General features: G+C 62.1%; 53 protein-coding genes (1 of these 53 running past the window's edge). 20 read left to right on the forward strand and 33 right to left on the reverse strand.

What is annotated here, in order from left to right; genetic code table 11:
• Positions 1-17: 17 nt before the first annotated feature.
• Positions 18-428, reverse strand: a complete 411-nt coding sequence (locus HX855_RS14920) for a DNA-binding protein (protein WP_178948007.1) — start codon at positions 426-428, stop codon at positions 18-20.
• 398 nt (positions 429-826) lie between these two features.
• Here HX855_RS14920 and HX855_RS14930 point away from each other — a divergent pair, with 398 nt between their 5' ends.
• Positions 827-1,078 carry a DUF6124 family protein gene (locus tag HX855_RS14930; RefSeq protein WP_177083212.1) on the forward strand — a complete coding sequence of 84 codons (252 nt, stop codon included), beginning with the start codon at positions 827-829 and terminating at the stop codon, positions 1,076-1,078.
• 121 nt (positions 1,079-1,199) lie between these two features.
• Here the strand turns inward: HX855_RS14930 and HX855_RS14935 are convergent, their stop codons facing one another.
• Entirely contained in the window at positions 1,200-1,919 is a 720-nt protein-coding gene (locus HX855_RS14935; RefSeq protein WP_177083214.1) for a cobalt-precorrin-6A reductase, read from the reverse strand.
• On the reverse strand, positions 1,916-3,121 hold the full coding sequence (gene cbiE / locus HX855_RS14940) for a precorrin-6y C5,15-methyltransferase (decarboxylating) subunit CbiE (RefSeq protein ID WP_177083216.1): 1,206 nt from the start codon (positions 3,119-3,121) through the stop codon (positions 1,916-1,918). Before cbiE ends, HX855_RS14935 begins: the two co-directional genes overlap by 4 nt.
• A gap of 95 nt (positions 3,122-3,216) precedes the next feature.
• Between cbiE and cobG the strand changes: the two genes are divergently transcribed.
• From cobG to HX855_RS14965, 5 genes are all read left to right on the forward strand, one after another.
• The gene (gene cobG, locus HX855_RS14945) at positions 3,217-4,518 is read left to right on the forward strand and encodes a precorrin-3B synthase (protein WP_309139789.1); all 1,302 of its coding nucleotides are present in this window, start codon (positions 3,217-3,219) and stop codon (positions 4,516-4,518) included.
• Entirely contained in the window at positions 4,511-5,137 is a 627-nt protein-coding gene (locus HX855_RS14950) for a precorrin-8X methylmutase (RefSeq protein WP_177083218.1), read from the forward strand. The genes cobG and HX855_RS14950 overlap by 8 nt, the downstream gene beginning before the upstream one ends.
• Complete coding sequence (locus HX855_RS14955; RefSeq protein ID WP_003217336.1) at positions 5,137-5,868, forward strand: precorrin-2 C(20)-methyltransferase; 732 nt, start codon at positions 5,137-5,139, stop codon at positions 5,866-5,868. Before HX855_RS14950 ends, HX855_RS14955 begins: the two co-directional genes overlap by 1 nt.
• Entirely contained in the window at positions 5,868-7,508 is a 1,641-nt protein-coding gene (gene cobJ / locus HX855_RS14960; protein ID WP_177083220.1) for a precorrin-3B C(17)-methyltransferase, read from the forward strand. The genes HX855_RS14955 and cobJ overlap by 1 nt, the downstream gene beginning before the upstream one ends.
• A 302-nt stretch (positions 7,509-7,810) precedes the next feature.
• The gene (locus tag HX855_RS14965; protein ID WP_177083221.1) at positions 7,811-8,602 is read left to right on the forward strand and encodes a hypothetical protein; all 792 of its coding nucleotides are present in this window, start codon (positions 7,811-7,813) and stop codon (positions 8,600-8,602) included.
• 1 nt (position 8,603) lies between these two features.
• Here the strand turns inward: HX855_RS14965 and HX855_RS14970 are convergent, their stop codons facing one another.
• The 13 genes from HX855_RS14970 to HX855_RS15030 all read right to left on the reverse strand — a co-directional run bounded on the left by HX855_RS14970 (position 8,604) and on the right by HX855_RS15030 (position 25,632).
• Positions 8,604-9,200, reverse strand: a complete 597-nt coding sequence (locus HX855_RS14970; RefSeq protein WP_003217330.1) for a MarC family protein — start codon at positions 9,198-9,200, stop codon at positions 8,604-8,606.
• Positions 9,201-9,385: 185 nt separating this feature from the next.
• Entirely contained in the window at positions 9,386-12,163 is a 2,778-nt protein-coding gene (locus tag HX855_RS14975; RefSeq protein ID WP_177083222.1) for a hybrid sensor histidine kinase/response regulator, read from the reverse strand.
• A gap of 102 nt (positions 12,164-12,265) precedes the next feature.
• Entirely contained in the window at positions 12,266-13,558 is a 1,293-nt protein-coding gene (gene purD / locus HX855_RS14980) for a phosphoribosylamine--glycine ligase (protein WP_177083224.1), read from the reverse strand.
• A gap of 185 nt (positions 13,559-13,743) precedes the next feature.
• Positions 13,744-15,351, reverse strand: coding sequence for a bifunctional phosphoribosylaminoimidazolecarboxamide formyltransferase/IMP cyclohydrolase (purH, locus tag HX855_RS14985; protein WP_177083226.1), 1,608 nt, complete (start codon positions 15,349-15,351; stop codon positions 13,744-13,746).
• Positions 15,352-15,432: 81 nt separating this feature from the next.
• Positions 15,433-15,753, reverse strand: coding sequence for a DNA-binding transcriptional regulator Fis (gene fis, locus HX855_RS14990; protein ID WP_003186237.1), 321 nt, complete (start codon positions 15,751-15,753; stop codon positions 15,433-15,435).
• Positions 15,750-16,763: a tRNA dihydrouridine synthase DusB gene (gene dusB, locus HX855_RS14995; protein WP_177083228.1), complete on the reverse strand. Its 1,014-nt coding sequence runs from the start codon at positions 16,761-16,763 to the stop codon at positions 15,750-15,752. Before dusB ends, fis begins: the two co-directional genes overlap by 4 nt.
• 185 nt (positions 16,764-16,948) lie before the next feature.
• Positions 16,949-18,211 carry a DUF3426 domain-containing protein gene (locus HX855_RS15000; RefSeq protein ID WP_177083230.1) on the reverse strand — a complete coding sequence of 421 codons (1,263 nt, stop codon included), beginning with the start codon at positions 18,209-18,211 and terminating at the stop codon, positions 16,949-16,951.
• Between the two features lie 30 nt (positions 18,212-18,241).
• A complete protein-coding gene (gene prmA / locus HX855_RS15005; RefSeq protein ID WP_177083232.1) occupies positions 18,242-19,120 on the reverse strand; it encodes a 50S ribosomal protein L11 methyltransferase in 879 nt (292 codons plus the stop codon).
• Positions 19,121-19,395: 275 nt separating this feature from the next.
• A complete protein-coding gene (gene accC / locus HX855_RS15010; protein WP_169357689.1) occupies positions 19,396-20,754 on the reverse strand; it encodes an acetyl-CoA carboxylase biotin carboxylase subunit in 1,359 nt (452 codons plus the stop codon).
• A gap of 17 nt (positions 20,755-20,771) precedes the next feature.
• Entirely contained in the window at positions 20,772-21,227 is a 456-nt protein-coding gene (accB, locus tag HX855_RS15015) for an acetyl-CoA carboxylase biotin carboxyl carrier protein (protein ID WP_088424725.1), read from the reverse strand.
• A 25-nt stretch (positions 21,228-21,252) separates the two neighbouring features.
• Complete coding sequence (gene aroQ / locus HX855_RS15020) at positions 21,253-21,708, reverse strand: type II 3-dehydroquinate dehydratase (protein WP_003217307.1); 456 nt, start codon at positions 21,706-21,708, stop codon at positions 21,253-21,255.
• A 239-nt stretch (positions 21,709-21,947) separates the two neighbouring features.
• Positions 21,948-23,909: a methyl-accepting chemotaxis protein gene (locus tag HX855_RS15025; RefSeq protein ID WP_177083234.1), complete on the reverse strand. Its 1,962-nt coding sequence runs from the start codon at positions 23,907-23,909 to the stop codon at positions 21,948-21,950.
• 52 nt (positions 23,910-23,961) lie between these two features.
• A complete protein-coding gene (locus HX855_RS15030; protein ID WP_177083236.1) occupies positions 23,962-25,632 on the reverse strand; it encodes a PleD family two-component system response regulator in 1,671 nt (556 codons plus the stop codon).
• 274 nt (positions 25,633-25,906) lie between these two features.
• On the opposite strand from HX855_RS15030, the gene HX855_RS15035 reads away from it, so the two are divergent.
• The 5 genes from HX855_RS15035 (at position 25,907) to HX855_RS15055 (ending at position 31,341) form a co-directional block, all read left to right on the forward strand.
• Positions 25,907-26,974: a DUF2333 family protein gene (locus tag HX855_RS15035; protein ID WP_177083238.1), complete on the forward strand. Its 1,068-nt coding sequence runs from the start codon at positions 25,907-25,909 to the stop codon at positions 26,972-26,974.
• A gap of 2 nt (positions 26,975-26,976) precedes the next feature.
• Positions 26,977-27,513 carry an NUDIX hydrolase gene (locus HX855_RS15040; protein ID WP_177083240.1) on the forward strand — a complete coding sequence of 179 codons (537 nt, stop codon included), beginning with the start codon at positions 26,977-26,979 and terminating at the stop codon, positions 27,511-27,513.
• A 297-nt stretch (positions 27,514-27,810) separates the two neighbouring features.
• A complete protein-coding gene (locus HX855_RS15045) occupies positions 27,811-28,182 on the forward strand; it encodes a translation initiation factor Sui1 (protein WP_088424721.1) in 372 nt (123 codons plus the stop codon).
• A gap of 214 nt (positions 28,183-28,396) precedes the next feature.
• A complete protein-coding gene (gene speA / locus HX855_RS15050; RefSeq protein WP_177083242.1) occupies positions 28,397-30,310 on the forward strand; it encodes an arginine decarboxylase in 1,914 nt (637 codons plus the stop codon).
• 167 nt (positions 30,311-30,477) lie between these two features.
• The gene (locus HX855_RS15055; RefSeq protein WP_177083244.1) at positions 30,478-31,341 is read left to right on the forward strand and encodes an alpha/beta hydrolase; all 864 of its coding nucleotides are present in this window, start codon (positions 30,478-30,480) and stop codon (positions 31,339-31,341) included.
• Here HX855_RS15055 and HX855_RS15060 read toward each other — a convergent pair.
• From HX855_RS15060 to HX855_RS15070, 3 genes are all read right to left on the reverse strand, one after another.
• Positions 31,325-32,671: an MATE family efflux transporter gene (locus HX855_RS15060; protein WP_177083246.1), complete on the reverse strand. Its 1,347-nt coding sequence runs from the start codon at positions 32,669-32,671 to the stop codon at positions 31,325-31,327. The two genes, HX855_RS15055 and HX855_RS15060, sit on opposite strands and share 17 nt — an antisense overlap.
• A 155-nt stretch (positions 32,672-32,826) precedes the next feature.
• Positions 32,827-33,129 carry a DUF6124 family protein gene (locus HX855_RS15065; RefSeq protein ID WP_010174046.1) on the reverse strand — a complete coding sequence of 101 codons (303 nt, stop codon included), beginning with the start codon at positions 33,127-33,129 and terminating at the stop codon, positions 32,827-32,829.
• 294 nt (positions 33,130-33,423) lie between these two features.
• Positions 33,424-33,714 (reverse strand): hypothetical protein, encoded by a 291-nt coding sequence (locus tag HX855_RS15070; protein WP_177083248.1) that lies wholly within the window; start codon positions 33,712-33,714, stop codon positions 33,424-33,426.
• Positions 33,715-33,876: 162 nt separating this feature from the next.
• On the opposite strand from HX855_RS15070, the gene HX855_RS15075 reads away from it, so the two are divergent.
• From HX855_RS15075 to HX855_RS15095, 5 genes are all read left to right on the forward strand, one after another.
• A complete protein-coding gene (locus tag HX855_RS15075) occupies positions 33,877-34,182 on the forward strand; it encodes a MazG-like family protein (RefSeq protein WP_177083250.1) in 306 nt (101 codons plus the stop codon).
• Entirely contained in the window at positions 34,179-34,928 is a 750-nt protein-coding gene (locus tag HX855_RS15080) for a methyltransferase domain-containing protein (RefSeq protein ID WP_076017967.1), read from the forward strand. The genes HX855_RS15075 and HX855_RS15080 overlap by 4 nt, the downstream gene beginning before the upstream one ends.
• A 24-nt stretch (positions 34,929-34,952) precedes the next feature.
• Positions 34,953-35,558, forward strand: a complete 606-nt coding sequence (locus tag HX855_RS15085; RefSeq protein WP_177083252.1) for a DUF4136 domain-containing protein — start codon at positions 34,953-34,955, stop codon at positions 35,556-35,558.
• Positions 35,559-35,603: 45 nt separating this feature from the next.
• Positions 35,604-36,161, forward strand: a complete 558-nt coding sequence (locus tag HX855_RS15090) for a DUF4136 domain-containing protein (RefSeq protein WP_003212927.1) — start codon at positions 35,604-35,606, stop codon at positions 36,159-36,161.
• Positions 36,162-36,290: 129 nt separating this feature from the next.
• A complete protein-coding gene (locus HX855_RS15095) occupies positions 36,291-38,312 on the forward strand; it encodes a pilus assembly protein TadG-related protein (RefSeq protein ID WP_256352948.1) in 2,022 nt (673 codons plus the stop codon).
• Here the strand turns inward: HX855_RS15095 and HX855_RS15100 are convergent.
• Positions 38,309-41,050, reverse strand: a complete 2,742-nt coding sequence (locus HX855_RS15100; RefSeq protein WP_177083254.1) for a PAS domain-containing protein — start codon at positions 41,048-41,050, stop codon at positions 38,309-38,311. The genes HX855_RS15095 and HX855_RS15100 overlap by 4 nt on opposite strands.
• Positions 41,047-41,487, reverse strand: a complete 441-nt coding sequence (locus HX855_RS15105) for a TadE/TadG family type IV pilus assembly protein (protein WP_177083256.1) — start codon at positions 41,485-41,487, stop codon at positions 41,047-41,049. Before HX855_RS15105 ends, HX855_RS15100 begins: the two co-directional genes overlap by 4 nt.
• 71 nt (positions 41,488-41,558) lie before the next feature.
• On the opposite strand from HX855_RS15105, the gene HX855_RS15110 reads away from it, so the two are divergent.
• Positions 41,559-42,044, forward strand: a complete 486-nt coding sequence (locus tag HX855_RS15110; protein WP_177083258.1) for a prepilin peptidase — start codon at positions 41,559-41,561, stop codon at positions 42,042-42,044.
• A gap of 113 nt (positions 42,045-42,157) precedes the next feature.
• Positions 42,158-42,946: a response regulator transcription factor gene (locus tag HX855_RS15115; RefSeq protein ID WP_177083260.1), complete on the forward strand. Its 789-nt coding sequence runs from the start codon at positions 42,158-42,160 to the stop codon at positions 42,944-42,946.
• Here HX855_RS15115 and HX855_RS15120 read toward each other — a convergent pair.
• The 8 genes from HX855_RS15120 to cpaB are packed head-to-tail and all read right to left on the reverse strand — an operon-like array spanning position 42,943 to position 50,394.
• Positions 42,943-43,218, reverse strand: a complete 276-nt coding sequence (locus HX855_RS15120; RefSeq protein ID WP_177083262.1) for a DUF3613 domain-containing protein — start codon at positions 43,216-43,218, stop codon at positions 42,943-42,945. The genes HX855_RS15115 and HX855_RS15120 overlap by 4 nt on opposite strands.
• A gap of 22 nt (positions 43,219-43,240) precedes the next feature.
• On the reverse strand, positions 43,241-43,963 hold the full coding sequence (locus HX855_RS15125) for a tetratricopeptide repeat protein (protein WP_177083264.1): 723 nt from the start codon (positions 43,961-43,963) through the stop codon (positions 43,241-43,243).
• A gap of 11 nt (positions 43,964-43,974) precedes the next feature.
• Positions 43,975-44,859: a type II secretion system F family protein gene (locus tag HX855_RS15130; protein ID WP_177083267.1), complete on the reverse strand. Its 885-nt coding sequence runs from the start codon at positions 44,857-44,859 to the stop codon at positions 43,975-43,977.
• A gap of 1 nt (position 44,860) precedes the next feature.
• Positions 44,861-45,745, reverse strand: coding sequence for a type II secretion system F family protein (locus HX855_RS15135; protein ID WP_177083269.1), 885 nt, complete (start codon positions 45,743-45,745; stop codon positions 44,861-44,863).
• A gap of 11 nt (positions 45,746-45,756) precedes the next feature.
• Entirely contained in the window at positions 45,757-47,028 is a 1,272-nt protein-coding gene (locus HX855_RS15140; RefSeq protein ID WP_177083271.1) for a CpaF family protein, read from the reverse strand.
• Entirely contained in the window at positions 47,025-48,215 is a 1,191-nt protein-coding gene (locus HX855_RS15145) for a pilus assembly protein (RefSeq protein ID WP_177083273.1), read from the reverse strand. The genes HX855_RS15140 and HX855_RS15145 overlap by 4 nt, the downstream gene beginning before the upstream one ends.
• Positions 48,212-49,435: a type II and III secretion system protein family protein gene (locus HX855_RS15150; RefSeq protein WP_177083275.1), complete on the reverse strand. Its 1,224-nt coding sequence runs from the start codon at positions 49,433-49,435 to the stop codon at positions 48,212-48,214. The genes HX855_RS15145 and HX855_RS15150 overlap by 4 nt, the downstream gene beginning before the upstream one ends.
• A 20-nt stretch (positions 49,436-49,455) precedes the next feature.
• A complete protein-coding gene (cpaB, locus tag HX855_RS15155) occupies positions 49,456-50,394 on the reverse strand; it encodes a Flp pilus assembly protein CpaB (RefSeq protein ID WP_177083277.1) in 939 nt (312 codons plus the stop codon).
• Positions 50,395-50,708: 314 nt separating this feature from the next.
• Here cpaB and HX855_RS15160 point away from each other — a divergent pair, with 314 nt between their 5' ends.
• Together HX855_RS15160 and HX855_RS15165 are read left to right on the forward strand one after the other, a co-directional pair.
• Positions 50,709-50,900, forward strand: coding sequence for a Flp family type IVb pilin (locus HX855_RS15160; protein ID WP_177083279.1), 192 nt, complete (start codon positions 50,709-50,711; stop codon positions 50,898-50,900).
• A 66-nt stretch (positions 50,901-50,966) separates the two neighbouring features.
• Complete coding sequence (locus HX855_RS15165; RefSeq protein ID WP_010174083.1) at positions 50,967-51,374, forward strand: response regulator; 408 nt, start codon at positions 50,967-50,969, stop codon at positions 51,372-51,374.
• 102 nt (positions 51,375-51,476) lie between these two features.
• On the opposite strand, the gene HX855_RS15170 is transcribed toward HX855_RS15165, so the two are convergent.
• The 4 genes from HX855_RS15170 to HX855_RS15185 all read right to left on the reverse strand — a co-directional run.
• A complete protein-coding gene (locus HX855_RS15170; RefSeq protein ID WP_177083281.1) occupies positions 51,477-53,162 on the reverse strand; it encodes a ShlB/FhaC/HecB family hemolysin secretion/activation protein in 1,686 nt (561 codons plus the stop codon).
• A gap of 175 nt (positions 53,163-53,337) precedes the next feature.
• Positions 53,338-54,978 (reverse strand): collagen-like triple helix repeat-containing protein, encoded by a 1,641-nt coding sequence (locus HX855_RS15175; protein ID WP_177083283.1) that lies wholly within the window; start codon positions 54,976-54,978, stop codon positions 53,338-53,340.
• Positions 54,979-55,270: 292 nt separating this feature from the next.
• Positions 55,271-56,119 (reverse strand): MaoC/PaaZ C-terminal domain-containing protein, encoded by an 849-nt coding sequence (locus HX855_RS15180; RefSeq protein WP_177083286.1) that lies wholly within the window; start codon positions 56,117-56,119, stop codon positions 55,271-55,273.
• A gap of 2 nt (positions 56,120-56,121) precedes the next feature.
• Positions 56,122-56,400, reverse strand: the end of a protein-coding gene (locus HX855_RS15185) for a 3-oxoacyl-ACP reductase (protein ID WP_177083288.1). 1,074 nt of this gene lie beyond the right edge of the window; 279 of the gene's 1,353 nt are visible here — the last part of the coding sequence; its start codon lies off the right edge, out of view; it ends in the stop codon at positions 56,122-56,124.

Raw genomic sequence — 56,400 nt, forward strand, 5'->3', positions numbered from 1 at the left:
TGAGGGATTGTATTCGGCTATTGCCTGGTATTCAGCCTGCGGGTTGCTCGGGCAATGGTCTCTCGCGCTGTGCTGACCAATGAGCCATCGCCTGGGTCTTCTTCGATGCAGGCTTCCAGATAAGCGTCGATCTCTTCTTGTGTTCGTAGATGGTTGGCAGCATCGAAGCGCGTGAACTGTGTCTTTGTGTCAGGCAGGCATTGAGCTTTTTCCAGCCATTGGTTTAATCGTACTGCGATGTCGGGCTCATCTGATTTCAATGCGTCCGCTTCAAGGCCAAGCGCGTGCGCAAGCTCGGGATTCGCGATTATGTGTTCGATAATCGTATGTTCAGCAGGTCGAGTTAAGCGCCGGGGACGGGATTTTTCAGTCATGCGATGAACCTCATGTTTAACGTCGGTGGACGAAATGTTGAAGATCATCGCCAAGGGAATACTTATTCTGGTAGTCAGCGGATTCTGGTGTCTGTGTAGGCAGCTTCTCATTGGGCCTCCATGCAACCTGGATACGGAAGTGCTCCACAGAAATTTCCGACAGTGATTTGAGGTTGTCCCTAGGAAACGCAATCTCTAGTCTCCGTACACCACTGCAAACTCAGTGGTCGGGCGTCGCGGCCCGGATTTCTTCAGACGCAAAAGCGTCATCGTGTCCTTTCAGTTGGCGCTTTTTTATCGTCTACTGTGCGGCACTATGGTGGCTGTGCGCGGGATACCTTCGGGTATGCCGGTGTTCTGGAGAGCCGGTCCGCGAACCCGCGTTCAGCTACCACCCCCATCGCATCGCGGCGATCAGTGGTAGCTCCTTTGTACTTCTCCGGAGCTTCACAATGATTAAACCTACCCCTAATCCCCCCTTTCGGCTGTTCACCGTAGCCGACGGAATCAGCACCGAAGACCTGTTGGTCAACCTCATTGAAACACTCGCCTCGGCCAACGCGCTGAGTTGCGACTTGGCGTTTAGCCTGGAAGGATCGAAGCGAGAGGAGTTGCTGGGCGTTGCTCAGTTGATCGAACTGGCGGAGTTGCTGGCTGATCGGGTGCACGAAGGTGCCGGACAGACGGCCGCCGCGAGGAACTAACTGACCGACGCAGATTAGTGTGGGAGCTGGCTTGCCTGCGATGGTATCGCTGCGGTGTATCTGAACGACCGCGTCGTCTGTATCGCAGGCAAGCCAGCTCCCACCTTTGTTTCGTGTTGCGTCATACAGACTGGAATGCTTCCAGTACCGAGTTGACTGTCGTGAACTCCCTATCCACCTGCGCCAACACCGGCCGCCTCAACACCAACACCGGCACCCCCCGCTCCCTTGCCACTTCCAGCTTCGGCTCCGTAGCGCTGCTGCCGCTGTTCTTGCTGATCAGCACATCAATCTGCCGCCGCTCAAACAACGCCCGCTCGTCCTCGATCAAAAACGGCCCACGGGCGCCAATCACTTCGCAGCGTTCATTGCCGGGGTACACGTCCAGTGCGCGCAGCGTCCAGAATTGTTCGGCGGGGATTTCATGCAGGTGTTGCAGCGGCTCGCGGCCCAGGGTGAACAGCGGTCGCTTGAAGGGTTTCAGGGCTTCGATCAGCTCGGCCCAGTCGCTGACGTCGCGCCAGTCATCACCGGCCTGTGGCTGCCATGCCGGGCGGCGCAGGGCCCAGCAGGGAATGCCACACACACCCGCGGCATGGGCCGCGTTGGCGCTGATCTGCGCGGCGTACGGATGGGTCGCGTCCAGCACCAGTTCAATGCCTTCGTCGCGAATAAACTGCGCCAGGCCTTGCGCACCGCCATAGCCGCCGACGCGCACCCGGCAGGTGAGATCCGTCGGTACGCGCCCCACACCCGCCAGGCTGTAGATATGCTCGGGGCCCAACGTGCGGGCGATGGCCAGGGCTTCCGTCACGCCGCCCAATAGCAGGATGGGTTTCATAGCGGCTTGGTCACGTCCAGCAAGGTGATCGGCAGTGCCTGGCGCCAGGTATCGAAGTCCCCCAGTGGCTGGGCCTGGGCCACATGAATGCGGGTCAGCTCGCCGCCGTGTTGTTCGCGCCAGGCCATCAGGGTCATTTCGCTTTGCAGGGTCACGGCGTTGGCCACCAGCCGGCCACCGGGGCGCAGGTGCTGCCAGCAGGTGTCGAGCACGCCGTCACGGGTGACGCCGCCGCCGATGAAGATCGCGTCCGGCGCTTCCAGGCCTGCGAGTGCGTGGGGCGCCGTGCCGCGAATCAGTTGCAGGCCGGGGACGCCCAGGGCATCACGGTTGTGTTCGATCAGCCGTTGCCGGCCTTCGTCGGCCTCGATGGCCAGCGCGCGGCAACTGGGATGAGCACGCATCCATTCGATCCCGATGGAGCCGCTGCCTGCGCCCACGTCCCACAGCAATTCGCCGGGCATTGGCGCGAGGCGGGCGAGGGTCATGGCGCGCACGTCGCGCTTGGTCAGTTGGCCGTCATGCTTGAAGGCCGAGTCCGGCAGCCCTGCCAGGTGTGACAGGCGCGGAGTGTTGGCGTCGGTCATGCAGTCGATGGCCACCAGATTCAACGCGGCAATCGGCTCGTTCGGCCAATCCCGGGCGATGCCGTCGATACGTCGTTCAGCCGGCCCGCCGAGGTGTTCAAACACGCTCAGGCGACTGGCGCCAAACCCGCGCTCGGCCAACTGCGCTGCGATAGCCGCCGGGCTCTGGCCGTCATTGCTCAGCACCAGCAAACGCACGCCGGTGGCCAGGTGAGCATTCAGCGCCGCCAATGGCCGGGCAACCACCGACAGCGTCACCACATCCTGCAACGGCCAGCCCAACCGCGCCGCCGCCAGCGACACGGAAGACGGCGCCGGCAGAATCAGCAGCTCATCGGCCGGCACCTGCCGCGCCAGGCTCGCGCCTACGCCATAGAACATCGGGTCACCGCTGGCCAGCACGCACACCGCCTCACCACGCCGTGCCAGCACCGGCTCCAGGGAAAACGGGCTGGGCCATAACTGGCGCTCGCCACGGATACACACCGGCAACAAGTCCAGCTGGCGTTGGCCGCCCACAATGCGAGAGGCGCGCAACAGGGCGTGCCGGGCGTTTCTGCCCAGGCCTTTGAAGCCGTCTTCACCGATGCCTACTACCGTCAGCCAGGGCGACATATGAATTCCTTGAACGACATCCGACGGGCAGGCTTTTCATGCCGCCGGACAAAGCAGGCATAATACCGCGCCTTTACCTGTGAACCGGTAGCCCTGTGAAACCAACACCACCGTCCAATACCTTGCGCCCCTCGGCTTGTCCGGGGTTGCTGCGTATTGTCCAGGCGTTGGATGGCGGGATCTGCCGGATCAAATTGGCCGGTGGTTCGATCCGCGCCGAGCAGGCGTTTGCCGTGGCCGACGCGGCCCAGGCCTATGCGGGCGGGGTGATTGAGGCGACCAACCGGGCCAACCTGCAAATACGCGGGATAGGCGCCGAACAGGAGGCGTTGATCGCCGCCCTGCTGGCCGCCGACCTGGGCCCCAGGAGCGCCGCCGGGGACGATGTGCGCAACCTGATGCTCAGCCCCAGCGCCGGCATCGACCGCGACATGCTGTTCGACACGCGGCCGTTGGCCGACCAGATCCTCGCCACCCTGGAAACCCATCCCCGTTTCCATGAACTGTCGGCCAAGTTCGCCGTGCAACTGGACGGCGGTGAAGCCCTGGCCATGCTCGAACACCACCACGACCTGTGGCTGTCGGCTTTCCAGGCTAATGGCCAGACGCTGTTGGCGTTCGGCCTGGCAGGCTGCCCGGCGCAGGACGCGCCCTTGGCGGCCGTACCTTTGGCGCAAGGCCACGCATTGGTGGTGGCGGTGCTTGAACAGTTCCTTGAGCTGGCTCGGCCCGATCAAACCCGCATGCGGCACCTGCTGGCGGAAACGCCTGTGGATAACTTTGTCGGGCAGTTAAACCTGCCATGGCAGCCGCTTGATGGCTTTTCACGCCGCGCCAATCCCGCGCCGCTGCACCTGGGAAGTTATCCACAGCGTCAAAGCAATCAGGTCTACGTCGCCGCCATTGCCCCCTTGGGCCGCCTGGATTCGGCGATGCTCAGGGGCGCCGCCCAACTGGCCGTCGACCATGGCGACGCCACCCTGCGGTTCACGCCCTGGCAAGGCCTGCTGCTGCCCAATATCCGGAATGCGGCGGCGGTCACCGAGCGCCTCGAACAGCTTGGCTTTCTGTGTTCAGTGGACCAGCCCCTGGCACGCCTTATCGCCTGCACCGGTTCCAGCGGCTGCGCCAAAGGCCTGTCCGACACCAAGGCCGACGCCTTGCAACTGGCAACACTTGCCCCCGGCCACACTGTGCACCTGTCCGGCTGCCCGCGTTCCTGCGCTGCCGCACACACCGCGCCGGTCACGTTGCTGGCGGTGAGCCCCGGCCACTACGACCTCTATTTTCGCGACGCAGGCCTGCCCGGTTTCGGCCGCCTGCACGCGCGCACTCTTTCTATTGAAGCGGCGGGCGCCGTGTTGCGCGCCCACCCACGGAGCAACACCGATGATTGATTACATCCGCGACGGTCAGGAGATCTATCGCAACTCCTTCGCGATCATTCGCGCAGAAGCCAAGCTGGATAGCATTCCTGCCGACCTGGAAAAACTCGCCGTGCGGGTGATTCATGCCTGCGGCATGGTCGACGCTATCGACGGCCTGCAATTTTCCGAAGGTGCCGGCAAGGCCGGGCGCGAAGCCCTGGCCGCTGGCGCGCCGATCCTGTGTGATGCGCGGATGGTCTCCGAAGGCGTGACCCGTACGCGCCTGCCGGCCAACAATCAGGTGATTTGCACATTGCGCGATGACAGCGTGCCGGAGTTGGCCCGCGAGCTGGGCAACACCCGCTCCGCTGCCGCCCTGGAACTGTGGCGCCCGCACCTGGAAGGCAGCGTGGTGGTGATCGGCAATGCGCCGACGGCCTTGTTCTACCTGCTGGAAATGCTCGACGCCGGCGCGCCAAAACCCGCGCTGATCCTCGGGTTCCCGGTGGGTTTTGTCGGCGCTGCCGAATCCAAGGCCATGCTGGCTGCAGACAGCCGTGGCGTACCGTTCGTGATCATGCAGGGCCGCCTGGGCGGCAGTGCGATGGCCGCCGCCGCGGTGAACGCCTTGGCCACGGAGGTCGAATAATGCCGGCACGCGGACGTTTGATTGGCCTGGGCGTAGGCCCCGGTGACCCGGAACTGATTACCTTGAAAGCCCTGCGCCTGCTGCGCGAATCGCCGGTGGTGGCGTACTTCGTGGCCAAAGGCAAGAAGGGCAACGCCTTCGGCATCATCGAAGACCATCTGGTGCCCCAGCAAACCCTGATGCCGCTGGTGTACCCGGTGACCACGGAAGTATTGCCGGCGCCGCTGTCCTACGAGCAAGTGATCAGCGATTTCTACGACACCGCCAGTGTCGACGTGGCGGCGCACCTGGATGCCGGGCGCGACGTGGCAGTGATCTGCGAAGGCGACCCGTTCTTCTACGGTTCCTACATGTATTTGCACGACCGCCTGGCCGAACGTTACGAAGCCCAGGTGATCCCGGGCGTGTGCTCGATGCTCGGTGGCGCCTCTGTGCTGGGCGCGCCGTTGGTGTACCGCAACCAGAGCCTGTCGGTGCTTTCCGGCGTATTGCCCCATGACGAACTCAAGCGTCGCCTGGCGGATGCCGATGCGGCGGTGATCATGAAGCTGGGGCGCAACTTCACCAAGGTGCGCCAGGTATTGGAGGAGTTGGGGCTGGCGAGCCGGGCGTTGTACGTCGAGCGCGCGACCATGGCCAATCAGAAAATCGTCGCCCTGGACCAGGTCGATCCAACGTCCTCGCCGTACTTCTCGCTGATCATTGTTCCCGGCGAAAGGTGGCAAGGCTGATGACGGCTCCCGCGATTGTCATCCTGGGGCAGGGCAGCCTCGCCACGGCCCGGGCTATCCAGCAGGTGTATCCCGACGCGTTGATCCACGGCCTGGCCGGACGGGTCGAGGGCGCAGACCAGCCCTACACCGAATTCGGCGCTGCCGTGCGCCAGTTGTATCAACAGGGCACGCCGATCATTGCGTTGTGCGCCGCCGGGATAGTGATCCGCACGCTGGCGCCGCTGCTGTTGGAGAAAGGCGTGGAGCCTGCCGTGCTCGCGGTCGCCGAAGACGGCAGCGCCGTGGTGCCGCTGCTCGGCGGCCTCGGTGGCGTGAACGTACTGGCGCGGGAAATTGCCGCCGCCTTGGGCGTTGCCGCTGCGATCACCACCAGTGGCGAGCTGCGTTTTGGCACCTGCCTGCTTAATCCGCCCAGCGGTTATCAACTCGGGGATCTGGAGCTGGGCAAGCGTTTTGTGTCGGACTTGCTGGCGGGCGAATCGGTGCGCATCGAAGGCGCGGCACCGTGGCTGGACCAAGCCAACTTGCCGCAGGATCAGCAAGCGCGTCTGGCGATTCATGTGGGCAGCGCCGAGCGCACGCCTGCGGCTAATGAACTGCTGATTTACCCGAAGAACGTGTTGGTCACCTGCCAGCCGGGGCCGCAATTGGCCGGCCGCATTCGTGCGGCGTTGCAGGACGCAGGGCTCGCCGTGCAGTCCCTGGCGTGTTTGCTGGCAGCTGAAACCGAGATGGCCGATTCGTCGTTGCATGAAGCGGCATTGGAGTTGGGCGTGCCATTGCGCTTCGCCGGTTTGGAGACGCCAGCGGACATTGCGATCACGTTGTCCGAGGCACCTCTGGACCTGTCCCAGATCGGTCGCCCCCGTGGTCGCTTGGCGGTCATCGGCCTGGGCCCCGGCGCTGCCGAACTGATGGTGCCCGCCGTGAAGGCCGAGCTGGCCCGCTGCACCGATGTGCTGGGTTACGAAACCTACGTGCGCATGGCCGGGCCATTCCGGCCGGACCAGATCCAGCATTGCACCGATAACCGCGAAGAAATGCAGCGCGCTCGTCACGCCTTTGAGCTGGCGGCGCAAGGGCGTTCGGTGGTGGTGGTGTCTTCGGGTGACCCGGGCGTATTCGCCATGGCCGCCGCGGTGATCGAAGCCCTGCACGAATCCGGCAACCCGGCCTGGCATCAGGTCGACCTGGAGATCCTGCCGGGCGTGTCGGCATCCCTCGCCACGGCGGCCCAGGCGGGTGCGCCGCTGGGGCATGACTTCTGCGTGATGTCGCTGTCGGACAACCTCAAGCCCTGGGCGATCATCGAGAAGCGCCTGGACCTGGCGTCCCAGGCCGACCTGGCGTTGGCGTTCTACAACCCGATTTCCCGTGCGCGGCCCTGGCAGTTGGGGCGCGCCCTGGAGATCGTCGCTCAGCACCGCACGGCCGAGACGCCAGTGGTGTTGGGCCGCGATATTGGCCGCCCGGGCCAGACCCTGCGCGTCACGACCCTGGGGCAACTGACCCCGGAGCAAGTGGACATGCGCACCATGGTGCTGATCGGCTCGTCCACCACCTGTGTATTCCCCCGGGCCGGTGGTGGCGAGTGGGTGTACACGCCACGTTGGTACGGCGAGAAGCCCGCGTCCTGAAAACAGCGGCGGCCCTGCAAGGGGGCCGCTTTGAAAAGTCAGTACGTGGTGGAAGAACGGTCTGCCTGCCCAACGTTTTTTTGCGTCAGGTCGAGTCGTACCGTTCTCTACTGACTGAAGAAAAACACGGCGCCTTTCCTGAGTGCCGGTTCATCCCCAACGTTTACTCAGCTGCGCCGCCGGCGGTGATTTTTCCTGCACAGTGCGGCGGTTTCTTTGGCCAATTTCCAGCTGCCAAAAATCCCTGGCAATTCGACTAGTGTTGGCGTTAAGCCCCATGTTGGGGGTTATGGAGAATGGCTATGGAGCGACATAACAGACGGATCAACAATGCAAAACGCAGGAAGCTGATTGCCGCTTACCGGCTTCCGGGCGCGTCCGGACCGTCATCGGGGTTGAGCCCGTTGGTGACACCCGAGGGGGACGACGCGTTGGACGCGGCGGTGGTGAACAACAGTGTCATGTCGTTTGTGGACGGCATGACTCACCTCAACAAAGAGTACACCCGCAAAAGCTATTTGCTGGCGAGCAGCTACGTCAGCGATGTGTTGCGGATCGGCCGGGGAACGGAGGCCTGGTACAACGAATTTATCAAGGTGATGAGCAGCCTGGGCTGGATGCCGGTCCGCAGCAGTTTCGAGCGGGTGTACACGACCCGCAAAGGACTCTCGGTGCAGTGGGCGGCGCTGAATCTGGTGGCGGCCACCGTGGCCTCGACGTTCCTGTCGGGGCCGCTGATCAGCGCGCTGCCCAAACGGGTGGCGGAGGCCGTTGAAGCGCTGAAACAGCTCCCGGCGTCATTCGAGTTGTTCAAACGAAATACCACCATCCGCGACGGTGGTGATTTTGGCTTGGCGTCCTGCTCGGAAACGGCAGGGGAGGTCTCGATGGTGCTGGTGACCTACAGTGCCCGCGGCGTCAGCAAGCAACTGGGCGTGCCGTTTCTGGAGTGGGACAGTGCATCCATTGAAGCCTTCAGTGGCCGCACCTGCCTGGTGTTGAACAGTGCGGTGGTCAACGAGGCGTCGATTCAACTGCTGCGGGACAGCGCAGGGGACAAGGTCCGCCTGGCCATCGCGAAATACAGGATTTGATCTACGGCACCAGGTAACCGCGTACACCGGTGAAGATGATTTGCGCGGCCAGGGCACACACAAACAGCCCCATCAACCGGCTGACAATTTGCAAGCCCTGGTCGCCGAGGATGCGCTCGATTCGGTTGGACAGGTACAACACCACGCCCACCGTCAGGCTGGCCAGGGCGATGCTGAGGATGGCGGTGATCTTGTCGTCCCAGTGGGGCTGGCTGACGCCCATTACCAGCAGCGCACCAATGGTGCCGGGGCCGACGGTCAGGGGGATGGTCAGCGGTACGATGGTCACGTCCTGCTGCACGTTGTCGGTCTGCACGGCGGACTTGCCTTGAGCCATGCCCAGGGCCGAGATAAACAGCACACTGCCGGCGCCGATGCGGAAGGCGTCGACGGTGATGCCGAACACACTGAAAATCACCCGGCCGAACAGGTAGAGCAACACGCTCGAGACCAGGGTGGCGAGGGCCACTTTCCAGGCCAGGCGCCGCCGCTCCTTGCTGGAGTAACCGCGGGTCAGGCTGATAAAGCAGGAGAGCACGAAGAAGGGGCTGTAGAGCACCAGCATCTTCAGGTAAACGCTGAATAGCACATGGAGCATGGTGGGAGCTCACAGCGAAAGAGGGCGAGCGGGAGTTTATCAGGCCTGTGACGAACGGGCTGCACTGATCCCCTGTAGGAGCGAGCTTGCTCGCGAAGGTCGTTAACGATAACGCGGGCTTTCTGGTTTAACGCGGCGCTCTCAGGTTCTTTGCGAGCAAGCTCGCTCCTACAGGTGGCGCGTCGTCAGGGCGTAGGGGCGTGCTCCGGCCGCTGTGCCCGCTGCGCCACCCAATATTCCACCAGCTCACGCAACTGCGACAACTCCACCGGCTTGGCCATGTGCCCGTCCATCCCGGCCTGGCGTGCACGCTCTTTATGCTCTGAAAGAATGTGCGCCGTCAGCGCCACGATCGGCGTGCGAATGCGCTGGTTGCTGACTTCCCATGCCCGCAGTTGCTGGGTGGCGGAGAAACCGTCGAGGATCGGCATTTCACAATCCATCAACACCAGGTCGTAGCGCTGGGTCTTCATCGCCTGCAGGGCTTCTTCGCCGTTGCTGGCGGTGTCGGGCTGCAGGTTGAGCTTGCCGAGCATGCCGCGAATCACCTTGGTGGAGATACTGTTGTCTTCCGCCACCAGAATCTTGAAATCACTCGGCACCGTCACGGGAACGGGGGCGCTGATCGCTGCCTGGCGAGGCTGCACGGTGCCCTTGCTGCGTTGGGTCAGTTCGTCGGCGAGCGTGGTCTTGAGGGTATAGCCGGCCACAGGCTTGGCGAGGATGCGTTTGATCCCGCAGTTGCGCGCGATGATCTTGCTCGGCGCATTGCTGATGCCGGTGAGCATGATCAGCAAAATGTCGTGGTTCAGGCTCGGGTCTTCCTTGATCTTCGCCGCCAGTTGCATACCGGTCATGCCGGGCATGTTCTGGTCCAGCAGCACCACGTCGAAATAATCCCGCAGGTGCGCCTTGGTGCGCAGCAGGGCCAACGCCTCCTTGCCCGATGGCACCGCGCTCACGTTCAGGCCCCACGCCGTGCATTGCTGCACCAGCACTTTGCGGCAGGTGTCGTTGTCGTCCACCACCAGCACGCGGGCGCCCTTGAGCGGGCCGTCGAGGTCGGAGGTCGGATGCTCCAGGCGTTCCGGGTCCAGCGGTAAGGTCAGCCACAGGGTGCTGCCCTGTTGGCTGCCGCTCTTGATGCCGAACTCGCCGTTCATCAACAGGATCAACTGGCGGGCGATGACCAGGCCCAGATGGCCGCTCAAGCGGGTGGCAGACAGGAAGTTCTTGCTGTGCAACTCGCTGTGCAGCAGGGCGTCGCGCTCGGCGGGCTCCATCGGCAGGCCGCTGTCTTGCACGGCAATGCGCAGGCGCGGTTTGCTGCTGCGCTCGTCCAGCGCCACCACGATCAGCACTTCGCCTTCATCAGTTTTTTGCAGGGCGTTTTCCAGCAGGCTCAACAGCGCCTGGCGCAGGCGCGTCGGGTCGCCGCTGATCACCCGTGGCACTTGTGGCTGGATAAAGCTGATCAGCTCGACATTCTGCTGTTCGGCCTTGGCGCGGAAAATACTCAGGCAGTCTTCGATCAACGCGTTGAGGTCGAATTGCACGTCGTCCAGCTCGATCTGCCCGGATTCGAGCTTGGAGATGTCGAGAATCTCGTTGATCAGGGTGAGCAGTTCATTGCCGGCGCTATGAATGGTTTGCACGTAGTCCCGTTGCTTGACCGACAGCGGCGTACCCAGCAGCAGTTCGGTCATGCCCAGCACGCCGTTCATGGGGGTGCGGATTTCGTGGCTGATCTTCGCCAGGAACTCGGCCTTGGCGGCGATTTCGGCATTGCTGGCCGCCAGGTCGCGACTGAGGCTGAAGTTGTCTTCAGTGATAGCGCGTTGGCGTTCGCCCAACGCCAGGCTCATCAACAGGCCGCTGAGGCAGATAAAACCGAGCAAGGTGACGATCAAGCCTTGGGGCGCCACCAGTGTCAGGCCCAGCAAGGCCGGCAGGATGATCAGCGTGCCAATGTTGAAGATCACCATCGCCAGCATGAACAGGCGCGCCGGGCGATAACCTTTTTGCCAGTGATAGGCCGAGACGAACAGCATGCTCAGGCCGGCCAGCGCCACCAGGGCGTAGGTGATGATGTTCAGGGGCAGCGTATTGACGAACAGCAGCAACAGCCCGACCAGGACGATCAGCAGGATATCGGCCATCAACAGCTTGTTCAGCGGGTGCGGGCCCAGGGGGGCAAAGAAACGGTAAGCGAACATCAGCCCGCACGGTGCCGTCAGCAGCAGGGCGAGGTAGGCGCCGGGGGTTTGTACCGCGTGCCAGTTCGGCAGCCACGGCCCCACCACGTTGAGCAACAGCGCCAGGCTGAGCATCAACAGCACTTCGCAGGCGGCGAGCCACAGGCTGCTGCGGGAGCGATGGTAGGCGTAGCGGGTCAGGTTGTGCAGGATCAGCATCACCAGGCAGCCGAACAGCAGCCCGTAGATCAGTGTCTGGTTCTGGTTGGCCGCAGCCAGTACCGCGGGCTCCAGGGTGATGTACGGGCGCAGCTCATGTTCCGAGACCATGCGCAGGTACACGTCCAGCGGCTTCTGGCTTTGGGGCATCGGCAGCATGAAGTCGCTGCTGGGCAGCGGGCGCTCGGCCTGGGGCTGGCGGGTGCCGGTGGCTTGCTGCTCCACCAGGGTGTCGCCGTCGAGCACGTACAGGTTCAGGTGTGACAGGTCGGGGGCGAATACTCGCAGCACTTGCTCGTGCTTGCCGGGTTGCAGCCTGAAGCGTACCCACAACGCACCGTCCGGCTGCGCGGCGGTAATCCGGTCCAGTTCGATGGGGCTGAATTGATTGATATAGCGGGGCGAGCGGATATCGCTCAGTTGCAGATCGGCCTGTTCATCAAGCAATACCGCCCAGCCACTGCCTTGTGCGGCGGCCTGGGCCGGAAGCAAGCAGAGCAAGGTCAGCAGACTGACAGTGAAACCTATGGCGATCCTGAGCCAGCGCACGGCGAAATCCCTTCGTAGGTTGATGCATGGGTATAACTATGCGCGGGGCCACAAGAGTAGGGCAAGGGCCAAGGGCCCCTGCCTAACCGAACGGATAGCTGTTTACTGACTTTCGCCACGCTCACGGGCAATGGCGCGGTAGCCAATGTCAGTGCGGTAGAAGCAGCCCTTCCAGTCGATCTTCGCCGCCAGCTTGTAAGCCTGTTGCTGGGCGGCATCTACGCTGCTGCCCATGGCGGTTGCGCACAATACGCGGCCACCGGCAGTGACGACCTTGCCATCCTTGAGCGCGGTGCCCGCGTGGAACACCTTGCCTTCCAGCGTAGCAGCCCCGTCCAGACCTTCAATCACATCGCCCTTGGCGTAGTCGGCCGGGTAGCCGCCGGCAGCCAGCACGATGCCGACGCTTGGGCGCGGGTCCCACTGGGCTTCGACTTTGTCGAGCGCCTGGGCCAGCGCGGCTTCCACCAGCAGTACCAGGCTCGATTGCAGGCGCAGCATCACCGGTTGGGTTTCCGGGTCGCCGAAGCGGCAGTTGAACTCGATGACTTTCGGGTTACCGGCCTTGTCGATCATCAAACCGGCGTACAGGAAGCCGGTGTACACGTTGCCTTCGTCCGCCATGCCGCGCACGGTTGGCCAGATCACCAGGTCCATCACGCGTTTGTGCACGTCGGCGGTGACCACTGGGGCCGGGGAGTAGGCACCCATGCCGCCGGTGTTCGGGCCGCTGTCGCCGTCGCCGACGCGTTTGTGGTCCTGGCTGGTGGCCATCGGCAGCACGTTCTTGCCGTCGACCATCACGATGAAGCTGGCTTCTTCGCCGTCGAGGAATTCTTCGATCACCACGCGGGAACCGGCTTCACCGAAAGCATTGCCGGCGAGCATGTCGCGCACGGCGTCTTCGGCCTCACTCAGGGTCATCGCAACGATCACGCCTTTACCGGCGGCCAGGCCGTCGGCCTTGATCACGATCGGTGCACCGACCTCACGCAGGTAAGCCAGGGCCGGCTCGATCTCGGTGAAGTTCTGGTAGTCGGCGGTCGGGATCTTGTGGCGCGCCAGGAAATCCTTGGTGAAGGCTTTCGAGCCTTCCAGCTGGGCGGCGCCGGCGGTTGGGCCGAAGCAGTCCAGGCCACGGCTGCGGAACAGGTCCACAACGCCGGCCACCAAGGGCACTTCCGGACCGACGATGGTCAGGGAAACGTTTTTCTCGGCAAAGTCCGCCAGCTGCTCAAGGGCCAGAACGTCGATGGCGACGTTTTCGCACTTGGCTTCAATGGCGGTGCCGGCGTTGCCGGGTGCAACGAACACTTTCTGGACGCGTGGGTCCTGGGCAACTTTCCAGGCCAGGGCGTGTTCACGGCCACCGCTGCCAATGATCAAAACATTCATTTCAAAAACCTCAAATTCTGTAAGGCGCCGCTGGAGCGCTTTAATGTGGAGCCGGACTCTTGTGGCGAGGGAGCTTGCTCCCGTTCGACAGCGCAGCTGGAGCCCGCTTTTGGGGGCGCTTCGCACCCCAGCGGGAGCAAGCTCCCTCGCCACAAAACCGGCTCCCACATTTCGATCAAGTTGGATCAGTGACGGAAGTGGCGCATGCCAGTGAAGACCATGGCGATGCCGGCTTCATCAGCCGCTGCAATCACTTCAGCGTCACGCATCGAGCCGCCCGGCTGGATCACGGCGGTCACACCGGCTTTCGCGGCATTGTCCAGGCCATCACGGAACGGGAAGAAGGCATCGGATGCCATCACCGAGCCCTGCACCTGCAAACCGGCATGTTCCGCCTTGATCGCTGCGATACGGGCCGAGTTCACGCGGCTCATCTGGCCGGCGCCGACACCGATGGTCTGGCGGTTCTTGGCGTAGACGATGGCGTTGGACTTAACGTACTTGGCGACTTTCCAGGCGAAGATCAGGTCGTTGATTTCCTGTTCGGTCGGCGCGCGTTGGGTCACCACTTTCAGGTCGTCACTGCCGATCATGCCGATGTCGCGGCTCTGTACCAGCAAGCCGCCATTGACGCGCTTGTAGTCCCAGGCGGCGGCACGGTCAGCCGACCACTCGCCGCAGGCCAGCAGGCGCACATTGGCCTTGGCGGCAACGATGGCGCGAGCTCCTTCGCTGACGGACGGGGCAATGATCACTTCAACGAACTGACGCTCGACGATCGCCTTGGCGGTCTCGGCATCCAGTTCACGGTTGAAGGCGATGATGCCGCCGAAGGCCGACTCGGTGTCGGTGGCGTAGGCCAGTTCGTACGCCTGGCGGATACCGCCTTCAGCGTCGGGGCTCACGGCCACGCCGCACGGGTTGGCGTGCTTGACGATCACGCAGGCGGGCTTGACGAAGCTCTTCACACATTCCAGCGCGGCGTCGGTGTCGGCCACGTTGTTGTAGGAAAGCTCTTTGCCTTGCAGTTGGGTCGCGGTGGCGATGCCCACTTCGGCCGGTTTGGCTTCCACGTAGAACGCCGCGCTCTGGTGCGGGTTCTCGCCGTAGCGCATTTCCTGGGCCTTGATGAACTGGCTGTTGAAGGTGCGCGGGAACTGGCTGCGACCTTCTGTGCTGAGGGTTTCAGCGGCCTGGTTCACGGTGCCCATGTAGTTGGCGATCATGCCGTCGTAGGCGGCGGTGTGTTCGAAGGCCTTGAGCATCAGGTCGAAGCGCTGGGCGTAGGTCAGGCCGCCGGCTTTCAGGCTTTCCAGCACGTTGGCGTAGTCGCTGGCGTTCACCACGATGGCCACGTCTTTGTGGTTTTTGGCTGCCGAGCGAACCATGGTCGGGCCGCCGATATCGATGTTTTCGATGGCGGTCGGCAGGTCGCAACCTGGCTTGTTGATGGTGGCTTCGAACGGGTACAGGTTAACGGCCACCAGGTCGATCGGCTTGATGCCGTGTTCGGTCATGATGGCGTCGTCGATACCGCGACGACCAAGGATCCCGCCGTGGATTTTCGGGTGCAGGGTCTTGACCCGACCGTCCATCATTTCTGCGAAGCCGGTGTAGTCCGCCACTTCCACTGCGGCCACGCCGTTGTCCTGCAGCAGTTTGAAGGTCCCGCCGGTGGAGAGAATCTCCACGCCCAGGGCTTCCAGCTCCCGGGCGAATTCGAGGATCCCGGTCTTGTCGGAGACACTGATCAAGGCACGGCGGATCGGCAGGCGGGTAGTCTGGTCGGTCATTTCAATTTCCATCAAAAGCAAAGGAGTCAGCAAAAAAGGCGTCCGTTTTTACGCGGGCGCCTTTCTGGTTTGATTGAATGCTTACAGCAAATCGTACTGCTTGAGTTTCTTGCGCAGCGTGCCACGGTTCAGGCCGAGCAGCTCACTGGCCTTGGTCTGGTTGCCCTTGACGTAGTTCATCACGCTTTCGAGCAACGGGGCCTCGACTTCGGAGAGCACCAGGTTGTACACGTCCGTGACGGCAGCGCCCTCAAGGTGGGCGAAATAATTGTGCAGCGCCTTCTCGACACTCCCGCGAAGGGTCTGGCCTTCTTCGCTCGGCGTGTTGAGGTGCTGTTTCAAATTGACGTTGTCGCTCACGGGTGTTGTTCCACTCACTAAAGTCTCGGTCATCATCGTCATGCGGCCACCCCTTCTCCGTCCCCTGTCACCAGGCTCTTGTAACGCTCGCAGAAGAACTCACGAACGTTGGCGCACTGTGCTTCCGTATCATCCAAACGATTGAAGTGGGCGCGAAACTCCCTGGCGCCCGGCAAGGTTGCGAGATACCAGCCCACATGCTTGCGAGCAATGCGTACTCCCATCACGTCTCCATAGAAGGCGTGCAGGGCGGCCAGATGCTCTAGCAGAATACGTTCCACCTCGATCAACTCCGGTGCCGGCAAGGTTTCGCCGGTACGCAGAAAATGGTCGATCTCACGAAAAATCCACGGCCGCCCCTGGGCAGCCCGGCCAATCAACAGGCCATCGGCACCGGTCGCGTGCAGTACGCGCCGGGCTTTCTCGGCTGAATCGATATCGCCATTGGCAAAGACGGGAATCGACACCGCCTGCTTGATCGCGGCGATGGTGTCGTACTCGGCTTCACCGGTGTAAAGGTCGGCGCGGGTGCGGCCATGCACCGCCAGCGCTGTAATGCCCGCCTGCTCGGCGATCTTCGCCACCGTCAGGCCATTCTTGTTGTCCCGGTCCCAACCGGTGCGGATCTTCAGGGTGACCGGCACATCCACTGCAGCGACTACGGCATGCAGGATCTCGCTCACCAACTGCTCATCCTTCAACAGGGCGGAGCCTGCGGCCTTGTTGCAGACCTTCTTGGCCGGGCAACCCATGTTGATGTCAATAATCTGCGCCCCCAACTCCACGTTGGCCCGGGCCGCATCCGCCAGCATTTGCGCATCACCGCCGGCGATCTGTACCGAGCGGGGCTCGGGATCACCTTCATGGATCATGCGCATCCGCGATTTGCGGGTGTTCCACAAGCTCATGTCGCTGGTAACCATTTCCGAGACTACAAGCCCTGCGCCCAATCGTTTGCAAAGCTGACGAAAGGGCTGGTCGGTGACGCCCGCCATGGGGGCGAGGATCAAGCCGTTGTGCAATGTGTATGGGCCGATGCGTACCGCCGACATAGGACTTCCCTGTTGTGGGGCCGGATCATTAGAGTTCGAAAAAGGGTTGGCATGATACCCGCTCTCGATGACTGGATAAAGGCTGAATTGGATAAAATCTGAACAGTTACTTTCTTATCGCCGCCGGTTTGGTCGAAGGCGGTGCAGTCAATAATCTGCCGTCAAACCCCGGCCCATGCGCCGGTTCACTCGGGAGAGTGGAAGCTCAGGCTGTAATTCACTGCTTTGTTGCCCGGGTCGAGAATGTCCAGGGCAATGTGGATCGGCGTCTGGGAGGGCATCTCGGTCTGGCCGGCCAGCTCGCCGCTGAGGTATTCGGCGGGCTTGAAGCGACGACTGGCGATCATATTCCCGTTCATGTCCGCGAAGCGTAGCTCCAGCAGCGGGAACGGTTGGGAGAATGTCGCGCGGTTATAGATGATCGCGTCCACCACCAGGGCGCCGGCAAATTCCGGGTGGCTGCGCACCACCAGGTTGCTGCTCTTAATGTGGGCGATATCGACCCGTGATGGCACCGTGCAGCCCAGTGTTGGGCACAGTTCCTGGAACCACGGGCGATAGGCATCCTGGCGTGCCAGGTCGTCGAATTGGTAAGCGACGTACTGTCCCGCCAGGCCGGCGGCGGCCAGCAGCACCAACAACCCCCAGAACAGGCGGCGGCCCCAGCCGGAGGCGCGCTTCTGGGAATACAGGTGCAGTGGGTCGTCTTCCAGGTCCTGCAGCATGTCGTCGTGAGCGCTGGCCTCGGGGCGAGGGCGCTTGCGTTTTGGCTGCGGGCGCTCCGGTTGCCGGGGTTCCGGCTCGACGGTTTCGGCGGTTACCGGCGGGTCGAGGTCGTCATCGGCAAGGCGGCTGTGGAGTGCAGGCTCGTCGTCAGGCTCAACGGCTTCAAACGACATCGACGGCTCGGTGCGCTTGGGTTTGCCCGGAGTTGCCTTGGCCGGTTGCGGTGGCTCGTCGGCGGGTTGCGGGGCTTGCTCCCGTTCATCGCGCGGCTCACTGAACAGGCTGGCGGCCCATTGCTCTTCCTCGGCTTTGGCCGTGTCACGGCTGGCGTTGAGGGTGTCTTCCTTTTGCCGACGGTCGGCGCCCTGTTGGCGACGGTCTGCACCCAGGGGCTGGGTGTGTTGAATCTCGCGACGTTCCAGCTTGGCCAGTTCTTCGTCAAGGTCCAGGTTGTCCAGGTCCAGCTCTTCGGCGGTCCATTGTTTCTGGCTGATGGCCCGCGGTGCTTCGGGTGGCGGTTCTGCCGCCGCCGGTGGCTCTGCCACAGGCGATGCCTGGGGCGCGGGCGCACTGGCGCGCTGCTCCAGTAATTGGCGCGCGGCATTGAACACTTGCAGGCATGAGCCACAGCGCACCACGCCACGGGCCACGCTCAATTGAGCATGGCTGACGCGAAAGCGTGCTTGGCAATGTGGGCACTGGGTGACGAAACTGTCGGTCATGCGGCCATCCGATTCATGCAAGCGCTCATTCTAGCGCCGACGACCGCTGATGCGTACCCAGCCATCGCGGTTGGCGATCGGATCCAGCTCGAAATCCTGGGCATAGGCGGCGGCAACGTCTTCGCCTTGTTCGGCGAGGATGCCCGACAGCGCCAGGCGGCCGCCCGGCTTGACCAGGCTCGACAGCTGCGGCGCCAGCGAAACCAGTGGCCCGGCGAGGATGTTGGCCACCAGCACGTCGGCCTGTACCTGGGGCAATTGCTCCGGCAGGTACAGCGGGAATTTCTCTTCAGCGATGTGATTGCGCCCGGCGTTATCGCGGGAGGCTTCCAGGGCCTGCACGTCGATATCGGTACCGACGGCTTCCTTGGCGCCCAGCAGCAGGGCGGCGATGGCCAGAATCCCCGAGCCGCAGCCGAAGTCCAGCACGTTGCAGCCGTGCAGGTCCTGGCCGTCGAGCCATTCCAGGCACAGGGCCGTGGTGGGGTGGGTGCCGGTGCCGAACGCCAGGCCCGGGTCCAGCAGCAGGTTCACCGCGTCAGGCTCGGGAGCCGCGTGCCAGCTCGGCACGATCCACAGGCGCTGGCCGAAGCGCATTGGCTGGAAGTTATCCATCCAGCTGCGTTCCCAGTCCTGGTCTTCGATGATTTCGCTGTGATGCTCCGGCAGTGGGCCGCCGGTGAGCAGTTCCAGATGGGCCAACACGCTGGCGGCATCGGTGCCGTCTTCGAACAGGGCCAGCAGGTGGGTGTGGGACCACAGCGGGGTGGTGTTGAGCTCGGGTTCGAAGATCGGCTGGTCTTCGGCGTCCATGAAGGTTACCGACACCGCGCCCACTTCGAGGAACGCGTCTTCGTAGGTTTCGGCTTGTTCTGGGCTGATGGCGAGACGGACTTGCAGCCAAGGCATGGCGGGCACCTTTGAAAAAATGAGTGTGCAGCAGGGTAGGGCTGCGAAAGCGCGCAAGTTTACGCGAGCGGCGGGCAGAAGACGACACCACTGACTGAACGCAGGCTAAATGTGGGAGCTGGCTTGCCTGCGATAACGGAGTGTCAGCGGAGCATTACCTCACTGACCCACCGCCATCGCAGGCAAGCCAGCTCCCACAGGGTTTTGTGGTGTTTTTTGTATCCCACAAACAACAAAGCCGCCCGAAGGCGGCTGTGTTGGGTGGATCACTTCGCTTACTGATTAGCCAGCTTGTGTTCCAGGTAGTGAATGTTCACACCACCTTCGCAGAAGCCTTCATCGCGAACCAGATCCCGATGCAACGGGATGTTGGTCTTGATGCCGTCTACCACGATTTCGTCCAGGGCATTGCGCATGCGTGCCATGGCTTCATCGCGAGTCGAGCCCCAGGTGATCAGCTTGCCGATCAGGGAGTCGTAGTTCGACGGAACCTTGTAGCCGCTGTACAGGTGGGAATCGACGCGAACGCCGTTGCCGCCTGGTGCATGGAAGTGCTTGACCATGCCTGGGCTCGGGATAAAGGTTTTCGGGTCTTCGGCGTTGATCCGGCACTCCAGGGAGTGGCCGTGGATCTTCACATCATCCTGGGTAAACGACAGCGTGTTGCCAGCGGCGATGCTCAGCATCTCCTTGACGATGTCGATGCCGGTGACCATTTCCGATACCGGGTGCTCTACCTGCACACGAGTGTTCATCTCGATGAAGTAGAAGCGGCCGTTCTCGTACAGGAACTCGAAAGTGCCTGCGCCACGGTAGTTGATGTCGATGCACGCCTTGACGCAACGCGCCAGAACTTCGGCACGGGCGGTTTCATCCAGGCCCGGTGCCGGTGCTTCTTCAAGCACCTTCTGGTGGCGACGCTGCAACGAGCAGTCACGATCGCCCAGGTGAATCGCGTGACCCTGGCCATCGGAAAGCACCTGGACTTCCACGTGACGTGGGTTGGTCAGGTATTTTTCGAGGTAGACCATCGGGTTGCTGAACCAGGCGCCCGCTTCTTCGCGAGTCTGCTTGGCCGCTTCGATCAGGTCTTCTTCCTTGTGCACAACGCGCATGCCGCGACCACCGCCGCCGCCAGCGGCCTTGATGATCACCGGGTAACCGACTTCGCGACCAATGCGCAGAGCGGTTTCCGGGTCTTCAGGCAACGGGCCGTCGGAGCCGGGCACGGTTGGCACGCCGGCGGCGATCATGGCGTGCTTGGCCGATACCTTGTCGCCCATCAGGCGAATGGTGTCGGCTTTCGGACCGATGAAGGCAAAACCGGATTTTTCCACCTGTTCGGCGAAATCGGCGTTTTCCGCGAGGAAACCGTAGCCTGGGTGAATGGCGGTGGCGCCGGTCACTTCAGCGGCCGCGATGATCGCCGGGATGTGCAGGTAAGACAGGTTGGCAGGCGCCGGGCCGATGCAAACTGTCTCGTCCGCCAGACCCAAGTGCATCAGCTCTTTGTCGGCAGTCGAGTACACCGCGACGGTCTTGATGCCCATTTCCTTGCACGCGCGCAGGATCCGCAGGGCGATTTCGCCGCGGTTGGCGATCAGGACTTTTTCCAGCTTCGCAGGTTTCAACATCGTTGGCTCTCCGCGGTTCAAACGATGGTGAACAGCGGTTGGTCGAATTCAACCGGCTGACCGTTTTCTACCAGGATGGATTCGATCACACCGGCTTTTTCAGCCTGGATGTGGTTCATCATCTTCATCGCTTCAACGATGCAGATGGTGTCGCCCACTTTGACGGTCTGGCCGATTTCAACAAAGGCTGGCGAAGTCGGTGCCGGGGTGCGGTAGAAGGTACCGACCATTGGCGACTTGACCACGAAACCGTTCAGTTTCGGAGCAGCAGGGGCTTCGGCAACGGTCGCAACCGGAGCGGCAGCCACTGGCGCAGGGGCCGGCGCTTGCATCTGTGGTGCGTAGAACTGTTGGGCCGGAGTCTTGCTGTGACGGCTGATCCGTACGGATTCTTCGCCTTCCTTGATCTCCAGCTCGTCGATACCGGATTCTTCCAGCAGTTCGATCAATTTCTTAACTTTACGGATATCCATGAATCGTCAACTCCCAAAGGGTCGGTCAGGGGCGCTTGGCCGTGTCTTCAAGCTGTTCCAGGGCGGCCTCCAGGGCCAGTCGGTAACCGCTGGCGCCAAGGCCGCAGATCACTCCTACCGCAACGTCGGAGAAGTAAGAGTGATGGCGGAAAGGTTCGCGTTTGTGCACGTTCGATAAATGCACTTCGATGAATGGGATGCTCACCGCCAGCAGCGCGTCACGTAATGCAACGCTTGTGTGCGTAAAAGCGGCGGGATTGATCAGGATAAAGTCCACGCCTTCGCTGCGCGCGGCATGAATGCGATCAATCAATTCGTACTCGGCATTGCTTTGCAGGTAGAGCAGATGGTGGCCGGCATCACGTGCCCGTCGTTCCAGATCGAGGTTGATCTGTTCGAGGGTCACTGCCCCGTAGACGCCCGGTTCGCGGGTGCCGAGCAGGTTCAGGTTGGGTCCGTGAAGAACCAGTAAGGTCGCCATCGGCTGTTCCTTGTTATTGATGTGGGCACGGTAGAACCCGGCGACTATGCCGCAAAGGGTTTGTGACTGTCCAGTTCTATGCAGTAGGCAGCACGATTAGCGAGGATTGCGCAAAATATGTGACCGCATGGCTGAATCCGGTCAGTGTGGGAGCTGGCTTGCCTGCGATGGCGGTGTGTCAGTGTCAGGTTTTTTGACTGATTCACCGCCATCGCAGGCAAGCCAGCTCCCACATTTGGTCAGACGCGGAATGCCTGCACGGCGGTATTGAGTTGCCCGCCAAGTACCAATAAGTCCTCGCCCTGGCGGCGTCCCTGGCCAATTCGCAGCAAGTTGTCCTCGCCCAACTGGTGAATCCTCTCACTGTTATCGCGGATTTCACTCACGGCGCCACTTTGCTGGGCGGTGACATCGGCGATCCGCACCGCGGTGTCGGAAATGGTCTGGATCGCCCCGACGATTTCATCCAGCGCCCCGTCGGCCGCCTGGGCTTGTTCGGCGGTGGCTTCGGCATGTTCGACCTGGGCGCGCATGCCTTCCACCGATTGCCGGGCGGCGGTTTGCAGGCCGGCGATCAGGTGCTGGATTTCGGCGGTGGCGCCGGCGGTGCGCTGGGCCAGGGAGCGTACTTCATCGGCCACCACGGCGAACCCGCGACCGGCTTCACCGGCCCGGGCGGCTTCGATGGCGGCGTTCAAGGCCAGCAGGTTGGTCTGGTCGGCAATCGAACGAATCACGGTAAGTACGCCGCCGATGGTGGCGGATTCCTCGGCGAGTTTCTCGATCATCTGCGCATTGATCTGCACTTCTCCTACAAGTGCGTGTAAACCGGTCAGGCTCAGGCCGATCACCCGTTGGCCCTGTTCCACGGCCTCACCGGCGCTGCGGCTGGCTTCGGCGGCCTGGCTCGCATCGCCGGCGACTTGCTGGATCGTTGCCTCCAGCTCACCCAGGGAATCGCGAATCTGCGCCGTATCACCGGCCTGGCGCTCGGCGCCATCGTGCATGCCGCTGCTCAGTTCCGCCAGCGCGCTGCTGCTGCCGGCCACCTGCTCGGCGTTGTCACGTATGGTGCCCACCAGGTCCACCAGGTAGGCCCGCAGGCGGTTCAGGGATTCTTCGATAGCGTGCAGTTCGCGGTTGGTCTTGCCCAGGGCAATGGGCTGGCTGAAGTCGCCCTCGGCCCAGGTGGACAAGGCCGGCGCCAGGTTCGTCAGCACCCGCGCCAGGCGTCGCTGCAAGGTGTCGATCAACAGCGCGATCAGCAAAATCAGGCCGATCATCACGCCTTGCATCAGCCGCACTTCGCCCTGGATCTGCGCATGCTGGGCCCGCACCACGGGCTCCAGCCCGGCGATGGCGTGCTGCACGGCGTTGATTTTCAGGTGGGTGGCGCTGGCCAGTTCCGTGCGTTGCTGGATTTGCTCGCGGGTGCGTTTCAGCTCGGCGGGGTAGCGTGTGAGCAGGCTGTTGAGTTCGCGCTTGAGGTCGACCCCGGTGTCTTCAGTCACGGTTTTTTCGGTGTTTTCCAGGCCCATCATGGCCGAAAAATCGTCGGTATTGGACTCGCTGCTGGCCGTCACACCCAGCAACGGCAGTTGCCCCAGCACGTCAGCCTGGGTGCGGATATTGCTGACTTCGCGTTCCACATCGTCGGCCAGTTCGCTGCGCCCGCTGCTCACCAGTTTGTCCCGGGCCAGGGAGAGTTTGGCCAGGTGCTGGGAGGCTGCCAACAATGGCGGCAGATAACGCGCCGCCTCGGGCGAACTGACGCCACTGGCGTACTGGTTCAGTTGCTCCAGGTTGGCACCCAGTTCGCGTTCGGCTTGCAGCAACAGGGCTTGCGGGTCGCCGGCCAGTTTGCCGGCGGCGAGCAGGTCAGTTTTGCTGAAGGTGTCCAGGTCCGCCAGGCTGGGGCGCAGGTTTTGCGCCAGGTCTGCGGGTAATTCATCCAGGTGCTGCAGCAGGTTTTCCAGGCTCTGGCTCGCGCTGCTCAGGCGCAGGGCGTCGCCGCTGGCGAGGTAGTCGTCGATGTTGCGGGCGGCCTGGTTCTGAAAGGTCTGCGACAGGCCCAGGTAGCGCTCCATCAACAGATAGGGGCGTTCCAGGGCGCGTTGCGACCACCAGAGCGTCGCGCCCAGGGCCAGGCAAACGGCGACCAGCAGGAGGGTGTTCAGATTCGTCAGCAGCTTCAGGCGCATGCGTGGTTTCAACCGACAGCAGAAGTAAGTGCCTGAAGTTATTGCGTTTCTATTACAGAGTTATGACGGATTCGGTGGATTCCGGTGAAAAGGTGGCACTTTGCTTTGATGCCCGGGCCGACATCACCCGGTTACGCCCTGCATCCTTGGCGCGGTACAGCGCCTCGTCGGCCTGGGCCGCCATCATCAGGCTGTCGGAGCCGTCGCACAGCTCCACCACGCCCGCACTGAAGGTGCACCACAAATCCTGCGGCTGGGCCGGGTAGTGAATCTCGGCAAAGCGCCCACGGATTTCGTCGAGCACTTTGCAGGCGGCGTCGAGGTCGGTGTCGGGCATCACGATGGCAAATTCTTCGCCACCGTAACGGCCTATATAGTCGGTCTTGCGCAGGCGCTGTTTGAGGAACAGGGCAAGGCTCTTGATCACCCGGTCGCCCATGGGGTGGCCATGGCTGTCGTTGACCCGCTTGAAGTGGTCGATGTCGAGCATCGCAAAGCTCAGCGGCTTGCCCTCGCGGCGAGCGCGGAAGCTGCAGTCTTCGAGCAGCTGCAAAATGTGCGTGTGGTTGTACAGCCCGGTGAGGCTGTCGCGCACCATCCGCGCCTTGAGGTTGCGCGCCCGCGCCGCGCGGTTGCGCACGGTGGTGATCAGGTGCCGAGGCTTGATCGGCTTGGTGAGGAAGTCGTCACCGCCTTCGCTCATGGCGTCCAGTTGCTTGTCCAGGTCGTCTTCGGCCGAGAGGTAGATGATCGGCACGCTGACGTAGCGGTCGTTGTGGCGGATCACCTTGGCCAGTTCGGTACCGGTACAGGCTGGCATATACATGTCGAGGATGATCAGGTCGGGCTGGAAGTCCGCCAACTCGGCCATGGCCTGGATCGGTTCGATCAGGGTGCGGGTGACGATGCCGGCGCTGTTGAGCAGGCGTTCGGTGTGCATGGCCTGGGCGCGCGAGTCGTCGATGATCAGCACTTTATAAGGCTCGTACTGAGCGACGCAGGTCAGCACTTCGATTTTTTCCAGCAGGCTCGAGGCCTCCAGGGTGCCGGTGAGGAACTCCTGGCCACCGGCGCGCACGGCGGCCAGGCGGGTGGGGGTGTCGGTTTCATGCAGGCTGAAAAACAGCAACGGCAGCTTGTGTTCCAGGCCCTCCTGGGCTTCGGCGGCGAGTTGCAGGCCCAGGCCGGTGCCGCAGAAGTCCACATCCATCACGATGGCCGCCGGCAAACGCTCGGCCATCGACGAGCGAAACGCCGCCACGCTGTCGAGGGACTGGGCACTCAACCCGAAAAACTCCAGTTGCTTGGCCAGGCGTTCGGCGCGGTCGTGATCGGCCAGCATCACGTAGATCGGCTTGCGCATCGGCGGCAGCAGGGTTTGTTCCAGCTGGTCGCCCTGGCGCAGGCCGGTGCGCGACAGACGCTGCATCAAGCGGTTGAGTTCGGTGATCAGGTGGCTGCTCAGGCGGCCGCGGTTGTCGTCCACCGCCTTGAGTGAAGCGCTGATCAGGTGCGCCAGTTGGCTGTGCTCCGGCTGCTCGAAGCGCTCGGCAAAACGCAGCAGGCGCAGGTTGGCCTCACTGAGCTCGGACAGGTCAGTGGTCGACCATTCGCTGCATTGCAGGCGCTGCCAGATCTCAAGAATTTGACGTGCCTGATGAATTACCCGCTGGGCAAAATGGTGCTTGAGACGCTCACGGCTGGGGTCTTCTGGCTCGGTCATATCCTGACTACTAGTTAGGCTGCATGCTGAGGTCGAACTGATGGCTCTATGCTAGCACCTCTTTTCCGTTGCACGAGTGTCATACGTCAATTAACTGCAAGGTCCTGGATATTCATTTCCCGACCACACAGTCGCGCGGGCGTAAACAGCGTGCATCCTTTATAGTCGAGCCGCGCACTCGCGCCACCCCGACTAAAAGCGCCCCGATGCTCGGCACGATGGGGTAGGGTTGTGGTCGTAGCTATTGAACTCAAGTGATTGAAAGGATATCGCCATGCTGGACTGGAAAAACCGCGCAGGCAGTGCAAAGGGCCCGGCCCCCGAAACCAAGTCGGCCCCCCGCAGCTATTTCCGTAATCTGCTGATGAGCCGTGCGCTGCTCTCGCTGGTTGCGTTGTACCTGTTGGTCACCGGCGCCCTGGGTTGGTACTGGAGCGAAGAGCCCGCGTTGTTCCCGGTTCAGCAGAACGCGCAGATTGCCGCCGAGAAGGAAGGCAAGCAGATGGTGGTGGGCTTCACCACGGTCGAAACCCTCAAGACGGTAGTGGGCACCCTGCTGAACAAGCCGGGCGGCTACATTTCCAACGACCGTTTCCCGCCAGGCCTGTGGATGGACAACATGCCGAGCTGGGAATACGGCGTGCTGGTTCAGGTGCGTGACCTGACCCGTGCCCTGCGCAAAGACTTCGCCCGCTCCCAGTCGCAGTCGGCGGAAGACGCGGACCTGGCCAAGGCCGAGCCGCGCTTCAACTTCGACAACAAGAGCTGGGTGCTGCCGTCCAGCGAGTCGGAATACCAGGAAGGCATCAACTCCCTGAGCCGCTACGAAGCGCGGTTGTCGGACCCGAATCAGAAAGGCGCGCTGTTCTATGCCCGTGCCGACAACCTGAACAACTGGCTGGGTGATGTGGCGACCCGCCTGGGTTCGCTGTCGCAACGGCTGTCGGCCAGTGTGGGCCGGGTCAAACTCAACACCGCGCTGAAAACCGAAGCGCTGGCGCCGGGTGAAGTGCCGCAGGTCGACGAAGAAGTGGTGGAAACCCCATGGATGCAGATCGACAACGTGTTCTACGAAGCCCGTGGCCAGGCCTGGGCCCTGTCCCACCTGCTGCGTGCCATTGAAGTCGACTTCGCCGACGTACTGGCCAAGAAGAACGCCACCGTCAGCGTGCGCCAGATCATTCGTGAGCTGGAAGCCTCCCAGGAACCGGTGTGGAGCCCTATGATCCTTAACGGCAGTGGTTTTGGCATCCTCGCCAACCATTCGCTGGTGATGGCCAACTATATTTCCCGGGCCAACGCTGCAGTGATCGACTTGCGTCAGCTCCTGAACCAGGGTTGATGATGGACGCTTCCTCAAAGGAGGTTGCGCACCGCGCAGCCTCCGACGCCGAACTGATTGCCTGGGTCGACGAACACGACAACCTGCTCGGCTCCCTGGTGCGTTCCGATCTGCGCCAGCGCGGGCTGATCGGGCGCTGCACCTTTATCTTCCTGTTCAATTCTGCCGGTGAGCTGTGTGTGCACCGGCGCACCCTGAGCAAAGCCATGTACCCGGGTTTCTGGGACACGGCGGCGGGCGGGATGGTGGCGGCCCACGAGACGTACGCCGAGTCGGCGGCCCGGGAGCTGGAAGAGGAACTGGGGGTCAGCGGTGTCGAGCTGACCGCTCACGATCACTTCTATTTTGAAGACGGCGACAGCCGGCTCTGGTGCACCTCGTTCTCGGCCGTGTGGGACGGGCCACTGCGGATCCAGCCGGAAGAAGTCATGGAAGCGCGCTTTCTGCCACTGTCGACGGTACTTGAGGAGGCCGAGCAAAAGCCTTATTGCCCGGATGCGCAGGAAGGCTTGCGTCGTTATTTGGCCCGGCGTCGCTAAAGTTGCATAAATTGGCGCCATTTGACTCTTAGCAAGGGGCGTTTTTGCCGTTACACTGCGCGACTTTTCAAGCTGAACCGCTGTTGTTCCACCCTGTAGGCGCGAGCTTGCTCGCGAAAAACGTAAGCACGACGCGTGCTGTCTGAATGCCCGCGTTATCGTTGACGATCTTCGCGAGCAAGCTCGCTCCTACAGTGGGTTGAATACCTGCGGCTCAGTAGCGCTGCCCCTGCCTGAGTGGGGCTTCGCGGTCGATGACCCCATCGATCAGTCTTTGTCCTCCCAAGAGGATTGCCGGTGGCCAAAAAAGCCGCATCCTTCGCCGCCCTTGGTGGCCTGGTATTTTCCACCGACGCAGGTCGACATTGCCCGGACTGTCGCCAGCCCGTGGATTCATGCACCTGCAAAACAACCCTGATTCCCGAAGGCGATGGCATTGCCCGCGTACGTCGCGAGAGCAAGGGCCGTGGCGGCAAGACGGTGACCACCATCACCGGCGTGCCCCTGGCCGAAGATGCGCTGAAGGAGCTGGCCACCACGCTGAAAAAGCGTTGTGGCACCGGTGGCGCCCTGAAAGACGGCATCATCGAGATTCAGGGCGACCACGTTGAGTTGCTGTTGGCCGAGCTGATCAAGCTGGGTTACAAGGCGAAGAAATCCGGTGGCTAGCAGCCTCTGTGAAAACCACCCCGATAGCCCGCTGGCTGAACGCGAACTGTCGTCCCCATGGTTTTCACAGAGCCTGTTCCTGACCGGTGTCTAAACTCTGTCCTGCTAGCGGGGTCTACCCCTCTCACAGGCAAATCGTCATTTTCATTCTTTAGACTGCGCCAGCCTCGAAATTGGGCCCGGTGCACTTCGACTTCATTTATAGGGGACTTCGATGTCCGTACGACGCACACGCAAAGACGATGGCAGCCAATGGACAGTTGCGGACAGCCGCAGTGTTTACGGGATTCGCCATTGGGGGGCCGGGTATTTCGCGATCAATGATGCCGGTCGCGTTGAAGTCCGTCCGAACGGCCCGAACAGCACGCCCGTCGACCTGTACGAGCAAGTGGACGAGCTGCGCAAAAGCGGCCTGTCCTTGCCGTTGCTGGTGCGCTTCCCCGACATCCTGCAAGACCGCGTACGCCAGTTGACCGGTGCCTTCGACGCGAATATCGAACGCCTGGAATACCAGAGCCAATACACCGCGCTGTACCCGATCAAGGTGAACCAGCAGGAAGCGGTGATCGAGAACATCATCGCCACCCAGGACGTGTCCATCGGCCTGGAAGCCGGCTCCAAGCCCGAGCTGCTGGCCGTGCTGGCCCTGGCCCCGAAAGGCGGCACCATCGTGTGCAACGGGTACAAAGACCGTGAGTTCATCCGCCTCGCGCTGATGGGCCAGAAGCTCGGCCACAACGTCTTCATCGTGATCGAGAAAGAATCCGAAGTGGGCCTGGTGATCGAAGAAGCCGCCAACCTCAAGGTCAAGCCACAGGTGGGCCTGCGGGTGCGTCTGTCGTCCCTGGCCTCGAGCAAGTGGGCAGACACCGGCGGCGAGAAATCCAAATTCGGCCTGTCGGCGGCGCAACTGCTGTCGGTGGTCGAGCGCTTCCGCGCGGCCGGCCTGGACCAGGGCATCCGCCTGCTGCACTTCCACATGGGCTCGCAGATCGCCAACCTGGCCGACTACCAGCACGGGTTCAAGGAAGCCATTCGTTACTACGGCGAACTGCGCAACCTCGGCCTGCCGGTGGACCACATCGACGTGGGCGGCGGCCTGGGCGTGGACTACGACGGTACCCACTCGCGTAATGCCAGCTCCATCAACTACGACATGGACGACTACGCCGGCGTGGTGGTGGGCATGCTCAAGGAATTCTGCGACGCGCAGAGCCTGCCGCACCCGCACATCTTCTCCGAGAGCGGCCGTTCACTGACCGCCCACCACGCCATGCTGGTGGTGCAGGTGACCGACGTCGAGAAACACAACGACGACGTGCCACTGATCGAGAACAAGGAAAACCTGCCGGAAACCGTGCAGTGGCTGGTGGACCTGCTGGGCCCGACCGACATTGAAATGGTCACCGAAACCTACTGGCGCGCTACGCACTACATGAGCGACGTGGCCACCCAGTACGCCGACGGCAAACTGACCCTGGCTGAAAAAGCCCTGGCCGAACAGTGCTACTTCGCCGTGTGCCGCCGCCTGCACAACTCGTTGAAAGCCCGCCAGCGCTCGCACCGCCAGGTGCTGGACGAACTCAACGACAAGCTGGCCGACAAGTACATCTGCAACTTCTCAGTGTTCCAGAGCCTGCCGGACACCTGGGCCATCGGCCAGGTGCTGCCGATCCTGCCGTTGCACCGACTCGACGAAGAGCCGCTGCGTCGTGCGGTGCTGCAGGATTTGACCTGCGACTCCGACGGCAAGATCAAGCAGTACGTTGACGAGCAAAGCATCGAGACCAGCTTGCCGGTGCACGCGGTGAACGAAGGCGAGGATTACCTGTTGGGGATCTTCCTGGTGGGTGCCTACCAGGAAATCCTCGGCGACATGCACAACCTGTTCGGCGACACCGACTCGGTGAACATCTACCAGCGTGAAGACGGTTCGGTGTACAGCGCCGGGATCGAAACCCACGACACCATCGAAGACATGCTGCGCTACGTGCACTTGTCGCCGGAGGAGTTGATGACTCACTACCGTGACAAGTGCGCCAGCGCGAAGATCACGGCGGCGGAGCGGACCCAGTTCCTGGACGCGTTGCGCCTTGGGCTGACGCGTTCCTCTTACCTGTCCTCGTAAGTACACCGCTCCCAAGGTAGACCCGGCTCTAATGTAGGAGCCGGGCTTGCCCGCGATGGCGCAGTGTCAGGCAGCCAATGGGCTAGCTGACCCACCGCCATCGCAGGCAAGCCAGCTCCCACATTTGATCAGCGTTTTGGCAGTACCCTCCTTATAGGGCCTGAACGATGTCGAAAAAGCTCCTGCAAGCGTTCACCCTGGCCATCGCCGCGCTGCTGTCGGCCTGCTCCCCCATCAAAGTGCTCAACGCACTCACCCCCACCAGCACCTTCACCAAAACCTCCGCCATCGCCTACGGCGATGACCCCCGCCAGAAACTCGATATCTACCGCCCCGTCACCGCCTTGCCCGACGCGCCAGTCGTGGTGTTTTTCTACGGCGGTAGTTGGAACAGCGGCTCCAAGGATGACTACGGTTTTGTCGGCGAAGCCCTGGCCTCGCGCGGTATCGTGGTGGTGATTGCCGATTACCGGCTTTACCCGCAAGTGCGCTACCCGCTGTTTTTGCAGGACGGCGCCCAAGCCGTCGCGTGGGCGTATCAGCACAGCGCCGAATACGGCGGCGATCCCCGCAAGCTGTATGTGATGGGCCACAGCTCCGGTGCCTACAACGCCGCGATGCTGGCGCTGGACCCACAGTGGTTGGCCGGGGTCGGTCTGTCGCCGTCAGTGTTCAAGGGCTGGATCGGCCTGGCCGGGCCGTATGACTTCCTCCCCATTGAAAACCGCGATGTGCGCCCGGTGTTCTTCTACCCGGACTCACCGCCCGATTCCCAACCCATCAACCACGTCAGCCACGACGCACCACCTAGCCTGTTGATTGCCTCGGTGGACGACAATCTGGTCAACCCCAAACGCAATACCGGCGGGTTGGCGGAAAAGCTGCGGGCGGCGGGCGTGCCAGTGGAGGAGTTCTACTTCACCAAAACCAGCCATGCGACGCTGGTGGCGTCCATGTCCCGGCCGCTGCGCTGGCTGGCGCCGGTGCTGGATCGGGTAACCGCGTTTATCAAGTTCACACCGGGCCAGTAAGCCAGCGGTCTTGCTTGTTCAGGCGCCAGGCAATCGCCCACAGCGTGAGGCTGCGCAGGGCCATGAACAGCAGGAAGGTCATCCACAGCCCGTGGTTGCCCAAGCCCTGCAAGGCCCAGGCGAAGGGCAGCACAATCACCACCGTGAGCAGCATGCCGTTGCGCATTTCCCGGGCGCGGGTGGCGCCGATAAACAGGCCGTCCAGCAGGTAGCTCCACACCGCAATCAGCGGCAGCACCGCGAGGTAGGGCAGATAGATGTCGGCGGTTTCGCGCACGCTCGGGATGTCGGTTTGCATAGCGATAAACAGGTGGCCGAACACCGCGAACAGGATCGCGAAGCCGATACTCGCCAGCAGCGACCAACCGCACGCCACCACCAGTGAGCGGCGCAAGGCTTGCCGGTCGTGGGCGCCGATGGCGTGGCCGCATAACGCTTCCACGGCGTGGGCCAGTCCGTCCAGGGCGTGAGCCGTCAGCAGCAGGCCGTTAAGCAGCAGCGCGTTTGCCGCCACCGTCGCATCACCCAGTCTGGCGCCTTGCACGGTGATCATGAAAAACACCGATTGCAGGGCCAGGCTGCGGATGAAGATATCGCGGTTTACCGCCAGCAGCGGGCGCCAGCTTTGCCACAGTTTGAGGGCGGCCCAGGCGATATGGCCCGGGTAGGCCCGCAGGGCTTTTTGGGTGAGGGCCAGGCCGAGGAGGGCGCCGGTCCATTCGGCGATCACCGAGGCGCGAGCCGAGCCGACCACACCCCAGTCCAGCCCGAGGACGAACCACAGGTTGAGGGCGATATTGACGAGGTTGGTGGTGAGCAGGATCGCCAGCGGCGCGCGGGCGTTCTGGGTGCCGAGGAACCAGCCCACCAGCGCGTAGCTGGCCAGGGCCGCGGGCAGGCCGAAGAGGCGGGTGTGGAAGAATTCGCGGGTCAGTTGGTTCAGCTCGGACGAGGGCTGCATCCAGTCCAGCACCAGGCCGCTCAACGGAATGCCGATGCTGCCGAGCAACATCGCCAGGCCCAGCGCCAGCAGCAAGCCCTGCAACAGAATCTGCCGCAGCGCCGCGCCATCGCCGCGCCCGGCGGCCTGGGCGGCAAAGCCGGTGGAGCCCATGCGCAGGAAACCCATGGCCCAGGCCAGGAAGGTGTACAGGCTGGCCCCCACGGCCACGGCGCCCAGTTGGTGGGCGTGGGGCAGATGGCCGATGACCATGCTGTCCACCAGCGCTACCAATGGCACGGAGATGTTCGACAGGATCATCGGCGCGGCGAGGGCCCACACGCGGCGGTGGGTGGGGCGGTCGCGCCAGTCGGTCAGCAGGGAAGTCATGCGGGCTCCTTTGGGGAGCGGTAGTGTAACTGGCTGTACGTATATCTGTTGCCTGGGCGATCGCTATCGCGGGCAAGCCCGGCTCCCACACTTGGAATGCATTCCCCTGTGGGAGCTGGCTTGCCTGCGATAGCTGACGGCCAGGCAATGAAGGCTTAAGTCTTACGCGGGTGCAGGCATTCGATGGAGCGGTCGACGGTGGTCTTGGCAATTTCCAGCAAGTGCCACACCGCCAGGATCTTCGCCCGCTGCGGGCTCTCCAGCAGCTCGCCACAATCAAGCGCAGTGGCCGAGGCGCTGCTCAGCAGGCTGGCGGTGTAGAGCAGGGAGTCTTCGAAGCTCAGGTCTTCGTTGATGGTGTGGAAACCCTGCGAGGGCAGGTAGTGTTCGAGGGCGCGGTTGAAGGCGGCGCGGTCTTTGAGGAGGTCGCTGGGTGGATCGGGGACAAGCTTATGCATGGTGTAACTCCACTAGAAGGTAAGGAGCTGACACCCGCGCGACTAAACGAGGGTGGCGGCTGTACGCAGGTTAGTCGACCGGCTAGTGGAACCCGGCGCACCCGAAGGTGCCCTGCGCACAGCCGCCATGAAGCATGGCGACAACTTGCGCTCACTAATTCCGGGCGACTAAACCCGATCACTGATATGCAGTGAAGGGCCGAAGACTAGCCACCCATCCCAGCAGGCACAAGGCCGAAAGATTGTCTCGGAAACGTCCCTCAAATTAAAGGGATTTACCCTGCTGGCCCTTTATTAATGCACCACCCAACTGAGCACCCACAGCCCGAGCATCAGCCAGATAATTCCCATGATGATCGACGCCCGCATAAACGCGCGTACCGCCGAATAGAGCAGCATCAGCCCGATAATCAGCATGAGGATGCTGATGATCGAGGTGTCCATGCCTAAGGATCTGGACAGCCCGTCGACAAAGTCGCCGCCCGCGTGGGACAGGGTGTTGAACAGCCCGCCGAACAACTCGACGATAAAGTGGATGATCTGGCCGATTTTGAGACCCAGCCATCCGAAAAAGTCTGTTTGCATGTGTGTGTCCTGATAAGACGGTGGGCGTAGCTGCCGAACCTGAGCCTTTGGTCGTTATTGGCCCAAGCTAGTTCCCTTCTAGCATAGAGGTTTATGGGCCGCAGGGATTCACTTGCCTTCGCGCGGCTTGCGCCCGAAGCTATACACCTTCAGGAGCCCCTCATGAACCTCGAACACCTCACCGAACGCCTGCACCGCATCCGCGATACCAACGACTGGAAGCAGTTCCACAGCCCCAAGAACCTGGCGATGGCCGCCAGCGTTGAAATGGCCGAGCTGGTGGAGATTTTCCAGTGGCTGAGCGAAGACCAGTCGCGGCAGTTGCCCGCCGATAAACTCGCCCACGCAGGCCAGGAAGTCGGTGACATCGTGCTGTATCTGCTGCTGTTGTGCAGCGAGTTGGGGTTGGACATGGCTCAAGTGGTACAAGCCAAACTGGCCGACAGCGAACGGCGGTTTGCCAAATGAGTGACCGTCATTTCGACCAGTTGGCCACCCGCTTCGCCGAGAAGATCTACGGCGGTGCCAAGGGCGCGATTCGCCTGGCGGTGCTGCAAGCCGACCTGATTGAAGCGCTGCCGGACCGCCCGCTGCGGGTGCTGGACATCGGCGCGGGCCTGGGCCATATGTCGCTGTGGCTGGCCGAGCGCGGCCATGACGTGACCCTGGCCGAGCCTGCCGAGCCGATGCTTGAAGGCGCCCGCCAGCGTTTCGCCGAAGCCGGGCAAACGGCGACCTTCATTCAAGCGCCCTGGCAAGATCTGCTCGGCCAACTCACCGAACCCTACGACCTGGTGCTGTGCCACGCCGTACTGGAATGGCTGGCCGAACCCCACGCGATCTTGCCGGTGCTGCACCAATTGACTGCGCCCGGTGGCTGGCTGTCGCTCGCCTTCTACAACCGCGACGCACTGATTTACCGCAACCTGCTCAAAGGCCACTTCCGCAAAATGCGCAAGAACGACATGGCCGGCGAAAAACAGAGCCTCACGCCGCAACAACCCCTGGACCCACGGGAATTGGCGACGCAACTCGAGGGCCTGTGGCAGGTCGAAACCCAGAGTGGCGTGCGGGTGTTCCATGACTATATGCCGGTGGAATTCCAGGCCCGCGCCGAGTTACAGGACTTGTTGGAGATGGAGCTCGCACACCGTCGTCACCCAAGCTTTGCCGGACTTGGGCGTTATTTGCACTGGATCTGCCGTCCGGTTTAAGCGGCCCAGTCTGCGGAGGTCGAAATGAAGCGCTGTCTTGGACTGATCCTGTTGGGCCTGGGCCTGGCGGGTTGCCAGAGCCCCAACCCGTATGTGGCGGCATCTGCCCCGATGCCGCCGGCGCCTGCCCAGGCGGCCAACACCTTTGATGCCAGCGCCTACCCGGCGCCGGTGCGCGACTATGGTGCCTACCGCAGTTGGGCCTGGCTCAACAACCAACTGCCGGCGGGCTCGGCCTGGGCCGACTCGGCGCAGATTGCCGAAGCGGTCAGCGGGGCCCTCGACCAGCGCGGCCTGCGGCCCTTGCACGACAACCGCGCCCCGGACCTGTTGGTGAGCGCCGATGTGCGCCTGGAAAAACGCCTGCGCCAGGTCCAGGACGATTACGCCTACGGTGGCGGTGGCTATAACCGCTATGGCAACGGCTACGGCATGTACAACACGGTGCCGGTGGTTCGCACCTATGAAGTGACGGTGGCCGTGGCGCGTATCAGCCTGTTCGATGCGCGCACCCGCCAACCGGTCTGGAGCACCAGCGCCGAAACCGCGAGCCAGGGCAGCCTCAGCGAACGCGCCGATGCCCTGCGTGAGGCGATGCAAAAAGCATTGACCGCCTACCCGCCCAGTTAGCAGCTATTCTCATCTCAGGCTCAGTGTGTCTTTTGGAGAACAACCATGCTTCGACGTATTGCTGCACTTGCTGTTGTGGTGTTGCTGGGTGGCTGCCAGACCAGCCAGGTCAACCACGATTTTGACGCCAGCCGGGACTTTGGCGCGTACCGCAGCTGGAGCTGGAAAGAACCCGCGTTGCAATACCGCCCCGATGACCCGCGGATCAAGAGTGACCTCACCGAACAGCGCATCCGCCAGGCCGTGGGCGAGCAACTCGACCAGCGTGGCTTGCGCCCTGCGGCGCCGGGCACCAAGGCTGACCTGAATGTGCAGACTTACCTGATCGTTGAAGACCGCCAGCAACAAGTCACCACCAACTACGGCGGCGCCTGGGGCGGCCCGTGGAATGGTTACTGGGGCGCGCCGATGTACAATGAAACCCGCAACATCACCTACAAGGTCGCCACCATCCAGATTGATTTGCTCGACGGCAAGGACGGCAAGCTGGTGTGGCGTGGCAGCGATGAGCAAATCCTCGCCAGCTCCCCTGAGCCACAGGACCGTAGCGCCGCTATTCGTGCCACGGTGACCAAGGTGCTGTCCAACTACCCGCCGCATTGATTACCTGATCAGCCCTCCGCCAGTCGCCGATCTATGGCGACTGGCCTGCAGCCCCCGCCGCTCTTGACTACACTCCCAGGCAACACAGGAGAGTAAGCGCTCGGCAGTGTGCCGGCAAAGGAGTGCTCGATGTCTCTTCGACTTCGTTCCGGCCGCCTGGCCGGGTACGCAAGGCAACGTGGTGCGATTGGCTTGATAGCGGCCGTGACCTTGGGCACGGCCTTGGTATTCCTGTTGCTGGTGATCGACAGCAGTCGTTTGTACGTGGAAAAGCGCAAGTTGCAGTCCATTGCCGACATGGCGGCATTGGAAGCGGTGCAGCGCAAGGGTGATTGCCTGCCCGCCACCAACACCGCGCCCACCTATGCCGGTGCCAGCGCCGTGCGCAATGGTTATGTCATCCCGCCGGGAAGCGCCCTGATAGTGACATGCGGGGTGCTGGCAACCGGGGCGACTAACCAGCGGGTGTTCTCTGCAGACTCGACCAAGACCGATGCCATCCAGGTGATAGCCTCGCGCCCGGTAATGACCAGTGTTGCCGGGGGCCTCTGGGCAATGGCCAATGGCAGTGGATACAACTTGAACACCCAACTGTCTGCCGTCGCCGTGGCGGCGCCGAAGATCCTGCCGCCCCAGGCGCAACTGACGATCAAATCAACATTGGTTACGGTGGACTCTACCAAGTCGGCCGCGTTGAACCTGTTGTTTGGCCAACTGTTGGGCGGCTCATTGAACCTGAGCGTGGCCGGCTGGCAAGGCTTGGTAGACACCAATATCAACCTGCTCAGCTACCTCAACCAGTTGGCGTTGAACGTGGGGGTTACGGCGGGTGCCTACGATCAACTGCTGACCAAGACCGTCAAAATCAGCCAACTGCTCGATGCGGCGATTACGGTGCTCAATGCCGGTGGCAGTACGGCCAGCGTGGCGGTCAGTGGCCTCACCAGTATCAACGCGATAGTCGGCAATCTGGATGTGACCCTGGGCAACCTGTTGCAGCTGCAAACGGGGGCGGTGTCTGCGGGACTGAACACCAGTTTGAACGTGTTTCAACTGGCCGAAGCCTTTGTGCAGTTGGCCAATACCAAGAACGGAGTGGTGGCGACCATCCCGGTGAGTATCCCGGGTCTGGTGAATGCAGGCGTTCAGGTAAAGGTGATTCAGCCACCGCAGTTGTCAGCGATCGGTGACCCTACCTATGCCAAAGATAAAACCTCAGCGACGCGAATTTATGTAAGAACGGCTCAAATGAGCGTTGGCCTGACTCTGGGCTTGCCGGTACTGGACTTGCCCGTGGTGGACGTCGCCTTGAACGGCTTGGTCGGGCCACTTTCAGACGTGTTGAACAACCTGTTGAGCTTGAACTTGGGAGGGACCATCAATTCGGTGCTGTGCCTGCTGGGCGGCTATTGCCAGATGACGAACCTGCAGGTGCTGTCGTCTTCCTCAAATCCGCCAGCGGCCAGAATAGATGTGGTGCTTCAGCTGGGCTCGGCGGAGAGCTACGTCACCGGATTTACGTGTGTGAGCGACGCGACCAAGACCCTGACCACTCAAACCAACGCCTCGATCGTTACCGTACAAGTTGGCCAGAGTCCGCAGTTGATCAATGCGTTTAACAGCAACACCACGCTCAATCCGATTCCGCCTTTACCAGTGGTGGATATCGGGGCCATTACCTGTTTCAGACCCTTGCTGGGGCTTGGCCCGACGACGTGCGACCCCGCGACCCGCAAGCCTTTTTACGGTGGTGGTATTGGCCTCAGCATCAATAGTTCGGTGGGCGCTGCGACGAGTGCTATGCCTCCCTACACGTACCTCCAACCACCGGAAATCAACCAGCCGCCGCAGTATTACGCGTCATCGACAACCAGTCTTCTCAGCGCGATCAGCAACGCGTTAACGGGGATTCAGTTCCAGGTCTACAAACCAACGGGGTTCAATCTGCTTGGAGGATTACTGGCGACGACAGGCACATTGCTCAACGGGCTCAATAGCTCCCTGGGCACGATTATCGGCGGAGTGCTCAGCCCGATCCTTGATCCATTGGTGAACACCTTGCTGTCGAACCTTGGAGTGAACCTGAATGCGGTGGAAGTGGGCGCCAACCTCAGTTGCCGGCCTCACGGGCAAGCGGCCCTGGTGAACTAGGCCTCGACCACCGGCAACTCCACACAAAACCTCGCCCCATGCTCACTGTTGGCGACGCTCAACTGGCCGCCCATGTTCTCGACGATGCCGTAGCTCACCGACAACCCCAGCCCGGTGCCCACGCCAATCGGCTTGGTGGTGAAAAACGGTTCGAAAATCCGTTCCAGCAGCCGCGGGTCGATGCCGCCGCCGTTGTCCTCCACCCAGATCCGCACGTGTCGGCTGTCGTGCTCGATCTGCACCGAGATCCACGGTTGCAGGTCGCGGTCGTGTTCGCGCTTGCTCAGCAGGGCATCGCGGGCGTTGACCATCAGGTTGATCAGCACCTGTTCCAATTGGTCGACATAGCCTTTGACCTGCACCGCAACGTCCGCCTGGGTCACGCGCAGGTCTACACCTTTGCCACGCATGCCTTCACTGAGCAACGACAGGGTGCCTTCCACGGCCTGCACCGGGTTGAAGGGTTGTTGTTCGACTTCCGAGCGGCGGCCAAACACGCGCATATGGTCCACCACGCGGGCCGCCCGCTGGACCTGCGCGTCGATGCGCTGGAGCTTTTCCGTCAGGTAGTCGATCTGCGCATCGCCGTTGCTCAAGCGCTTGAGTACGTTGACGATGGCCATGCGCATCACATTCAACGGCTGATTGATCTCGTGGGCCAGGCCGGTGGCCATTTCGCCGAGGGTGGCCATTTTTGCGCTTTGGGTCAGTTGTTGCTGGGAGCGGCGCACTTCGGTGTTGTCCCGGCCCACGGCCTGCACTTCCTGCAACTGGCCCTGTTCGTCGAACACGCCGCGGTCCGACCATACCCACCAGGCGTGCGTACGCCCCGGCAGTTGCAGGCTGATTTCGGCGGTGCTCACGGGGAACTCCGGGGTCAACTGCCGGATGCGCTGCACAAAGGCCTCGCGCTGTTCGTCGGACAGCCACTGGCTGAGGTTCATGCCCGGCAGTTGCTCGGGCAGGCACTCCATGTAATTGGCCAAGGGGGTATTGCCGAAGGTCAGGGTCAGGTCCGGGCGATAGCGGCAGATCATGGCCGGGGAGTCCTCCACCAGAATCCGGTAGCGCTCCTCGCTCTCCTTGACCCGTTGCGCCGCCAGGGTGGCCTCGGTGACGTCCAGCCACAGGCCCACGGCTTCCACGGGTAACCCCAGGTCGTCGCGCAGCAGCCGGGCTTCGTCCAGCAACCAGTGGTAATCGCCCTGTTTGTCGCGGACGCGGTAGCGGCAGCTCACGTGGCCTTCGCGCAGCAGTTGGCGGGTACGGTCGAAGTAGAGGTCGCGGTCTTCGGGGTGGACCCATTCGTTCAGCGCCGCCGGGGTGAAGTCGGCCAGGGTGCGGCCCAGCAGCGGCAGCAGGCTGTCACTGAAGAACACCGGTTGCAGCGTACCCTCGACGTAGCGCTGCACGTAGATCACGGCCGGGGAACTGGCGATCAGGTTATCCAGGCGGGCGTGGGCGGCGGCGGCCTGTTGTTGCTGGTTTTTTATGTCGCTGATGTCGAGCATGAAGCCCACCAGCCGACGTTGCTCGCCCACCCCCAGCGCTTGCCCCTGCACGCGGTACCAGATGGGGTTTTGCGCCGGGTCGCTGCGTTGCAAGCGAACGCTGGTGGAGAGTGGCTTGCCCAGGTGCTTGAGGTCTTGCAGGCGGCTGGCGAGTTCTTCGCGGTCGGCGGGGTGAATCAGGTTGAGCCACATCGGCAACGACAGCCGTGTGGTGGTCTCACCCTGGCTGAGGGTGTGCAGCAACTGCGGGGCGAGTTCAATGTCCTCACTGTGGGGAGGCAGCTCCCACCAGCCGGTACCGAGCAGGCCCTGCAGCGCGTCGACGCGATCCAGCTGCTGCTGATGACGCTGTTCGCGCAGGCGGCTGAGCAACGGCATGGCGAGGGCGGCGGTCAGTTGCAACCAGTCGCGGTCGCTGGTGTGTTCCTGGCGGCTATAGAAACCGCACAGCAGCCATGCGCCTACACCGTTGCCGTCCCGGTAAGGCACCAGAAAACCGTCGGCATTGCCAAACAGGCCTTGCAGGCGCGGGTGGTCGCTGTGGCCACGGTGCACCTCCAGGCTCATCGGCGCCGTACCGCCCAGGCTGTCAAGGCTGGCGCCCAAGGCTTGGCCGTTGCTCCAGAGTGCCGCCGCGTCGTGGGCGGTGTAGCAGCCCTGGATACGCCATTCCTGGCCCTGTTCATCCAGCAGGGCGATGGCGACACAGGGGACGCGCCAGTGCTGGGAAAGGGCCTGGAGCGTGTCGTGCAGTATCTCGGGCAGGCGCGTCAGGCTGCATACCCGCAGCTGCTCGCTGATCTGATCGCTCACCCGCTGATGGTGTTCGCGCACCTGAGTGAGTTGGCGGTGGGCAATCAGGTCGCCAATGTCCAGCAATTGCAGCAGCCAACCTTTGCCGTCGGGTTGAACCCAGCCGCGGGTATGCAGGGTTTGCCCGGCAAGCCCCTTGAAATCCAGGTCCAGGCTTTGCCCTTGCCAGTCGCCAGGCAGACCTTCGATCACCAGACTGCTCATCGGCGTGAGGTAGTCGAGCAGCGGAGTTGGCTGTTGCGCGGCGGGTTGTTCCAGCCGGTGGCGCAGCGCCCCATGAACGTCCACCACCCGGCCTTGAGCGTCCAGGTAGAACAGCAACGCGGCGGTGGCGGGCACCGCTGTCGGCGCGTCCGTGGCCAGGTGATTGCCGCGTCCGAGCAGGCGGCCGAACAGTTTATCCCCTGAGGTCAAAACTGCATGCTCGATTGGGCGGAAAGCGTGGGAGGCAGCGCGGGGACGGTACCAAAGCCTGGCAGCACCAGGAACGGCAACACACTTTGGAGGCTGGACGTCGGGTAGTTGATGTTCACCGTCAACAGGCCCGCCGGGGTGTAGGTTGCCGTGACGTACGTGGGAAGGAATTTGAACTGGGAAGGGATCCACGACAGTTGTGCCTGGGCCGCCGTGACGGCCTGCTGGGGCAGGGCCGTGGTGTAGTTTGCCGTGGCCGGGTCCAGCGCGACGCTGCGCCTTACACCTTCAGCGGCGGCCTGGGTGAAGGACTGCATCAGCAGTAACGGCAGGCTGTAGCTGACCATGCCATAAAATACGGCAAAAAAAATCATGAAGACCATCGCGAACTCCAGCGCGGCGGCACCTTTTTGCTTTCTAGGGAGGCCTTTTCTCATGACTCGTCTACCCTGACTGCAACTACCTGATATCAGCATAGAATCATTCAGCAAAAAGGGATTTTTTTTACGTGATTCAAAGTCTGGTCCTACTCGTTTGGTTGGCGCTGTGCGCTGTGCAAGATATCCGTCTACGTGAGATCTCCAACCGCTTGACCCTCGGCGCAGGCCTGCTGGCGCTGGTTTACCTGCTCTGGACGGGCACCACCTGGCTTGGCGCACCCGCTGTCGAGGGCGGTTTGGCGTTTGCCCTGGCCCTGCTGTTCACGGTGCCCGGTTACGCGCTGGGCCGTCTTGGCGCCGGTGACGTGAAATTGATCGCGGCATTGGGGCTGGCGACCAACACCTTCTATGTACTGGGCACGTTTATCGGTGCCGGCCTGGCCAGCGCGGCGTGGCTGCTGCTGGCCCCCAGGCTGTGGCCGCTGATGAATCAAGGGCTTAGGAATACCTTGCAGTACCTTGATCCGGCACGCCCGGCCAAGCAGCCGTTCGTGCCGTTTTTGCTGGTGGGTTTCTGCCTGGCCTGGCTTTGGATCCCATTAGTCGCCACGTAGGCTATCGCTATGTACATAGTAGGAAAGTACGTCTACGTTTATGGGTAGGTTGTATAGGAAAGTGGTCGGAATGGATCGGTCGGTCTTTGGCTTGCCCAGGCATGGAGTAGCGCGTGAACAAGCTTACCTCTGAAGTGAAAGTGCTCGTGGTCGACGATCAGCCTCTGATCGTGGAAGAGCTGTGTGAATTTCTTGAAAGCAGCGGTTACCGTTGCGTGCCTTGCCACTCCAGCCAGCAGGCCATCGAGCGCTTTCGCGACGATGCCGAAATCGGTTTGGTGTTGTGCGATCTGCATATGCCAGAGATGGACGGGATCGAGCTGGTCCAGGCCCTGCAACGCCTGGCCGGCAAGCAGCGGGTGTTTGAGGCCATCATGTTGACCGGGCGCGCCGACAAGCAGGACGTGATCAAGGCCCTGCGCGCCGGGATTGCCGATTACTATCAGAAGCCGATCAACCTCGGCGAACTGCTCGAAGGGCTACAGCGCCAGGTCGTGGCATTGCAAGACCGACAGAAAAACGTCGACCTGGGGCATCTGAACCAGAAACTGCAGTTTCTCTCGGCGTCCATTGACGATCTCTATCATGACCTCGACAAGGTGCGCAGCAGCCCGCAATCCACGTTGTCTAGTGATGCCGAGGGCGAGGTCAGTGAGACTGACCGGGTTGAAATACCGGCGATCTTCAATCAGTTGTCTCCGCGCCAGCTGGATGTCGCAAGGCTGGTAGGCAAGGGGCAGACCAACTATCAAATCGCCTGTGAGCTGGGTATCACCGAAAACACGGTGAAACTTTACGTGTCCCAGGTGCTGCGCCTGACCCACATGCACAACCGCACCCAGCTGGCGCTGGCGTTGTCACCGAGTAATTCAGCGGTACGCCAGCGCGTCACTGCCCACTAGTTGCTGCCGCCGCCGGGAGCGGTGCCACCCTGTTTCTGGTCGAAGTACTCGGGAATAGGGTGTTTGTAACTGTCCAGCCAACGTTGCATGGCCACGTCGCGCTCAGCGGGCGTGGCCTTTTGCACGTTGGCGGAGGCCCGTTCGCCGCGGACCTGCAACTGCAGCCAGCCCTCGGTCTGTTTTTGTTGTGGCGAAGAAGGGCCGGGTTCTATTGCCAGTGCCGTCAGTGGCATGCCGGCTAGCAGCAGAGTGGCGAGCAGTGTGAGCTTCATCGTGTGTACTCCCTTCAGAGACCTATTGGACCGGCGCCGTTGGCACGTCGCGGGCAGCCGCAACCTGATCTTTTGGTGCTGTCGCGGTTGATGTGGGCGCCTTGAGTTGCTGTGCCCGGGCCTGGGCCTGCGTCACTTGCTCGGGGCTGAGGCCCATGCGGCTGGCCACTTGTGCGGCTTGCTCCCAGTTGTCCTGGTAGATCATCAGCGTGACCAGATTGACCGCCGCCAGTTGATCACTTTGCTTGAGCTCCATGGCCGTGAGGAACTCAAAGCGTGCGTCTTCCACGCGCCGTTGATTGAGGTACACCACGCCCAGGTCGTTGCGGATTTTCTCGTCGGTGGGCGACATCTTCGCCGCACGTTGCAAGTGCGCCATGGCCTGGCCGTTGTCACCCCGGGCGGCGGCCAGTTGGCCGAGGCCGTGCTCGCCTTCGGCCGCCATGCAGGTGCCCAGCAGGCTGCGGTACAACGGTTCGGCTTCGCTGCGTCCCAGCAGGCGGTACACCTTGGCCTGGCGTTGGCGCACCTGAGGCAGGGTGTCCGGCAGGTTTTGCAGGTTGGCCAGGCTGGCGTGAAGTTTGCCCTCGTTGGCCATATCGTCGGCCAGGTTCAGCGACAGTTCCTGATTGGAACTTGGCTTGGCACAACCGCCCTGAGCGCTGAACCCCGCCCACGGCAGCTGCCCGTTACTGGCACAACCGCCGAGTAACAACAGGCTGCAGGCGATCATCACTGTTTTCATTGCATGTCCTCTCAAGGCGTAAAGGCTTTGGCGATCGCGATAAAGCCTGGGCCGGCCAATACGATCAGTAACGCGGGAAACAGGAACAACATCATCACCACGGACATTTTGGCGGACATCTTGGAGATGTACTCCTGCAAGCGGGTCAGGCGCCGGTCATCCAGCAGTTGCTTGAGCGACTGCAGCGACTTCATCGCACCACCGCCCTGATGCAGAAGCTGCTGAAGGATCAGGCAGGTGTCGGTGAGTTCATCGACGGCCAGCATCAGGCTGGCCTTGTTCAATTCTTCACCCAGCTCCAGCCCGGAATCGACACGCGCCAGCACCAGGCGCAGTTCGGCGGTCAGCACCGGCAACAGTTTCTGTGCGTCGTAGGCCATGACCCGAAGTGCCTGCTCTACGGCCATGCCGGACTCAAACAGGATGCGCACCAGGGGAATGAAGGTCGACACTTCCCGCGCGATTCGATCCTGGCGCCTTTTGGCGAGTGAAACCAGGATTCGCTTGGGCAGCAGGTAACCGATGATCAGGCCCAGCAGGGCGATCACAGAGCCATGCTCGGTGTCGGGAAAAAACAGCTCCAGTGCCAGCGCGGTCAGGCCCAGCAGAAGTATCGGCAACCCGATCTGACAGGCAGCGAACATCGAACGCTGGCTGGCCTTTCTCCAGCCCATGCGATTGAGCAGGGTTTGGGTTTCGTTATCGAGGCTGACGGTGCGCTGGCCGATTCGGGTGCTGCCCAGTTGGTGCAACCACTCGCTCATCTTGTCGCTACGGCCCGGCTCGCCTTGCAGCCGTTGGGTGACCAGGCGTTGTTGACGACGGCTGCTAAAGATATTGGCCAACAGTAGCGATAACGCGGCAAGAAACAATACGGCACTGATCACTATCGCCATCTCAGATGCTCCGCAACATGCGCCACAGCGCCACACAGCCGGTGATTTGCAGGGCGAACGCACCGAGCATCAGGCGTTGGCCACTGTGGTCATCCCACATGGCCATCAGGTACACCGGGTTAACGATCAGGAAGTAGCCCGCGACACTCACCGGCAGCACCGCGAGCACCAGCGCGGTCACCCGGGTTTCACCCGTCATGGCGCGTAATTGCCGGGCGCCCTGGTCGCGCTCGCGAATCATCTTGATCAGGTTTTCCAGCAGCTCACTGGCATTGCCTCCATAGCGGTGGTTGACCTTGAGCCCCAGGGCAAACAGGCGCAGTTCATCTTGTTCATAAAACTCGGCATAGTCTTGAGCCGCGTCGGGCAGGCTGACACCCAGATGCACATTGCGCTTGATGCGGCCCATGGATTTTTTCAGCGGGTCGTCGCTGGCGTCGATGCCACTCAGGATCGCATCCGCGAGGGTGCGTCCGGATTTGAGGCTGCGTACGGCGTGATCGAGCAACTGGGGCAGTTGCTCGATCATGCGGCGCAGCCGGCGCCGGTAGCGAACGGCGATGTACAGGCGTAACGCCAAAGGCGGTACTGCCACCATCACGAACAGGCCTATCCATTGGCCCAGGAGCCCTCCCAACAGGGCGCCAACGGCCCACAGGGTCAGCCACAGGCCCAGGCGTTCGGTCGGCCTGCCAAGGCCGGCACGGATAAAGGTGCGTTCCAGGCTGGTGGCCACCGCGTTGTCTTTCATCGACTGGGGTTGCCCTTCGGCCAGGCGGTCCAGCACCCGGTCGGTCCGGGCCTTGCGCAAACCGTTGCGCATCAGGACGATGCCCAGCACCAGAAGGGCCACGGCAAGCAGGGCGAGTAAAATAGGACCGATCATCAGGTTGCCTCCTACACCGGCAGGTGGCCTTCGTGGCGCAACTTGTCACCGGCCGGGTTGACGGCCTCCCGCAGGAAGCCAAAGCCGGTGCGCTTGTCGTGGCGAAACAGGGTGTTGGTGACGTACACATCCTCGCGTATGCCCACCACCTCCACCACTTCACTGACACAACGGCGGCCGTCGGGCAGGCGCGTCAACTGGATCACCACGTCCAGGGCCGCGCAGATCATTTGCCGCAGGGTTTTTTCCGCCACCACCCGACCGGTCAGGCCCACCAGGGTCTCCAGGCGCAGCAAGGCGTCCTGGGCGTTGTTGGCGTGCACGGTACTCATCGAGCCGTCGTGGCCGGTGTTCATGGCGGTCAGCACGTCGATGACTTCGACACCCCGGATTTCGCCGAGGATGATCCGGTCGGGCCGCATCCGCAGGGCGTTGCGGATCAAGTCACTGGCTTTCACCTCGCCATGCCCCTCGGCATTGGGCGGGCGGGTTTCCAGGCGCACGACGTGGGGATGGCCCAGTTGCAGTTCGGCCACGTCTTCAATGGTCACCAGGCGTTCGCGGGGGTTGATCAACTGGCTGAGAATGTTCAGCAGCGTGGTTTTGCCGGTGCCGGTACCGCCGCTGATCAGGATGTTGCAGCGCTTGCCGACGGCGTCCTGGAAGAACTCGAAAATCGCCTGGTCGATGGTTTGCATCGCCACCAGATCGCTGCTTTTGAGCATGTCCTTGCGAAACTTTCGAATCGACAGGCAGGGCCCGTCCAGGGCAATCGGCGGGATGATCGCATTGACCCGGCTGCCATCGGGCAGGCGCGCATCGACCATGGGCGACGACTCATCCAGCCGCCGTCCCAGGGGCGCGAGGATGCGCTGCATGACCCGCTCCACATGGTGGTCGTCAATGAAGCGCAAATCACTCTGCTGCAGCAGGCCGTCGCGCTCGACGAACACCCGGTGCGGGCCGTTGACCAGAATCTCGGTGACGGTCGGGTCGCGCAGCAGCACTTCCAGCGGGCCGAAGCCGGTCAGCTCATCGACGATCTCTTCGGCCAGACGCTCCATCTCATAGCGGGAAATCGCCAGGTGCATGCGCGTGATGTACTCGGCCACCTTGTCGATCACAAACTGCGCCAGGGATTGGCGGGTGCCTTCCAGCAGGTTTTTCCCCGACTCTTCGATGGCATCGATGATGTAGCGATGCAGCACCAGTTTCAGGCCGTCGTGATCGGTGTTGCCGACGCTGCCGCGTGGGGGAACACCAAACAGCTTTTCGCCGTTCATTTGGTTCTCAGCAGGCGGTTAAGCCAGTTGGAGGAGGGTTTTTCCAGACCTTCGGAGCGTTTTGCCAGGCGCTCGCCCAAGGCCCGCAACGCTTGTGTCAGGCTTTCCCGAGGCGCCAGGGAGAACAGGGTCTGGGCCTGGTTTTTGGCACTCAGGCGCACCTCCGGGCTCCAGGGCAATACGGCGATCACTTCCAGCCCGAAGCTTTTGCCCAGCGCTTCCGAGTCCGGGGCGGCGCCTTTCAGGTAGCGGTCCACCAGCAGGCGCGCATGCTCCAGTTTCATACCTTTTTCGCGCCACAGGTTGAGCACCGCCAGGTTGCGGCGGCAGTCCGGTACGCTTTGGTCGGTGCACCACAGCAATTTGTCGCAATGGCTGACAAAGGTGCGCAGGGCTTCGCTGTCGGGCTGCCCGGTCAGGTTCACCACAATGTGCTGGAAGTGCTGGCGCAGGGCGCTGAGCAACATATAAAGCTCGGCCGCACTGGTACGCTCCAGCGGTTCGTCGTTGTTGTGGTAGGCGAGGATGCGCAGGCCGGCTTCGGCCGACGTGAATGCGCTGTTGATCAGCGTGGAGTCCAGGCGTCGCAAGTGGCGCAGGGCATCGCCGAAATGAAATGAGCTTTCCAGCCCCAGCAGCGCCAGGCTGTCTGCGAGGGGCAGGCCCAGGTCGAGCAATAGGGTTTGCTGCCCGCTTTTTTGCACCACCAGCGCCAGGTGGCTGGCAATCAGTGCGCCGTCGGCGTTGCCTTGGGTGCCGTAGAGCACGGTCAGCCCGCCCAAATGGGCATTGTGGGTCACCGCCGGCAAGCGTTTGCTCAGGCGGCGAACCAGGCCGGCGACTTCACTGGAGCGTGAGCCGTAGGCGACGAAATCCCGTGCGCCGGCGCGCATGGCATTGAGCACCAGCTGGTTGTCCATACCATCGCCCAAGGCCACGATGGCAAGCATGGGCTTGGCTTCCAGGGCGCCTTCGATCAGGGCGCACTGAGTGGTGACGTGTTCACGGTCCAGGCCAATGAACACCAGGTTGGCGAACGTCACATCCACCAGCCCCAACAGTTCATCGAGGCTGCCGGCGCCGGCGCTGACCACTTGCCCCAAGGGCGCAAGTGCACCCTGGAGCCATTCCAGATCCGTGGTGTTGCGGGTAATTGCCAAAAAAGTCTGGCTCAGGCTTTCGCTCATTCGGACAGTCCACTGCGGCGGTCGAAATTGCCGTTTTCGAGGAAATACAGGCGGTACCAGTTAGGGTCGTAATTGCGCAGTTTTTCCCCAGGCAACGAGGGCAGTTGCGCGTTGGCAGCCAGCGGCTGAACGAGGTGTGGGGTAACAATCATCAGCAACTCTTTTTCCTGGCGGCTGACGCTGGAGTCGCGAAAGAACGCACCGAGGATGGGGATGTCGCCCAGGCCCGGAAACTTGCTGACGCTGGAGGTGTTGTTAGTACTGATCAGGCCGCTGATCACGAAGCTTTCGCCGTCGGCCAGGGAGATGCTGGTGTCGGTGCGACGGATCGTCAGTGCGGGCACCGAGATACCCTGGATGGTGACCGCGTTGCTGTAGTCCAGCTCACTGACCTCCGGCGCGACCTTCAGGGAAATTCGCCCATGGTCGATGACGGTTGGGGTCAGCGTCAGCCGAATGCCGAACTCTTTGTATTCGATGGAGATCGTGTTGCTGCCGCTGCTGGGCACCGGGATCGGTACTTCGCCACCGGCGAGGAAGGTCGCACTTTGCCCACTGAGCGCCACCAGGCTCGGGCGGGCGAGGGTGTAGGCAAAACCGCTGCTTTCCAGGGCGTTGATCATGGCCGAGACACGCCCGCCGCCAAAGCCGATGTTGAAGGTGTCGTTGTTCACCGGCAGCCCGCGAAATCCTGTGGCCGCCGCGTTGGCGACATTGTTTGGGGCGCCAAACAGAAAGTTGCCGCCCCGGCCAAAGATCGACGTACTGGCCTCCTTGAGCTTGGTACGGCTCACTTCCACAAAGCGAATGTCGGTTTGCACCTGGCTGGGCAGCGTCGGGTCATCGGACGGCGACAGGGCCAGGCTGGTCAGGGCCGAGGTGGCCTTGCCTTGCACAAACACCATGCTCTGGCGCGGGCTGCTGGAGCAGGCCGTCCAGACCATCAGGCTGGTGGTGCCAGAGGCGATGCCGGTGAGCAGGAACGCCTGGTTGCCATTGACCTGCACATCGGCCACTTTCGGATCGCCAATGGCCAGCCGCGTAATTGCGACTGGCGATTGAATGGCCTGTTGAGTGCCTTCGCCCACCTCCAGCACCGCCGGCAATTGGCCCAGGCCTGCGCAATTACCTGACGCTGCGAGTGCCGCCCCGACGGGCAGGCTCAGGGTGAAAAGAGCCCCGAATACTCGCGAAAAAAACCAAACGGAACGACTGCTCATTCAAGGCATCCTTAGCGCTTTCAGGGCGTTTGTTGAGTCACCTGGTTGCCGCGTATTACCTCGACACCCGAGCGTTTTGAAGCACTACTGGCTGTGGTTGGGCCGAAGCTGTTGGCGGGAGCCTGGCTGAAGGACAGTTGGTTGAACTGGTAGAGATCACGCTTGGTGTTTTCCAGGTTGATCGCGGACTCCGTTTCACCGGCCCAGTATTGGCTCAGCAGTTGTTCGTCAGCACTGCGTACCGCCAGGCGCAATACACCGGATTGGGCAGCGAGCATCAGCCGGCTCAAGAGCTGCTCCGGTACGGCGAGGAGCACTGTGCGTGCACTGGTGCGACCTTGCTGTGCTTTGAGTTTTTCGTCTGCGGTGGTCGGGGGAGCAGTGCCGGGAGTGCCATCGTTGGTCAGCCCCAATTGATCGCCCACGCCCAGCAGGCGCAAGGCGGGCACGACCACTTGTGCGGACTGCTGCGGGTTGCTGGCTTCCTGGCGCAGGAAGAGCAGGACGTCCACATAGTCCCCCGGGGCAAGTTGCCCGCTGGCGCCGATCACTTCATCCACGGCAACCGCCAAGGCGCGCTCGTTGGGGCGGATCATCCGTGCCAGGGGGCCGCCGGAGTTGAAGCTCTCCTCGGTCAGCCAGGTACCGGCCGACAGCGGCCGCCAAGGGACCTTGCCCACGGCCTGGTCGAGGCGGGTCAGGCTGCCGGCGGGAACGGTGCGCAGCCTTTCCAGGGTCAGGTCAGCGGCGGTGAGTGCAACAAACGGTGCAACATCGTGGGCCAGGACTACCACGGGTTGGCGTGTCTGGTCTTCGGCGACGGGTTGCACCACTTCAGGTGATGGGGTCGCGGGCGGTGCGACAGGGGCAGGGCGGCTGAGTACCAGGCCCCAGTAGCCTGCAATCAGCGCACCCACCAATAGCAGTCCGGCGAGGATCAAGCTAATGCGACTGTTCATGAAGGCTCTCCTTTTCCTGCTGCATCCACTGCTCTTTCCTACTAATACCTGCGTATTCGGATCGCTTCGAACGTCTAACTATTTCGCTATTTGAAGGTAGTTCAGCTAGGACGAAATGCCATTACTGGGCAGAAAATATCTGCAGAACCTCTGTAAAAGTTGGATTTTTGGCGCCAACCGGCCGACTAATACTTTGTGATTAATCAGTTCTTACAGTTGTTGGTATGGGGTTTGTTGACAATGCTCTAGTGGCACACCGGAATCATTTTGTGATGCCGCGGTACCAGCGCCATGGGCGCAAAGGAGAAGTCATTATGTTCCTTGATCTTATTCGTATGGGTTTCATCAAAGTCCAGATTTTTTTCTATTCGAAAGAGGGCGCATCGGGTATTGAGTACGCACTGGTTGCGGCAATGGTTGCCGTGGCGCTGGCTGCCTTTATTACACCCATCCGGACGGCGATAACCAACGTCTTTACTTCCATACAGGCCGCCATTCATACCTGACCCTGGTCCTCGCGCAAACACGTGCGGGTCCCGCTGAATGATCTATTGCGCATTAGGCATTTCTCCATGAACTCCTCTTTGTCTCCCCGGCAACAAATCCTTTTGGTGGACGACGAAGAGGACGCCCTTATTGAACTGGCCGAGTCGCTGGAGAATGAGGGCTTTGTCTGTTTCACCGCCACGTCGGTCACCTTCGCTTTGCAAGAGCTGACGCTGCACCCCGATATCGCCCTGGTCATCACCGACCTGCGCATGCCCGAGGAAAGTGGTATTTCCTTGATCAAGCGCCTGCGCGAACACACCTCCCGCCAACACCTGCCGGTGATCGTGATGTCTGGCCATGCCGAGATGGATGATGTCAGTGACATGCTGCGCTTGCAGGTGCTCGACCTGTTTCGCAAGCCGATCTACCTGGTGCGGCTGATCGACACCCTCAACAACCTTTTTCCCATCCCCAAAATCAGACTGATGTAGGCGCGAGCTTGCTCGCGAAAGACGTCAACGATAACGCGGGCAGTCTGGTTCTCCGCGTTGTCTGGACATTCTTCGCGAGCAAGCTCGCTCCTACAGTGGGGTTCAGAGTTGGTAGCTGAAACTCAGGGTGTACCGCGGCCGTCGATTGAAGCTGTCCAGGGCGATGTCTGACATTGGTTTGGCCGCTTCCAGCGCAATGTTGTAGTACTTGTTATCACCGAAGCGCAGGCCCACGGCCGCCGATGACATGTTGTTGCCCTTGACCGGCAAGTCGTTGAACCAGGTTTTGGCCTTGTCCAGCACCACGTACGGTTGCAGGATCCTCACCCACTCGCCGCTGCGGTTGAAGCTGTAGTTGACCTCATACGCCACGCCCCACCCCTTGTCGCCCGAGCCTTGGTCATCCGGGTAACCCCGCCCGAAATTCTGCCCGCCGAACGTCGCGCGTTCGCTGTCGGGCAAGGTGTCGTTGCTCCAGTAGAAGGCCGCCGATGCCACGCCTTGCCAATTGTCGAAGAACTTGTCGCTCTGCACGCCCGAGAGGCGCAGGCGGAAGAAGTCGATGTCGGGTTTTATGCCCTCCAGGTCACTGCGGGTTTTGGCGCCCAGGCCGTCGATGCCCTGGTACAGGCCGGCGCTGAGGATGCGCAATTGGCGCGGGTCGGACTTGCGCCAGTCGCCTTCAAAGGCCAGGGCGCGCAGGTTGGTTTCCAGGTCGAAACGTTGGGGGAAGCCCACCAGTTGATAGCGGGTGGTCTGGTCCACGGCATAGAGCCGCGTACCCAGGGTTAATGACTCGGTGGGCGAGGCGATCAGCGGGTGGCTGAGGCCGACGGAATAGCGGTCGATTTCCTGGTGTGGCTTGAGTTCAAAGCCGCCGTCCAGTTGCACATTGCTGCGCGGGTCGGCGCGGTAGCGCTCGGCGTTGACGACCAGCTGGGTGCCCTCGGCATTCACGAACTGGCTGTAGCCCAGGCGGTAGTAATGCTCTTTGTCGTCACCCGGCGGGAACAGGCCGCTGACGCTCAGTTGCTCGCCCATGGAGGTCTGGGAGTTGCTGGTGGCGGTGATCAGGGCCTGAAGGCCGCCACGGCTGTCGTCCGTCATGCTCATGCTGCTGGTGAAGGGTTTGCGCGTGGCCTGGATCTGCATGTGCGTGCCGCCATCGGTGGTGCCCGGCGGCGGCACTTGCGCCTGCAGCGTCACACCCGGAATACGGCCCATCAGCGTGGTGTAGCGTTCGAAGGTCTTGCGGGTCAGCGGGCGCTCGGCCAGCAGCTTGGCCGCCAGCTTGTCGATGTAGGCCGAGACTGAACCGATGTCGCCCTGCACGTTGTAATCCTTGATGTAGCCCTCCACCAGTACCACGTGCACCAGGCCGTTTTCGAAGCGCTGATCGGGCAGGTAGGCGTAGGACAACAGGTAGCCGTCCTGCTGGTAGCGGCGGGTGATGCCGCGGGTGGCTTCGATCAGTTGGGCGACGGTGGTTTCATGGCCAATCAGCGGTTCGAAAACCTGGGCCACGTCCTTGAGCGGGTAGACCGTTCCGCCGTCGATTTGCAGCTTGCGGATGGTCACTTTGGTGTCCATCAATAACGGCTGGCCCTGGGTGGCCGCAGGTTCCGGTAACTGGGTTTGAGGTGTGACCGGGCGGTAGGCATCGGCAGGGAGGTTGGGGACCGGCAGGTTGCGAATGGTGTCGTTGCTGTTGAGGAAACTGGGCAGGGTCTCGGCGTGGACGCTGGAAGCAATGAGGGTGAGCAGAAACAAAGGCGTGAGGGCGCGCATAGGACACTCCATGGTCAAACTGCAGCAGCGTTTCGCGGGTTCCCGCCGGGTTCTGGCGCCCGGTTCGGGAGGGCCGTTCACTGGCCAATAAAAAAGACGAGAGACTCATCAGAATCTCTCGTCTCAACCAAGCGTAGGCGCTGTATGGGAGGCCGTCTAATGGCCAGGTGCAATTCTATTTTTTGCCGGTCAGCCCGCCGAGCAAGCCGCCCAGGCCACCGCCGGTGTTAGTGGTTGCAGTGCCTCCGGCAGAGGCGCCGGCACCCAGGTTCAAGCCGCCCAGCAGGCCGCCACCGCCAGTGGCAGTGCCACCGGTTACCAAGCCACCCACGGACGCCACGGTGCCGCCGACTGTGTTGAGGGTACCGCCCACGGCGTTAGTGATCGGGTTGGCGTTGGCCGCCGTCAAGTTGGTGCCCAGGCTGCTGACCGCGCCGCCGACCTGAGTGACCAGACCGTTCACCGGTGCGCCGATCCCGGTGCTGGTGCCAATGTTTTGCGTCAGGTTTGCAACACCCGAGGTCACAGGGTTGAGCGCTGCGCCGACGTTGGTCGCCAGGCCGCCGATGGGAGCGCTGGCGGCGGTATTGGCCACGCCATTGCCACCGATGAGTGTACCGAGGGACGCGACGGTGTTACCGACTTGGCCGCCTGTGACGCCAGCAGCACTGACGGTGCCGTTGGTGTTGCCGATATTCAGGCCGTTGCCCACGTTGGCGACAATGCCGCCGACGAGTTCAGGCAGGCCCGATTGAGGGGTGGTGGTTGTTGGATTGACATAGCCGCCCGATTTATCAAGGGTGGTGCCAACGCCTGTCAGCACACCGCCTACGAGCGTCCCGAGCGGGTTGCCTGTGCCGCCGGCACCGGCTACCTGGCCGCCAAGGCCTGCGACAGTGGCGCCGACTTTATCCAGTACGCCACCGACCGGGTTGCCCAGGCCTGTCTTGTTGCCAAGGTTGCCGGTGGTGTTTTCCAGCAGGGATACCACTGGCACCAGTACGCTTTTACCGACGGTATTGGTCACGCTGCCCAATGGGCCGGTCGTGCTGGCAGTGCTCAGGGTATCGCCGAGCATGGTGACCGCCTGGCCAACCTGATCAACCAGGCCGCCTGCTGCGCCGCCCACACCTCCGGTTAAGCCACCTACAACAGGGATGCCACCCAGCGTGGTGCCCAGGGACTTGCCGGTGTTGGACACGCCGGTACCCAAGTCAGCAACGCCATCGGCCACACCGGCTACGGTGGTGCCCAAGGCATTGCTATTGGTGCCCAGCGTACCCAGGCCATTGGTCAGGCCGCTGCCGATGCTGTTGACCGCAGTGCCTGTCGCCGTGACCAGCCCGCCGGCAGTGGTGCCGACAATGGGGACGCTGGTCAGGGTTGTGCCCAGGTCACCCACTGCGGTGCCGACATTACCGACGACACCGCCCACGGCGCCAACCACTTGGCCTGTGACCAGGGGAGTGGTCGAACCTGTTCCGCCGCCAGTACCACCGCCGGTGCCTCCACCCGTGCCTCCACCCGTACCTCCGCCAGTACCGCCACCTGTGCCGCCACCGGTACCTCCGCCAGTACCGCCGCCTGTGCCGCCATCGGTGCCACCGCCGGTACCGCCGCCTGTGCCGCCATCAGTGCCACCGCCGGTACCACCACCCGTGCCGCCGCCCGTACCACTGCCGCTGCCGGAATCCGGAGATGACGCTGCAACACTGCTGTGATGACCACCACCACCGCTGCTGCAGCCTCCGAGGCTTACTGCCAGAATCAGGGCCAGCGCGGTACTTGCTTTCCACAACACGACTTGAGTTTTCATGATTGAGTTCCTTGCACCTGGTACAGCCTTTGTTGTTATCGAAGTTCGCTGTTTCTATGGGCAGCGATACATTCGTCCGTTATGGCCATAACAAACCCGGGTGCTTTTTTGCACAACGCTCAACTTGGTATTAACGATTTATATACACGCAGGGCGGGGCCGCTTAGTGACTAATACCAAGGGTGTATCAGGGGGTGGGGGAGAAAAGGGGATGTATTTAAAATCAGGGGGTTAATAAAGTTAGCGGGCTATCAATAGCCCGCTATTACTTAAGGTGTATATATACAATTAATCAGGAAATCGGGCGCCAGCGGCCAATCATATGTTCAATATCCCCGCTGCCCTTTAGTTGCAACTCGCCGCGGGAGCCGGCGGCACTGGTCAATAAGCTCACTTCGCCAGGTAAACGCACCGGTTTTTTGAATTCGACGTCTATTTCGATATTGGCCGCCGGCAAGTGCTCGCTCAGGGCGGCCAATGTGCGTGCCTTGTTCCATAACCCATGGGCGATGGCCTGGGGAAAGCCAAATAACTGGGCAGCGAGCGCACTCAAGTGAATCGGGTTGTAGTCGCCGGACACCCGGGCGTAGCGTCGCCCGATATCCGCGGGGGCTTTCCAGCGGGTCAACTCGCTGACGCTGGCAGCGGCCTGCATTGGGTTATCCGCCGCAGCGCCATCGAGTTTCACCCCGCGACAGAGCATCCGGCTTTCGGCTTCCCAGAGCAGCCCCAGTGAATCCTCGACCGTGGTAATGATGTCGAAGGTTGCGCCCTTGGCATGGGCCTGCAAATTCTGCGCGTAGACGCCCACCGTCAGGTCACTCACACCGCCCAACGGGCGCAGAATGCGGATCCGGTTGCTCAGGTGGATCAACCCCAGCAGCGGAAAGGGGAACGCCTTGTCGGTGAGCAATTGCATCTGCAGGCCGAACGCCAGGATGTGCGGGTAGGTCGCCGGCAGCACAGGGCTCTCGGCAAACCCGCAGACCTTGCGATAGGCGGCCACCTCTTTGGGGTTCACGCTGACCCGGCAGCGCAACCCCTGCGCGGGCAACGTGGTGCCGGTGATCTTGCGCTTGAGTGCCGCGCGCCAATACAGCGGCGGCAGAAAGGGGGTGCTGCCTAATGTGTGCCACTCCATGCTTACGCTCCCAATAGACTTTGCCCACACACCCGCAGCGCCTGCCCGCTGACTGCGCCAGAGCCAGGCTGACCGAGCCAGGCCACCGCTTCGGCGACGTCCTGGGGCAAACCGCCCTGGCCCAGCGAACTCATGCGCCGCCCGGCTTCACGCAAGGCGAAGGGAATATGGGCGGTCATCTGGGTTTCGATAAAGCCTGGGGCCACGGCGTTGATGCTGATCCCGCGCTCACCCAGCAACGGCGCCCAGGCTTGCGCCAGGCCGATCAGCCCGGCCTTGCT

It is taken from the genome of Pseudomonas sp. IPO3778 (assembly GCF_013386825.1).
Classification (GTDB): domain Bacteria; phylum Pseudomonadota; class Gammaproteobacteria; order Pseudomonadales; family Pseudomonadaceae; genus Aquipseudomonas.

What these genes read in the sequence shown, in the direction of transcription:
- HX855_RS14930 (WP_177083212.1), top strand. Translation starts at nt 827, where the DNA reads ATGATTAAACCTACCCCTAATCCCCCCTTTCGGCTGTTCACCGTAGCC.
- HX855_RS14935 (WP_177083214.1), bottom strand. Translation starts at nt 1,919, where the DNA reads ATGAAACCCATCCTGCTATTGGGCGGCGTGACGGAAGCCCTGGCCATC.
- cbiE (WP_177083216.1), bottom strand. Translation starts at nt 3,121, where the DNA reads ATGTCGCCCTGGCTGACGGTAGTAGGCATCGGTGAAGACGGCTTCAAA.
- HX855_RS14950 (WP_177083218.1), top strand. Translation starts at nt 4,511, where the DNA reads ATGATTGATTACATCCGCGACGGTCAGGAGATCTATCGCAACTCCTTC.
- HX855_RS14955 (WP_003217336.1), top strand. Translation starts at nt 5,137, where the DNA reads ATGCCGGCACGCGGACGTTTGATTGGCCTGGGCGTAGGCCCCGGTGAC.
- cobJ (WP_177083220.1), top strand. Translation starts at nt 5,868, where the DNA reads ATGACGGCTCCCGCGATTGTCATCCTGGGGCAGGGCAGCCTCGCCACG.
- HX855_RS14965 (WP_177083221.1), top strand. Translation starts at nt 7,811, where the DNA reads ATGGAGCGACATAACAGACGGATCAACAATGCAAAACGCAGGAAGCTG.
- HX855_RS14970 (WP_003217330.1), bottom strand. Translation starts at nt 9,200, where the DNA reads ATGCTCCATGTGCTATTCAGCGTTTACCTGAAGATGCTGGTGCTCTAC.
- purD (WP_177083224.1), bottom strand. Translation starts at nt 13,558, where the DNA reads ATGAATGTTTTGATCATTGGCAGCGGTGGCCGTGAACACGCCCTGGCC.
- purH (WP_177083226.1), bottom strand. Translation starts at nt 15,351, where the DNA reads ATGACCGACCAGACTACCCGCCTGCCGATCCGCCGTGCCTTGATCAGT.
- fis (WP_003186237.1), bottom strand. Translation starts at nt 15,753, where the DNA reads ATGACGATGATGACCGAGACTTTAGTGAGTGGAACAACACCCGTGAGC.
- dusB (WP_177083228.1), bottom strand. Translation starts at nt 16,763, where the DNA reads ATGTCGGCGGTACGCATCGGCCCATACACATTGCACAACGGCTTGATC.
- HX855_RS15000 (WP_177083230.1), bottom strand. Translation starts at nt 18,211, where the DNA reads ATGACCGACAGTTTCGTCACCCAGTGCCCACATTGCCAAGCACGCTTT.
- prmA (WP_177083232.1), bottom strand. Translation starts at nt 19,120, where the DNA reads ATGCCTTGGCTGCAAGTCCGTCTCGCCATCAGCCCAGAACAAGCCGAA.
- accC (WP_169357689.1), bottom strand. Translation starts at nt 20,754, where the DNA reads ATGTTGAAACCTGCGAAGCTGGAAAAAGTCCTGATCGCCAACCGCGGC.
- accB (WP_088424725.1), bottom strand. Translation starts at nt 21,227, where the DNA reads ATGGATATCCGTAAAGTTAAGAAATTGATCGAACTGCTGGAAGAATCC.
- aroQ (WP_003217307.1), bottom strand. Translation starts at nt 21,708, where the DNA reads ATGGCGACCTTACTGGTTCTTCACGGACCCAACCTGAACCTGCTCGGC.
- HX855_RS15025 (WP_177083234.1), bottom strand. Translation starts at nt 23,909, where the DNA reads ATGCGCCTGAAGCTGCTGACGAATCTGAACACCCTCCTGCTGGTCGCC.
- HX855_RS15030 (WP_177083236.1), bottom strand. Translation starts at nt 25,632, where the DNA reads ATGACCGAGCCAGAAGACCCCAGCCGTGAGCGTCTCAAGCACCATTTT.
- HX855_RS15035 (WP_177083238.1), top strand. Translation starts at nt 25,907, where the DNA reads ATGCTGGACTGGAAAAACCGCGCAGGCAGTGCAAAGGGCCCGGCCCCC.
- HX855_RS15040 (WP_177083240.1), top strand. Translation starts at nt 26,977, where the DNA reads ATGGACGCTTCCTCAAAGGAGGTTGCGCACCGCGCAGCCTCCGACGCC.
- speA (WP_177083242.1), top strand. Translation starts at nt 28,397, where the DNA reads ATGTCCGTACGACGCACACGCAAAGACGATGGCAGCCAATGGACAGTT.
- HX855_RS15055 (WP_177083244.1), top strand. Translation starts at nt 30,478, where the DNA reads ATGTCGAAAAAGCTCCTGCAAGCGTTCACCCTGGCCATCGCCGCGCTG.
- HX855_RS15060 (WP_177083246.1), bottom strand. Translation starts at nt 32,671, where the DNA reads ATGACTTCCCTGCTGACCGACTGGCGCGACCGCCCCACCCACCGCCGC.
- HX855_RS15065 (WP_010174046.1), bottom strand. Translation starts at nt 33,129, where the DNA reads ATGCATAAGCTTGTCCCCGATCCACCCAGCGACCTCCTCAAAGACCGC.
- HX855_RS15070 (WP_177083248.1), bottom strand. Translation starts at nt 33,714, where the DNA reads ATGCAAACAGACTTTTTCGGATGGCTGGGTCTCAAAATCGGCCAGATC.
- HX855_RS15075 (WP_177083250.1), top strand. Translation starts at nt 33,877, where the DNA reads ATGAACCTCGAACACCTCACCGAACGCCTGCACCGCATCCGCGATACC.
- HX855_RS15080 (WP_076017967.1), top strand. Translation starts at nt 34,179, where the DNA reads ATGAGTGACCGTCATTTCGACCAGTTGGCCACCCGCTTCGCCGAGAAG.
- HX855_RS15085 (WP_177083252.1), top strand. Translation starts at nt 34,953, where the DNA reads ATGAAGCGCTGTCTTGGACTGATCCTGTTGGGCCTGGGCCTGGCGGGT.
- HX855_RS15090 (WP_003212927.1), top strand. Translation starts at nt 35,604, where the DNA reads ATGCTTCGACGTATTGCTGCACTTGCTGTTGTGGTGTTGCTGGGTGGC.
- HX855_RS15095 (WP_256352948.1), top strand. Translation starts at nt 36,291, where the DNA reads ATGTCTCTTCGACTTCGTTCCGGCCGCCTGGCCGGGTACGCAAGGCAA.
- HX855_RS15105 (WP_177083256.1), bottom strand. Translation starts at nt 41,487, where the DNA reads ATGAGAAAAGGCCTCCCTAGAAAGCAAAAAGGTGCCGCCGCGCTGGAG.
- HX855_RS15120 (WP_177083262.1), bottom strand. Translation starts at nt 43,218, where the DNA reads ATGAAGCTCACACTGCTCGCCACTCTGCTGCTAGCCGGCATGCCACTG.
- HX855_RS15125 (WP_177083264.1), bottom strand. Translation starts at nt 43,963, where the DNA reads ATGAAAACAGTGATGATCGCCTGCAGCCTGTTGTTACTCGGCGGTTGT.
- HX855_RS15130 (WP_177083267.1), bottom strand. Translation starts at nt 44,859, where the DNA reads ATGGCGATAGTGATCAGTGCCGTATTGTTTCTTGCCGCGTTATCGCTA.
- HX855_RS15135 (WP_177083269.1), bottom strand. Translation starts at nt 45,745, where the DNA reads ATGATCGGTCCTATTTTACTCGCCCTGCTTGCCGTGGCCCTTCTGGTG.
- HX855_RS15140 (WP_177083271.1), bottom strand. Translation starts at nt 47,028, where the DNA reads ATGAACGGCGAAAAGCTGTTTGGTGTTCCCCCACGCGGCAGCGTCGGC.
- HX855_RS15145 (WP_177083273.1), bottom strand. Translation starts at nt 48,215, where the DNA reads ATGAGCGAAAGCCTGAGCCAGACTTTTTTGGCAATTACCCGCAACACC.
- HX855_RS15150 (WP_177083275.1), bottom strand. Translation starts at nt 49,435, where the DNA reads ATGAGCAGTCGTTCCGTTTGGTTTTTTTCGCGAGTATTCGGGGCTCTT.
- cpaB (WP_177083277.1), bottom strand. Translation starts at nt 50,394, where the DNA reads ATGAACAGTCGCATTAGCTTGATCCTCGCCGGACTGCTATTGGTGGGT.
- HX855_RS15160 (WP_177083279.1), top strand. Translation starts at nt 50,709, where the DNA reads ATGTTCCTTGATCTTATTCGTATGGGTTTCATCAAAGTCCAGATTTTT.
- HX855_RS15165 (WP_010174083.1), top strand. Translation starts at nt 50,967, where the DNA reads ATGAACTCCTCTTTGTCTCCCCGGCAACAAATCCTTTTGGTGGACGAC.
- HX855_RS15170 (WP_177083281.1), bottom strand. Translation starts at nt 53,162, where the DNA reads ATGCGCGCCCTCACGCCTTTGTTTCTGCTCACCCTCATTGCTTCCAGC.
- HX855_RS15175 (WP_177083283.1), bottom strand. Translation starts at nt 54,978, where the DNA reads ATGAAAACTCAAGTCGTGTTGTGGAAAGCAAGTACCGCGCTGGCCCTG.
- HX855_RS15180 (WP_177083286.1), bottom strand. Translation starts at nt 56,119, where the DNA reads ATGGAGTGGCACACATTAGGCAGCACCCCCTTTCTGCCGCCGCTGTAT.